Consider the following 56156-nt stretch of genomic DNA (forward strand, 5'->3'; position numbering starts at 1 on the left):
GTGCTGCTGACGTGCACGATCGCCGCGCTCAAGGTGTTCGGGCCGATCTTCGTGCTGACCCGCGGAGGGCCCGGCAACGCGACGATGGTGCCGTCGTACTTCTCGTACCTGAACTTCTTCCAGAAGAGCAACGTCGGGTACGGCTCCGCGATCGCCACGGTGCTGGCCCTGATCATCATCGTGGTGACGTTCCTGTTCCTGCGGGTCCAGGAGCGTGCGGAATGAGGGGCCCGGGACGCTGGGCGGTGCTGTTCGCGCTGGTCGTGCTGGCGGTCGTGATGGTGTTCCCGTTCGCGATCGTGGCGATCAACGCGGTCAAGTCGCCGGCCGAGTACAGCTCCGACGGGCCGCTGAGCCTGCCCGACGGGCTCTACCTCCAGGGGCTCGTCGACTTCTGGAACCGGGTGGAGTTCGGCACGAAACTCTGGAACAGCCTCCTGATCAGCGCGTCCGTGGCCGTGCTCGCCGTCGTGCTGTCGGTGCTCAACGCGTACGCGCTGGGCATCGGCAGGGTGAAGGGCCGGCTGTCGATCCTCGTGCTGTTCCTGGTGGCCAACACGCTGCCGCAGGAGGCGCTGGCCTACCCGCTGTACTACCTGGCCAAGGCGGTCGGGCTGTACGACACGCAACTGTCGGTGATCATCGTCATGACGGTGATCCAGGCGGCGTTCGGCACGTACCTGCTGAGCGCGGTCCTGGGCCAGTTCCCGAAGGAGATCCTCGAGGCGGCGGCGATCGACGGCGCGGGGCGGCTGCGGTCCCTGTGGCGGATCGTGGTGCCGATCAGCAGACCCACCCTCAACGTGCTGCTGATCTTCTTCTTCATCTGGACCTGGAACGAGTTCTTCCTGCCGCTGATCTTCCTGATCTCGAACGACACCCAGACGGTGCCCGTCGCGCTCGCCGTGCTGCAGGGCGAGAAGTACATGGACGCGACGATGTCCAGCGCCTCGGCGCTGCTCGGCCTCCTGCCGGCGGTCGCCTTCTTCCTGATCTTCCAGCGCACGCTGACCCGAGGTGTGACGGTCGGCGCCATCAAGTGATGGAGAACCATTGATGCGAAAGATCCCATTATTAGCCACCCTCACGCTGGCGGCCTCGCTGCTGGCCGTACCTCCCGCGCAGGCCGACGGCCTCCCGTTCCAGAACCCGGCCCTGCCGGTGGAGCAGCGGGTCGACGACCTGCTCGGCCGGCTCACGCTTCAGGAGAAGCTGGGCCTGCTGCACCAGTCGCAGGCGGCCATCCCGCGGCTGGGCATCGCGTACCACAAGAACGGCACCGAGGCGCTGCACGGCGTCGGCTGGTCCAACCACCTCAACGACGGCTGGAGCCAGAAGTTCGCCAGCGGCACCGTGTTCCCGCAGGCCGTCGGTCTGGCCAGCACGTGGGACCCCGAGCTGATCAAGCGGGTCGGGTCGGCGGTCGGCGACGAGGTCCGCGGTTACAACGACGCGGACCCGGTCCTGTGGGGCCTGCAGGTGTGGGCTCCCGTCGTGGACCTGCTGCGGGACCCGCGGGCGGGCCGCAACGAGGAGGGCTACTCGGAGGACCCCCTGCTGACCGGGGCCATCTCCACCGCCTACGGCAAGGGCCTGCAGGGTGACGACCCCGTCTACCTGAAGACCGCGCCCGTGCTGAAGCACTACCTGGCCTACAACAACGAGACCAACCGCGGCACCAGCTCCTCCAACCTGACGCCGAAGCTCAAGCACGAGTACTACGAGCAGGCGTTCAAGGCGGCCATCTCGGCCAACGCCGCGACCGGGGTCATGGCGTCGTACAACCTGGTCAACGGGCGGCCCAACCACGTCAACCCCGACCTCGGCAGCACGGTCAGGTCGTGGACGGACAAGACGCTCTACAACGTCAGTGACGCCTGGGGGCCGTACGCGCTCACCGAGCTGGAGAAGTACTACGACAACAAGCCCGAGGCGTTCGCCGCGGTGCTCAAGGCGGGGCTCGACAGCTACACCATCGACGACAGCAACGCCGGGCCGCTGGCCGAGCACCTGACGGCCGCGCTCGGCCAGGGGCTCATCACCCAGGCCGACGTGGACCGGGCTGTGCGCAACGTGCTGACCATCCGGACGCGGCTGGGGCACTTCGACCCGGACGGCGGGCCGTACAAGAAGATCACCAAGGACGTGATCAACAGCCCGGCCAACCAGCAGCTCAACCGGGAGGCCGCGGGCAGGGCCGCGGTGCTGCTGCGGAACTCCGGCGCCCTGCCGTTCAAGGCGCCGAAGTCGGCGGCCGTGGTCGGCCCGCTGGCCGGGACGCTCTACCGCGACTGGTACGGGGGCAAGGCGCCGTACCAGGTCACGCCGGTGGACGGGATCAAGGAGCGCGTCGGGGACGTCAGCACCGGCGCGGGCCTGGAGCGGATCGCGCTCAAGCACCTCGACTCCGGCAAGTACCTCACCGCCACCGGCACCGGGGCCGACGACAACGCCGCCCTGATCGACACGGCGCCGACCGCGGCCTCCCAGTGGGACCTGACCGACTGGACCGGTGGCGTGTCCACGCTGCGCAACGCGGGCAACGGCAAGCTGCTCGGCGGCGACTGGCGCTCGCTCGACACCGACGACGCCGACCCCGACGGCTGGTACGTCCAGCAGCAGTTCGCCCTCGAAACGCAGGCGGACGGCAGCTACCTGATCAGGTACGCCGGCTACGAGACCGTCGAGGGCTGGTACGGCCTGCCCGACCCGTACGTGACCGTCTCCGCCGACGGCACACTCGGCCTGGCGCCCAAGGCTCAGGCGGCCAAGTTCGGCAAGGAGATCGTCTCGGACGGCGTCGCCGCGGCCGCCGCGCAGGCCGCCAAGGCCGAGGTCGCGGTCGTGGTGGTGGGCAGCCACCCGTTCGTGGCCGGGCGCGAGTTCCACGACCGTGCCAACCTGCAGCTCGGCGCCGGGCAGCGGCGGCTGATCGAGGCCGTGCGCAAGGCGAACCCGCGCACCGTCGTCGTCCTGGAGACCAGCTACCCGGTCGTCGTGGACGCCCCGAACCTGCTGTGGACCACCCACGCGGGCGCGGAGACCGGTCACGCCGTCGCCGACGTGCTCTTCGGCGCCGTCAACCCGGCCGGCCGGCTCACCCAGACCTGGCCCGCCGGCGACAGCCCGACGGACATCTACAACTACGACCTGGCCAAGACCGGGATGACGTACCTGTACGGAAAGGGCAAGCCGCTCTACGCGTTCGGGCACGGCCTGAGCTACACCACGTTCGGCTACCAGGGCCTGACCGTCCAGGGCGACAAGGTGAGCGTCAAGGTCACCAACACCGGCAAGGTCAAGGGCGACGAGGTGGTCCAGCTCTACACCCACCAGCGCGAATCCCGCTTCAAGCAGCCGGTCAAGCAGCTGCGCGCCTTCCAGCGGGTCACGCTGAACCCGGGCGAGACCCGCACGGTGACCTTCACCCTGAAGAAGTCCGACCTGGCGGTCTGGGACTACACCCGGGGCAAGTGGGCCGTGGAGAGCGCCACCCACGACGTCCTCGTCGGCTCGGCGTCCGACCGGATCCGCCAGTCCACCACGCTGCGGGTCTCCGGCGAGACCGTCCCCGTGCGTGACCTGGCGAAGACCACGCGGGCGATGGACTTCGACGACTACGCGGGCGTGGTGTTCGCGGACGAGACCAAGGCCGGCGGCGAGGCCGTGGAAGGGTCGGCGGGGGACTGGGTCTCCTTCACCGGCGCCTCCTTCGGCTCCAAGTTCACGGCCGGCGTGTCCTCGGTGAGCGGCGGCTCGCTGGAGCTGCGCTCCGGCTCGCCGACCGGCGCCCTGCTGGGCACCGTCCAGGTGCCCGCCACGGGCGGCGTCTATCAGTGGGGTACGGCGACCGCCACGGTCAAGGCGGGCAGCGGGAGCCTGTACCTCGTGTTCAAGGGTGATCTGCGGATCAAGGACTTCGCGCTCGCCCGATGACGTTTCGTGGCGGCCATGAGCATGGTCATGGCCGCCGCGGAACACCCCTTGCCTTATTTGGATAGTTGTGCTATCTATTGCCTAGATAACTCGACTATCCAATGGAGGCTTCGGTGATCGTGATCGTTCTGCTGGTCGCCACGCTGGCGTTCCGGCTGCTGGGCGCGCTGGGTGTGGCCAGGTTCGCCACCTGGAGGGTCAGTGCCGCCCACGGGCTGGCGGTCATGCTGGTGATGACGGCCAGCGCGCATTTCGTTCCGGAGGGCGTGACGTTCATGCCCAACCGGGCTGACATGGTGGCCATGGTGCCGCCGTTCGTGCCGTTCCCGGTCTTCGTGGTCTATCTGACCGGCGTGCTGGAGCTGGCCGGCGCGGTCGGGCTCGTGCTCGAAAGGACCCGCAGGGCCGCCGGGATCTGCCTGGCGCTGCTCTTCGTGGGCCTGCTGCCGGCCAACGTGCTCGCCGCCCTCGCCGGCCAGGACGTGACGCCGCTCTGGGAGCGGATCCCCGAGCAGGTCCTCTACATCGCGATCGCGCTGTGGGCCGCCGCGCGCAGCCGCGAACTCAGCCGCGTGTGATCACCGGACGGTCCACCCTCCGTCGACCACCAGCGTGTGCCCCGTGACCAGGGAGGCGGCGGGCGAGACCAGGAACAGCACCGCGCCGGCCACGTCCATGGGCTCGCCGATGCGGTGCAGCGCCGCGATCCGCTCGACCACGTCCGCCTCGAACGCCGGGTCGGACAGGGCCTGCTCGGTCCCCGGGGTGCGGATGAAGGTCGGGGCCACGTTGTTGACGGTGATGCCGTGCGGGCCCCACTCGACCGCCAGGCAGCGGGTCAGGTGGGCGATGGCCGCCTTCGTCATGCAATAGACGGACTCGCCGGGCAGGGCGACCTCGCCGGCCTGGGATCCGACGTTCACGATCCTGCCGTACCCCTGCCGGATCATGGCCCGGCCCACGGCCTGGCCGGTCAGGAAGGTGCCCTTCAGGTTGACCGCGAGCGTCCGGTCGAAGTCCTCCTCCGTGACGTCCTCGGCGGGGTTGCCCGGGGCGATGCCGGCGTTGTTGACCAGGATGTCGATCCGCCCGAACCGGTCGAGCGTCTCCTCCACCGCCCGGGAGATCTGGCCGGGGACCGTCATGTCCATCTGGAGGGGGAGCGCGGCGCGCCCCAGCCCGGTGATCTCGTCGGCCAGCCCGCCGTCCTCGCCGATGTCCCGCAGGCCGATGGCGACGTCGGCCCCGGCGTTGGCCAGCGCCAGCGAGATGGCCCGCCCGAGGCCCCTGGCCGCCCCGGTGACCAGGGCGACCTTCCCGTCGACCCGGAATTCGGGAAACTCCATGCTGCCGTCCTTAATTCGTTGTATGTCCAAACTATTGACCGTCAGCGCGCCCGTGTGTGAGCCTTCTTGAGTAGCTCATGCGCGAAGGCGCGGTGACGGTCAGGGTCCCTGCACTCTGCTCGTGCATGGCGGTCATCTGAAGCCTTTGGGGCGCCTGCTGGCGTGCCTGGAAAGGGAGAGCCGCGCATGCGAAGAAGATTATTGGTCATGTTCACGGTCGCCGCCGTGCTGCTCGTGGCGGCTATCGTGCGGATGTCGCCGGTCTCGGCCGTCGCCTCGGATCCGTACGCGTACAAGAACGTCAGGATCGACGGCGGCGGCTTCGTACCCGGCATCATCTTCAACCCCACGGAGAAGAACCTCATCTACGCCCGCACCGACATCGGCGGGGCGTACCGGTGGAACCAGTCCACCAAGTCCTGGACCCCGTTGCTGGACTGGGCCGGCTGGGACAAGTGGGGCTACAACGGCGTTATCAGCCTCGCCACCGACCCCGTGCAGACCAACCGGGTGTACGCCGCCGTCGGCATGTACACCAACAGCTGGGACCCCAACAACGGCGCGATCCTGCGTTCGACGGACAAGGGCGACAACTGGCAGGTCACCCCGCTGCCCTTCAAACTGGGCGGGAACATGCCCGGCCGCGGCATGGGCGAGGCGCTGTCGGTGGACCCGAACAACAACAGCGTCCTCTACTTCGGCACCCCCAACGGCAACGGGCTCTGGCGCAGCACCGACTACGGCGCCACCTGGGCGAAGGTGGCCAGCTTCCCGAACCCGGGCAACTACGCCCAGGACCCGAACGACTCCAACGGCTACCTCAGCCACAAGCCAGGCGTGGTCTGGGTGACCTACGACCCGCGCTCGTCCACCAAGGGCACCGCCACCAAGACCATCTACGTGGGCGTCGCCGACAAGGAGAACACCGTCTACCGCACCACCGACGCGGGCGTCACCTGGTCGCGCGTGGCCGGCCAGCCGACCGGCTACCTCGCCCACAAGGGCGTGCTGGACACCACCAACGGCTACCTCTACATCACGACGAGCGACACCGGCGGCCCGTACGACGGCGCCAAGGGCGACGTGTGGCGCTACGCCACCGCGACCGGCACCTGGACCCAGATCAGCCCCATCCCGTCGTCCAGCTCCGACGACTACTTCGGCTACAGCGGCCTGACCATCGACCGGCAGAAGCCGGGCACGATCATGGTGGCCACGCAGATCTCCTGGTGGCCGGACGTGATCTTCTTCCGCTCCACGGACTCCGGCGCGACCTGGACCCGCGTGTGGGACTGGACCTCGTACCCGAACCGCAGCTTCCGCTACAAGCAGGACATCTCGGAGAACCCGTGGCTGACCTTCGGCGCCAACCCGCAACCCCCTGAGGTCACGCCCAAGCTCGGCTGGATGACGGAGTCCCTGGAGATCGACCCGCTCGACTCCAACAGGATGATGTACGGCACCGGCGCCACGATCTACGGCACCGAGGACCTGGCCAAGTGGGACTCGAACACCCAGTTCACCATCAAGCCCATGGCCAAGGGCCTGGAGGAGACGGCCGTCCTGGACCTGATCAGCCCGCCGAGCGGCGCGTCCCTGGTCAGCGCCCTGGGCGACATCGGCGGCTTCCGCCACACGAACCTGGACGCCGTGCCGTCGATGATGTTCACGGCCCCGGTCTTCACCACGACCACCAGCCTGGACTACGCGGAGAAGTCCCCGTCGATCCTGGTCCGGGCGGGCAGCTTCAAGGACTCCGACCGCCCGAACGACAGCCACGTGGCCTTCTCCACGGACGGCGGCGCCAACTGGTTCCAGGGCACGGAGCCGGGCGGCATCGACGAGGGCGGCACGGTCGCGGCCGCCGCCGACGGCTCCCGCTTCGTCTGGGCGCCCAAGGGTGTCACGCCGGTCTACTCGGTGGGGTACGGCAACTCCTGGCAGCAGGCGTCCGGCCTGCCCACGGGGGCGATCGTGGAGTCGGACCGCGTCAACGCGATGAAGTTCTACGGCTTCAACGGCGGGCGCCTCTACGTCAGCACCAACGGCGGCGCGACCTTCACCGCCACCGCCGCCTCGGGCCTGCCCACCAGCGGCAAGATCAAGGCAGTGCCGGGCAAGGAGGGCGACCTGTGGCTGGCCGGCGACGGCGGCCTGTGGCACTCCACCGACAGCGGCGCGTCCTTCACGAAGCTGTCGGGCATCACCAATTCGGTGAACGTCGGCTTCGGCAAGGCGGCGCCCGGCGGCACGTACGTGGCGATCTTCGCGGTGGCCACGATCGGCGGCGTCACGGGCCTGTACCGCTCGGACGACGCCGGGGCGAACTGGGCGCGCATCAACGACGACAAGCACCAGTGGGGCAACATGGGAGAGGCCCTGACGGGCGACCCCAGGGTTTACGGGCGCGTCTACGTCGGCACCAACGGCCGTGGCATCCTGTACGGCGACCGCACCGGCCCGCCGGTAACCGTCACGCCCACCCCGACCCCCACTGTGACCCCCACTGTCACGCCAACCGTGACCCCGACCGTCACCCCCACCGCGGGGTCGGGCTGCGCGGCGACGTACAAGGGAGTGAACGAGTGGTCGGGCGGCTTCCAGGCGGAGGTCACCGTCAAGAACACGGGCGCGGCGCAGATCACGGGCTGGAAGGTGACCTGGACCTGGCCGGGTGACCAGAAGATCAGCCAGCTCTGGAGCGGCACCCCGACCCAGACGGGCGCCAACGTGAGCGTCGTCAACGCCGGCTACAACGGCACCCTGGCCCCGAACGGGACGACGTCGTTCGGCTTCACCGGCACCTTCACCGGCACCAACACCCCACCCGCCACCCTCACCTGCACCCCGGCGTAAGCAAGGCCTTCCACGAGGGGGGCGCTGCGCGCCACGGGATTCCAGCCAGCGCCCCTTTCGATCCCCCTCAACCCCCCGCTCGCTCCCGGTCCCGGGCCGGCACGCTCGCGCTGCCGCGCTGGTTCCGTCGCCTGCGTATCCGCCGGGAGATCCGCGACGACATCCACTCAGTCGGCGCGGGCGTGTCCCCCGGTGCCGGGTCATCGAGCGGCGAGGACCTGCGCCCACGGCTCGTCGATGTCGGCCAGACCCAGCACGGCGACCACGTTGTCGAGCATTCCGGCGCCGAACCAGTGCCGCACGGCGTCGTCGTCGCCCAGCAACTGCCGAACGGTGTCAACCTGCTTGGCGTAGCACCGGCGCACGGCCTGCCCTACCAGCGGCTCGCCGGCGGCACAGTTCGCGTGCATGAGGAAACGCAGGATGGTCCGGTCCGAGACGAGCGCGGCATAGGCGCCGCGCGCCGCATCCAACGCCGCCTCGGCACCACCCGACGCCGACGAGTGCGCGACCAGCGTTTCGTTCATCACGACGGACACGTGGTCGACCGCCGCCGCGAACAGCGCTTCCTTGTTCGGGTACAGGCGATAGAGATACGGCTGAGAGATGCCGACCCGGTCGGCTATCTCGTGCGTCGTCGTACCGTAGAAGCCCTTCTGGGCGAAGCGATCGATCGCGGCGGCCATGATGGCCAGACGTCGTTCGTCGCTCTTGGTGCTGGTGCCGGTGGCGGGCATGGGCATCAGTTAAACATGGCTCTTCTCAGCCTCCAAAAGTCACGCTGAGGTCAGGGTCGGACGGCACGTCGTGGGGTGTGAGTGCCTCGATCGCTACCAGCGGGTTCCAGTAGTCCAGGTAGTGGGTGATGAGCGCGTCGTCATCGGTCCGGACGACGGAGATGCACGTCTGCTCGTACGGCTTGCCGGTCGGCCGTGCCGTGCCCGTCGAGCGGAACTCGGCGATCACGAGACTCGGATCGACCGTCTCGTGGAACACCAGGTCGACGAACTCGACGTCGAAGGTCTCGGGAAAGCTGCTCATGTGCGCGAACAGTGCGTCCCGCCCCGTTACCCGCCGGGGCACGCCGACCGGCGCGAACGGGAACTCGAGCACCGCGTCCGGGGCGAACAGCGTCACCCATTCGTCCGTGCGTCCTGCGGCGGTAAGGCGCAGGTGCTCGGCCACGGTGTGCTGGGCAGCGGCGCGGCGGTTGGCGTCGTCTTTCTCGGCTGTCATATCGACTCCTAGGTTAGTGATTGACCTATAACCTACCAGGACGCAGCAGTAGTGTCGGAGCCCTGGTGCCTGGCATCACGAGAGTTTCGACCCAAGGTCTTGGAGGCCCAGGGACGAATAGGTCCCCCCGATAGAACGGTGGTGAGAGTGCACTACTGGCAACAGTTCGAGCTCCGCGACGAGAAAACGAGTCGAACGCCCGGACCGCGTTCGACGAGTCCGTGCCGCACCGCATGCGGTGGCCGGCGCTCGGTGCGATCGGGGTGTCCTCGTCGGAGACGAGGACGCCTGGCTGACGCGGGCAGCTTCTCGGGGAGAGCTGACCGGCCCCCGTCACGAAGTCCGATCGACCTCGATCCAGGTTCTAGGGGCGGGCCCGGTCCAGGTCGAACGCCACGCCGGCCAGGCGGATCGTGCGCACCTTCGGGTCCTTGATCAGCTCCCGCAGCTCGCGGACCGAGCTGAGCTGGTCCACATAGCCGTAGGCGAGCCCGGCCGAGGCCGCCTTGCGCAGCCGGTCCAGGGACAGGTCGAAGGAGCGCAGGTTGGCGTTGTCGTGGTCACGCAGCAGGCCGGTCCATTTGCGGAACTGCGGCAGGCCGCCGCCGCACGCGTCATCGGTCATGTCGCCGCCCTTGCCGAGCTCCATCCCGTCGGCCCAGTAGTCGAAGCCCCAGGTGATCGGGAGGGAGCCGGGTCTGCGCTCGTACGCGACCCGTTCGGCGCAGGTGCCGTACTGCTTCACGAACGCCTTCAGCTCGGCCTCGCCGAGCGGCTGCTCGAACTCCACCACCGCCAGCGCGCTGAGGTCGGCGGGCAACCGGGCGAGCACCGCGCGCACCTCGTCTTTGGTCGTCAGCGTGGTGCCGAGGTCGAACAGGGACTGGGAAAGCCTGGTGTTGGCGGTGTGGCCCAGCGGCAGGCGGCCCACGCGGCCGAAGAAGTCCTGGCTGAGCGTGTACGACTCGCTCCCGACCGGCCAGGCACCGACCGGCCCCAGGGGACGCGCGGCCACCTCGAACGACATCGACACGGGCGTGGTCTGGCAGCAGGAGCCGATCGTCACTGCATAGGCCGGGTTGTAGATCTGGAAGGCGGTGCCGAGCACGGCCTGCATGCGCTGTTCCCGGTCGCCGCGGGTCTGCACCAGGGACGAGCCCTCGGTCGCGGCCACTGCGAGCAGCGCCAGCACGGCCAGGACGATGGCGACCGTCCGGAACAGCCCCCGCCGGACCGCGCGCCGGGTGCGCTTGGGGTCGAAGTCCGGCAGGTCTGGCATCTCAGGCATCTCAGGCATGTTCATGGGTTCTCCTGGTAAAGGTCGGCGAAGGCGGCCCTCGCCCGCCACACCGCGGTCTTGATCGAGTTGTGCGACCTGCCGGTCATCGCGGCGACTTCCACCATCGAGAAGCCTTCGAAGTAGACCAGTTTGAGCAGCCGGCACTGCTGCTCGGGCAGCCGCTCGAGCGCGTCGCGCACGTCGAGCGATTCCACGTGCAGTGGAGGTACGCCCAGTTCGTCGGGGTTGGGGAGGGCCAGCTCGCGGCGGCTCCTGCGGACGTGATCCAGCAGGGTGTTGCGCGCGATCGTGAGGAGCCAGGCTGCCGCGTTCTCCCCGCGCCAGCCGAGCAGTGCCCTGGTCGCCTTGATGAACGTCTCCTGCGCCAGGTCCTCGGCGAGATGCGGATCGCGGGTCCTGCGCAGGAGGAACCCGCACACGAGCGGCCAGTGCTCGCGGTACAGCTCCTCGATGATGTCGCCCCCCGAACGGTTTCGATTGTCACGTCACATGCAGACGCGACCGGGGCGGGAATGGTCACACGGTTTGCCAGCCGGAGTCCGGTGCTACGACCCATCCGCCGTACGGAACCGACCCACCGCACCCGTCCTAGCGGCTCGCAGGCGGCCGGACGCAGAGGCGCAGCGTGCTTTCCAGGCAGAGAGCCGCCGCCTCATCGGCGGTGAGGCGGCCGTCGGCGAGTTCTGCCGCGGCGGCGTGCTGGAGTCCGATGACGGCGGCGGCGAGCCAGGCGGCCGGGGGTGACGGGTCGAGGTCGCCCGTGTCCTGGCCTCGCCGGATGAGCCGTTCGAGGCGCGGTGGCACGACGTCGTGGGGGTCGTTGCTCTTGGGCCGATGGACCGAGGTCGTGGTGGGGTCGAGCAGGAGGGGGTAGCGGCTCAGGAACCGCCAGCCGGCGTCGAGGAACTGCGCCAGCGCGTCGGCGGGCGGCGCGGTCTCGAGGCCGGCGGCGTCGAGCAGGGCGGAGTATTCGGCGGCCGCCGTCTCGATGAGGGCGTCGATGAGGGCGTCGCGCGAGGGGAAGTGCGCGTAGACGGTCTGGCGGCTGACGTTCGCCGCGGTGGCGATCTCTTCCATGCTGGCGTCGGGTCGCTCGCCGAGCGCGACGCGGGCCGCGTTGAGGATCGCGTCGATGCTGCGCCGGGCGTCGGACCGGCGACGGCGGGCGGGCCTGGCGGGGTCGAGTGTGTCGGCCATCGCAGCGATGATATCGGCTCGGAATAACCTTGACAATCTGTAAGAGATAAATAAGTCTTACGGCATGTCAAAGAACAGCACGGTTGGGGACGGGCCGGCGATCGAGGCGTACGGCCTGGTCAAGGTCTACGGCGAGAACCGGGCACTGGACGGGATCGACCTCACGGTCCGGCGCGGTCAGGTGTTCGGGTTCCTGGGCCCCAACGGGGCGGGCAAGACCACCACGATCCGCATCCTGGCCACCTTGACCCGGCCCGACGGCGGCACCGCCCGCGTCCTCGGCCACGACGTGATCGGCGAACGGGACGCGATCCGCGCCCGGGTGGCCGTGACCGGCCAGTTCGCCGCCCTGGACGAGGACCTGACCGGCTACGAGAACCTGACCGTCCTCGCCCGCCTCCACGGCCTGCCCCGCGCCGCCGGCAAGCAGCGAGCCGACGACCTGCTGGCCGCCTTCGACCTGACCGGCGCGGCCGGCCGCCCGGTGGGCGGATACTCCGGCGGGACGCGCCGCCGGCTGGACATCGCGGCCAGCCTGATCGTGACCCCCGACCTGCTGTTCCTCGACGAGCCGACCACCGGGCTCGACCCGCGCAGCCGTACCCAGGTCTGGGAGCTGGTCCGCCAGATCGCCGCGGCCGGCACCACGGTGCTGCTCACCACCCAATACCTCGAGGAGGCCGACCAGCTCGCCGAGCAGATCGTGGTCATCGACCGCGGCCGGATCGTGGCCGAAGGCACCAGCGCCCAGCTCAAATCCCGGGTCGGCTCGGGCACCCTGCGCGTCCGGCTCCTCGACGGGGAGCAGCGTCCGCGAGCGCGGCAGATCCTGGCCGCCGCCCTGAACGGGACGGTCCGTCTGGCCGCCGACCCGCTCTCCCTGTCCATGCTGCTCGCCACCCCGGCCGACGCGACGGACGTGAGCCGGCTGGTCGGGCAGGCCATGACCCGGCTCGCCGACGCCCGGGTGGGCGTCGCCGAGGTCGCTCTCGGACAGCCCAGCCTGGACGAGGCCTTCCTCGCCCTGACCGGCCATACGGCCACCACCGACCACCAGGACGTGAACGCATGAGCACCCCGGCCGCCGTCACGCGCCCCGCCGCGGCGCAGACCTCCCCGATCGACATCCTGCTCGCCACCGGCCGGCAACACCGCCGCGCCGGGGCGCTGGCCGCCTCCGCGACCTTCGGCCGGCGAGCCATGCTCAAGATCAAGCACGACCCCAAACAGCTCGTGGACTCGATCGCCATTCCGATCCTGTTCACCGTGCTGTTCACCTACCTGTTCGGCGGCGCCGTCAGCGGCTCGACCGGCGACTACCTCACCTTCCTCCTGCCCGGCACGCTGAGCATGAGCATCGCCATCGTCACCATGTACGGCGGTGCCCGGCTCGCCAAGGACGTGACCACCGGAGCCTTCGACCGCTTCCGTTCGCTGTCCGTCTGGCGCGGCGCCTTCGTGCTCGGCGGCCTGCTCAGCGATGCCGCCCGCTACCTGTTCGCCTCCGGCATCGTGGTGGTCCTCGGGCTGATCATGGGCTACCGGCCGGAAGGTGGCGCACCTGGAGTGATCGCCGCCGTAGCCCTGATCGTCGCCTTCGGGCTCTCCCTGTCCTTGCTGTGGGCCACGGTCGCCCTGCTCGTGCCCGATCCGGCCGTCGTCATCAGCATCGCCAACGTCGTGCTGATGCCACTGTCGTTCGCCAGCAACATCTTCGTCCAGCCCGGCACCATGCCCGGCTGGCTCCAGGCCTTCGTCGAGGTCAACCCGCTCAGCCACGTCGCCGCCGCGGCCAGGGGCCTGATGAACAACGCCGCCGGCACCGGCGGATCTCTCGTCTGGTCGCTCATCGCGACGGTTGCCATCGCCGCGGTGTGCGCGCCGCTCGCCCTCCACCTCTACAACAAGCGGGGCTGACGCGCTGGGCGCGTGGTCAGGGGCCGCCGCGGCAGGAGCGCCTGACGCCTCTCTCGGCGCCCACCAGGTCGGGCATGTCGAGGCAGAGGAGCTTGTAGCGGATCTCGTCGGCCGTCGACGGATCGACGACCTCGTCGACCAGGTCCAGGGCATGTTGCCAGGAGTCCCGGGCCGCGTCATGGTCGCCGGCCTCGCGGTGGCTGTCGCCGAGGTGGCGCAGGGTGCCGATCTCGTTGTAGCGGTCGCCGACGTCCCGGTAGAGGGTCAGGGCGTGCCGGTAGTAGACGATGGCCCGGTCGTAGTCGCCCATCCGGTGCAGGGCGTAGCCGAGGCCGTCCAGGACACCCGCGTCGCCGTAGCGGTTGCTCAGGCCGTTCAGCTTGATCAAGGCGTCCTGGAGGTACGTGGCGGCCCGGCAGTCCTGGTCCAGCCTGATGTGGGTCCAGGCGAGCGCGTGCAGCATGCTGGCCTCGCCGGCGGGGTTGCCGGTGGCCGCGTACAGGGCGAGCGCCCGTTCGGCCTGCTGGATCGACTCCTCGTACCGGCCGACCTGGTCGAGCAGCCACGCGTGGCTGCGGTGGGCGGTGGCCAGCCCGGCCAGGTCGCCCAGCTCCTCGTGCAGCTCCAGCGAACGCCGGATGCCGGGCCAGGCCACGTGATAGTCCCCGAGGCGCGCGGAGGCGCGGGCCAGCGCCCGATGCAGGTGCGCCTGCGCGGCCCGGTGCCCCAGCCTCTGGGCGGCGGCGAGTCCATGGCGCTGTACGGTCGCGCAGTCGCGCCAGTGGCCCTGCTGGTCGAGGAAGCGCTCCAGCGCCCAGGCCAGTTGCCAGCTGTGCGTGTCGAACCCGCCCTGGGCCGCCAGCTCCACCACGGACATCAGCACGGGGTGCTCGGCCGTGAACCAGGCCAGCGCCTGCCGGTCGTCATCGAACTCCGGCACCGGCCGGCCCAGCTCCGGCCGTACCCAGAACGGCGCGAACTTCCTGCAGGCCCCGTGCGCCTGCTGCGTGTAGTGGTCGAGCAGCCGTCCCATGGCCGCGTCCCGATCGTCCTCGGAGTCCGCCACGAGCTCGGTCGCGTAGGCGCGCAGCAGATCGTGCGCGGCGTACCGGCCGGGGGCGTGCTCGGTGAGCAGGCTGGCCCTGGTCAGCTCGTTCAGCGCACGCCGTACGGGCTCACCCGCGAGGGCGGCGGCCGCCCCGGCACTGATATCAGGTCCCGGATGCAGCGCCAGCAGCCGGAACAGGCGGGCCGCCTCCGCGCTGAGCGACCGGTACGACCACGAGAACACCGCCCGCACGTCGACGGCCGGATCGCCGTCCGCGAAGGCGTCCAGCGTCGCGGGCGTCCCGCGCAGCTCGGCGGCGATCGCGGACAGCGGGAAGGCCGGGTTGGCGGCGGCGCGGGCGGCCACCACGGCCAGGGCCAGCGGCAGGCCGCCGCACCGTTCGACGATCTCGTCCACCGCCTCCGGCTCCCGCGCGAGGCGCTCCTCGCCGAGCCGCCGGGCCAGCGACTCCCGGGCGTCCCCGGCCGGGAACAGGTCCAGCGTCATCGGCAGCGCCCCCTCCGTCGCCAGCAGGCCCGGCAGCCGGTCCCTGCTGGTGATCAGCACCAGGCAGCCGGGGCTGCTGGGCAGCAGCGGGCGTACCTGCTCGGCGTCGCGGGCGTTGTCCAGCAGGATCAGCACCCGGCGCTTGGCCAGCAGGCTCCGGTACAGCCCGACCTGCACGTCCACCGCGACCGGGATCCGGTGCGGCGGCACGCCGAGCGCCTCCAGGAAACTCCTCAGGGCCTCGGCGGGGTCCATGGCGGAGCCCTGGCGGTCGAAGCCGCGCAGGTTCACGTACAGCTGGCCGTCCGGGAAACGGTGGGCCACCTGGTGCGCCCAGTGAACCGCCAGCGTCGTCTTGCCGACGCCCGCCATGCCGCCGATGGCACTGATCACGACCGTCCTCAGCGCGTCGCCGTCGAGCAGGGCGAGGGCCTTGGCCAGGTCGGCCCGCCTGCCCGCGAAGACGGCGAGATCGGCGGGCAGCTGCGCGGGCCGCACCACCGTGTGCGCCGTGTCCACCGTGTCCGTCGCGAGCCCGTCGGCGGGCTCGGTCAGTACGCGCTGCTGGGCGGCGCGCAACTCCTGGCCCGGTTCGACGCCCAGCTCCTCGGCGAGCTCGTCCCGGACCGCCTGCCAGGTGTCCAGCGCCTCGGCCTGGCGGCCGGTGGTGGCCAGGGCGAGCACCAACCTGGCCTGGAGCCGCTCGTCCAGCGGATGCCGGGTGGCCGCCGCCCTCAGCGCGGGCAGCAGCCCGACCATCCCGCCGTGCTCCAGCGCCACGTCGGCCGCCTCCAGCGCGACCATGATCCGCTCCTGCTCCAGAGCGGCGAACACCGGCAGGGACCGCACCTCGGCCGGAATGCCCGCCGCCACCTCCCCCTGCCATACGGCCAGCGCCTCCGCGTAGAGCTCCACCGCCTCCGCAGGGGCGGCCGAGCGGGCCTGTCCGGCCAGGTGGCGGAAGCGCAGCAGGTCGAGCGTGCCGGCATCGGCCTTCAGGCGGTAGCCGCCCGCGCCCCGGAGCAGCCAGCCGCCCTCCGCCCTGGGCGGAAGCCCCGGTTCCAGCAACCGGCGCAGGTTGCCCACGTACCTGTGGACGACGTTGATCGAGCTGGACGGCGGGTCCTGGCCCCAGAGGACGTCCACCATCTCGTCCAGGCTCACGGGCCGTCCCGCGTACGCCAGCAGGAGGGCGAGCAGGGCTCGTTGCTGCGGAGGACCGGAGTTCAGCTCGACGTCTCCTCGCCAGAGGCGCACAGGCCCCAGCACCGCGAACCGCATCCGTCGCATCCCCCTCCGCCGACACTGACATTTGGGAGTATTTTTAACCGGCCATGCAATCGGATTGCAGCGGGCTGAACGCCCCAAGGGCTCTCAAGGCTCATGTTTCGGCCGAGCCGGAGCTGGGGAATGGTTTGCGGGGTAATGTGGCTGTATGAGGGGTATGTCCGAATAGCCGGTTGGGGATGTGCGCTCCAGTCCCTCGACCGCTCCATCACATTCTCGAAAGGAGCGAATCATGATCTTCCCGAGTTACATGTCGGCTGCGAGGATCTTGCCCGTGGCCATGGAGCCCCCTGGGCCCAATCGGCTGGGGCCGAAGAAGAGGATCAACAGCGACAGCAGCAGCCGGTCCAGCCGCCGCCGCAGCCGCCGTCGCCGTTGAGCGAGGCGTAGTTCAGACCTGATAACGACCTGGCCGCAAGTGGCCAGGTCTTCGTCTTCCGCGGTCATTCACGGCGTTCGCGGTCCAGCTCGTTGAGGATCCCGGCCAGGCCCAGCTCGAAACGGCGGGTCAGGCCGGGGGCGCCGGTGAGCTCGTCCGCCACGGCCGTCACATGGGGATAGCGGTCGGCGGGCAGCTCGCGCAGGAAACGGGTGATCTGGGCGAGGCGGGCGGGATTGTCGGGGCCCTTGCCGAAGGCGATCTCCTGACCGGCGAAACCGGTGACGTAGAACAGCAACAGCAGGTAGCCGTAGCTCGACAGCCGGTTGTCGAACCCGGCCTGGCGCAGGACGCCGATGATGTGGTCGGCCAGCCGCAGCCCGTTCGGCCCGAAGGGCACCCTGCCCGGCAGGAGCCGGGTGGCCGCGGGGTGGGCGAGGAGGACCTGCCGGAGTTCGAGCCCGATGCCGGCCAGCCGCTCGGTCCAGGGGCCGTCGTCGTCGGCCGGCAGCCGGCACTTGCCCAGGACCACGTCGATCAGCAGGTCGAACAGCTCGTCCTTGCTGCGTACATGCCAGTAGAGCGACGGCGACTTGATGTCGAGCGCCACGGCGAGCTTGCGCATGCTGAACGCGTCGAAACCGTGTTCGTCCAGGAGGTCGAGGGCTGCCTGGGCGATCTGGGCGCGGTCCAGCCTCGGCTCGGCCTCCTCGATGCCGCCGGGAAAGCCGGGATCTTGACGTGCCATGCGCGAACTCCTCCGTCTGCTACGCACCAATCTAGCAGTGCAAGGCAGTCCCTAGCGGTGTTAGGGTTTCCCTCGCAGTGCTAGGGAAGGCCGACGAGAGGACTGCGGGACATGCATGTGATCGTCATCGGTGCGGGGCTGGGCGGGCTGTGCCTCGCACAGGGGCTCCGGCAGAAAAACATCAGCGTCGCCGTGTACGAGAGCGACGACGCCCTGACCTCGCGGCAGCAGGGCTACCGCATCCACATCGACGAGCACGGCGACGGGGCCCTGGCCGCGAACCTGCCCGAGCGGCTGCACCGGTTGTTCCGCGCCACCGCCGGACGGCCGCGTACCAGCACACCTGTCTTCGACCACTGTCTTGAGCGGCTCACGGTCCTGGAGCCGTCCGACGGCGGCGTGCACCTGGCGGTCGACCGGCTGACGCTGCGGCGGATCCTGCTCTCCGGCCTGACGGACACGGTCCGGTTCGGCAAGCGGCTCACGCACTACCGCACCGGCGCCGACGGCCGGGTCACCGCGTACTTCGCCGACGGCAGCACCGCGACCGGCGACGTGCTCGTGGCGGCGGACGGCGTCAACTCCCCGGTACGCAGGCAGTATCTGCCGCACGCGCGCGTGGTGGACACGGGCCTGCGGCAGCTGTACGGCAAGGTGCCACTCACGGCGCGGACCCGCGAGCTGTTCCTGGACGACATGTTCGCCGTGTTCACCCCGATCATCGGCCCGGACGGCAGCTTCGTCGGCGTCGCACCGGTGGAGTTCCCCGAGCCCGTGCCGGCCGGCTTAGGCGTCACCCAGGACTACATGACCTGCTCCTTCGGCGCCCGCCGCGAGCTCCTGCCGCCCGACGACGAACTACGCGCCATGCCGGGGACCGAACTGCGCGCCCTGACCCTGCGGGCGATCGAGGACTGGCACCCTCGGGTCCGGGCGATCATCGACCACTGGGACACCTCCACGGTCTTCGCCCTGGTGCTCCGTACCAGCGTGCCGATCGAGCCCTGGCCGGCCACCAACGTCACGCTGCTCGGGGACGCCATCCACGCGATGAGCCCCGCGGGCGGGATCGGCGCGAACACCGCCCTGCGCGACGCGAGCGCGCTCACCGCCGCCCTCGGCGCGGCCGCCGCGGGCCGGCCGCTCCTCCAGACGCTGGCCGAGTACGAGTCCGCGATGACCGCCTACGGCTTCGCCGCCGTACGCGCCTCCGCCGAGAACGGCCACCGCCTGCTCGGCCAGGACCCCCTCCCCGCCGCCTGAGTGGCGCGTTCTCCGGCGATCTGGCGAGAATGATGACCTGGCGCGGGGAGGTGCGATGGCGATGGAGAACGAGGACCGGACGTCGGACTCGCCCTACATCGAGCGGGTCTACCGCAGCGAGGGCGTCTCCACGGTCAAGCGGATGCACTCGGTCGCCAACTCCAACTGGGAGCTGGTGATCTGGGAGCACTGCGGGCGCGCGCACGTCGCGATCCGCGGGCCGGAGACCAGGCCGACCACGGTGGACATGAGCCCCGATGGGTCCGCGTTCGGGATCATCTTCGCCCACGGCGCGGCCATGCCGCACCTGCCCGTCCAGGGCCTGGTCGACTCCGCGGTGCTGTCCCCGCACGTGACCTCGGACACGTTCGTGCTGCAGGGGGAGGAGTGGGAGCTGCCGGGCTTCGACAACGCCGAGGTCTTCGTGGACCGGCTCGTGCGTTCCGGCATCCTGGTGCGCGACCCGCTGGTGACCGACGTCGTCGCGGGCGACGACGCCCCGCGGCTGAGCGCCCGCTCGGTGCAGCGCCGGGTGGTCGCCGCCACCGGGCTGACGCAGGGGGCGATCCGGCAGATCGAGCGCGCCAGGGAGGCGGCCATGCTCCTCGGCGAGGGCGTCGCGCCGCTGGACGTGGTGCACCGGCTCGGCTACTACGACCAGCCGCATCTTGCCCGCTCGCTCACCCGGTTCATGGGCCGTACGGCGACCGAGCTGCAGCATCCGGACCCGGACGAGCCCTTGTCGCTTCTGTACAAGTCCGGGCAGTGAATCCCTCATAGCGTGCAACCACCTACCCACCTCGGTTAGCACAGGAGCGGGACCATGCCCAAGTTCGCCCTCATCTACCAGTACGACCCCGCCGCGACGGGCCCGGCCGAAGGAGAGGTGCCGGACTGGTTCGCCTACGACAAGGAGGTGCGAGAGGCCGGCGTCCTCGCGTACGAGGCCGGCTTCCACGAGGCCAGCAGCGGCCGGACGGTGAGCGTGCGCGACGGCGCCACGGTCGTGGACGACGGGGTCGCGCCGACGTCCGGCGCCATCGTCGCCGGCCTGTACGTCGTCGACGTCACGGACATCAACGCCGCCACCTCGTGGGCGGAGAAGATCCCCACCGCCCGCTACGGCAGCGTGGACGTGCGCCCCGTCGTCGAGTAGGAGGGGTGGCGGGCTACGGTCGCCTATGGTGTGTTGGTGACTGCCAGCCAAGGCCGCCGTGACCAGCTCAAAGAGTTCCTGCGTGGCAAGCGGGAGGCTCTCACCCCCGCCGACGCCGGAATGCCCGCCGGAGGGCGCCGCCGCACTCCGGGACTGCGCCGGGAAGAGGTGGCGGTGCTCGCCGGGGTGGGAGTGTCCTGGTACACCTGGCTGGAGCAGGGACGCGACATCAAGGTCTCCGACGCCGTGCTGGACGCGGTCGCCCGCGCGCTCCAGCTTGACGAGGCGGAGCGGGCACACCTGTACGTGCTCGCCGGGCTGAACCCGCCCGACCCCACGGGCCGGCCGGGCGCGCCGGTGAGCGAGCAGCTGCGCGCGGTGCTGGACGCCTGGATGCCCAACCCGGCGCACGTGCTGGATCGGCACTACAACCTGGTGGCGATGAACGACGCGGCCAGGTGGGTGTTCGGATTCGACGGCGAGGTCCGCAACTGCATGGTGGCGTTCTTCACCCATCCGATCTACCGCGGCAGGTTCACCGCATGGCACGAGTTCGCCCCGGACATGGTGGCCGACTTCCGTGCCGGCGCGGCCCGCTATCACGACGATCCGCTCTTCGGGCAGATCGCCGAAGAGCTGTGCGGCGCCAGCGCGGAGTTCGCCGAGTTGTGGGCCCGGCCGGATGTCCGCTCCCGCTCCCAGGGGATCAAGGCGATCACGCACCCCGAAGCCGGGGACCTCGTCTTCGAGTACTCGCTGTTCCGGCTGCCGGATCGTACGGACCTCAACGTGGTGCTGCACACGCCGCATCCCGACACCGACACCAAGGCGAAGGTGGAGAGCCTGGTGGTGGCACACCCAGGATGAGCTGACACTGCCTTACCGAAAGCCGTCCCACCACGATGGACGGCATGAAGGCAATCACGATCCCCGAATTCGGCAGCGCGGACGTCCTCCGCCTCGACGAGGTCAAGCTCCCCGAGCCCGGGCCTGGGCAGGTCTCCATCGACGTGGCCTACGCGGGCGCGAACTTCGCCGAGATCCTCTACCGGCAGGGCGTGGTGGACGTACCGCTGCCCTTCGTACCCGGCATCGAGGTGTCCGGCCGCATCCGGGCACTCGGCCCCGGCGTCGAGGGCCTGCGCGTGGGCCAGTCGGTCGCCGCCCTGACGATCGTCGACAGCGGCGGCTACGCGGAGGCGGTGGTCACCTCCGCGGACCTGGTGGCCCCGTTGGACGGCCACGACCTGGGGCTGGGCATCGCGGCGGCGCTGCCCTCCAACAGCACCACCGCGTTCCTCGTGCTCGACCGGGTGGCCCGCATCGAACCCGGGGAAAGCGTGCTCGTGCACGCCGCCGCCGGAGGCGTGGGCAGCCAGCTCGGCCAGGCCGCCCGCTTGCTGGGCGCGGGCCGCGTGGTGGGCACCGTGGGCAGCCCCGCCAAGATCGAGACCGCCAAGGCGTTCGGCTACGACGAGGTCGTCCTGCGCGACCAGGTGGCCGAGGCCGGCCGGTTCGACGTCGTGGTGGACATGGTCGGCGGTCCGGCCCGGCGCGGCAGCCTGGACCTGCTCGCGCCGATGGGCCGGATGGTGGTGATGGGCAACGCCTCCGGCGCCGAGGACGTGGGGATCTCGGCCAACGAACTGTGGTTCACCAACAAGACGGTGTCCGGGTTCAACCTGGCGGCCTTCTCCGCCGCTTTCCCCGCGGAAGCGGGCCGGGCGCTGCGTCGGGCTGTGGCCGCGGCCGCCGGCGGGGAGCTTCGGGTGCAGGTCGAGTCGCTACGGCTGGATCAGGCCGCACAGGCCCACCGCCGCATCGAGTCGGGCCGCACCACCGGCAAGCTCGTACTCGAAGTCGAACGAATCCAGGAGTTGAGCGGAACTGACGAGGCAGTCGCCTGATCGGCCGGACAACTGGGCGTATTCGAGGGGTGAATCCTTTGAGGGCTGCCGCTGGACGTCTCCGCCTGGGCCGCACGATCGGACGGGTGCGTAAGGAACACCACGATCCGTTCGCCGCGCTCGTCGAGTGCACACTTGTGCGCCCTGGGGGTCTGTTTCAGGACGTGATGGCGACGCCTTGGCGTAGGTAGGTGTTGTCTTCGAGTTCGGACAGCATGAACTCGGCGATGTCCGCGCGGGACACCTTGGAGGTGAAAGTCAGCCGGAGGTCCGAACCGGTACGGTAGCGGCCGGTCCGCGGTCCGCTGGTCAGGATCGGCGCCCGGACCAGGGTCCACTCGGTCTCGCTGGGTCGTACCAGGGCTTCCATGTGTTCTTTGTCGCGTAGCACTGACCGTTCCAAGAGCCAGGAGACGGCGACGTAGAGGCTGCGGTGACGGCTTTCGGCGACGCCGTAGTTGCTGAGAATGAGGAGCCGACGCGGTCGGCCGGCGGCGATTGCCGACAGGATCGTGCGGGTTCCTTCGGTGCAGATCGCTGGTCCGCGTCGCTGCCTGCCGAGGGTGCTGACAACGGCGTGCGCATCCTCGATGGTCTGCGCGACGGGCGCGAAGTCGCGCACGTCACCGGTCACCACGCGGAGGCGTTCGTGCTGCGGGATCGTCGCCGGGCCCCTGCTCAGGGCGGTTACCTGATGTCCACGTTCGAGAGCCTGATCGAGGACAACGCGACCGGTACGACCGGTTGCGCCGAAGATGGCCAGATGCATGGTGCCGCCTCTCTGGGGTGGTACGCCACAATTATACGGGACACCCGTCCCGCTTAAGTGTTATCGTGCCGTGCAACGCCACGCAAAACGGAGGTCGAACATGTTGATCGTCGCAGGCAAGGGCTACGTCGATCCGCAGCACCGCGAAGCGTTGCTCGCGGGTTTGGAAGCGTCTCTGCGACAGGCACGAGCTGAACCGGGATGCCTGGACTACGTAGTAGCCGCCGATCCTGTCGAACCCGGCCGCGTCAACGTGTACGAGCGGTGGGAGTCCAAGGAACACCTCGCAGCCCACCTGGCAGCGATGGCCCGACCGGCGCAGCCCACCCCGGCCGTACTCAGCATGGAGATCACGCAGTACGAGATCGCCGCTTCCTTGCCCTTCCAGATTTAGCTGCGCTGCCCATCGACGGTGGGCGCCGTCGATGGGCAGCGCGGTGTCTATGATCGGCATCAATGGCACAGGAACGATACTCAGGCGAGCCAGGATCGGGCGCGACAGATGAGCAGGCCACGTTGAGCCCGGTCAGGCGCCAGCGTGCCGATGGTCGTCGCAACCAGGCGCGGCTTCTGGAGGCCGCCTTCGCCGCCTTCGCCGAACACGGCGCCGCCGTTTCCGTGCGTGAGATCGCACGGCGAGCGGGCGTTAGCACCGGCACCTTCAGCAGGCACTTCCCGACCAAAGACGCGCTGTTCAGGGCCGTCGTACTCAACCGCATCGGGCAACTCGTCCAGCGGGCCGACGAACTCGCCGCCGACAACGACCCGGCCACTGCGTTCTTCACCTTCTTCGCGGTCCTGGTGGAAGAAGGCGCAGCCGACCACTCAGTCGGCGACGCGCTCAGCAACGCAGGTTTCGACATCCAAGCCGCCGCATCGGCCGCGAGCCTGGACTTCGGGAATGCCCTGGGCGGTCTGCTCGCCAGGGCGCAAGAAGCCGGCGCGGTACGCCAGGACGTTGATGCCGCTGACGTCAAGGCGCTGGTCGTCGGCTGCCTGGCCCGTGAACGCGACGGCATCGACGACACTGCACGGCAGCGCATGATTTCGATCATCTGCGAAGGGCTCCGCGCCCACCCGCGACCCTAAAGGAACCAGCACAAACGTTGCCTTACCAGGGTTCCAGGAACGGGTGGCCGGCTATACCCCTGCGGTTTCGCCACGGCTACGCCGCAGACCTTCACCGTGGCCTCCCGACCGGCGACCTCAATACCGGCCCAGGAGTTCCCCGCCCCGCGATGAGGGGACGGGCGCGCACCGCGATCCAGCCCAGATCCACCGGATTTCGAGCTGGCGGGAAACTTAAGGGGCGTGACCGACTCCAGGGCCGGGTCATCCGGTGACGCCCTGCAATTCATGCGGGCCAATGCCCGGGAGAGCGCGAGAGGGCTGGGAAGTCCTCTCGCCGGGGCTCTTGGCGAAGCCGCGAGACCCCGATGGACGCGTCCGAGCGTTAGCGAGGGCCGCTCCCCCTTGGGAGGCGCTGGCTGGAATCCCAAGGCGCGCAGCGCCCCCTCGTGGAAGGCCTTGCTTGTCAGCCCTTGATGGCGCCCACGATCACGCCCTTGGTGAAGTGGCGTTGGACGAAGGGGTAGATGATCAAGGCGGGGATCACCGCGATGACCACGATGGCCATTTTGATGGCGAGTGTCGGCGGGGCGTCGCCGGTCACGCCTGCCGTGGCGCTGGGCAGCGGGTTGGAGTCCACCACGTACTGGCGCAGGATCAACGCCAGCGGCCACTTCCTGGTGTCGTCGATGTAGAGCATCGCGTTGAACCAGGCGTTCCAGTAGCCGACCGCGTAGAACATCGCCACCACGGCCGTGACCGCCTTCGACATGGGCAGGACGATGCGCCACAGGATGCGGAACTCGCCCGCCCCGTCGATGCGGGCGCTGTCCAGGACCTCTCCCGGGATGCTCATGAAGAACGAGCGCAGCACCACCACGTTGAACGCCGAGACGGCCGTCGGCAGGATCAGCGACCAGTAGCTGTCCTTCAGGCCCAGGCCGCTGACCATCAGGTAGACCGGGATGATGCCCGGGAAGAAGACGAACATCAGCAGCACGCTGAACAGCAGCGGGCGGTGGAGGAACGAGCCCGGGCGCGACAGCGAGTACGCGCCCAGGATGCTCACGCCGGCGCTGAGGAGCGTCCCGACCACCGTGACGCCCGTGCTGACCAGGACGGCCCTGCTGACGACCGTGTCGGAGAAGATCTGCTCGTACGCCTCGAACGTGATCCCTTCCGGCACCAGCACCAGCCCGCCCGTGCGGTTGACCGTGGCGGCCGAGCTGAGGCTGGTCAGGACGATGGTGTAGAGAGGGCCGAGCACCACCACGACGACCAGGGTGATCAGCGAGCCCTTGCCGAGCTGGCCGAACGGCGAAGGGCGTTCCTCCCACGGCGCGAGCCGGGAGGGCTTACGGGAGGTGAGTACGGTCATGATCGCGAATACACCCCTCGCTCGCCGAACGCGTGCGCGACCCGGTTGGCCGCCACGATGAGCAGCAGCCCGACCAGACCCTTGAACAGCCCGGCCGCCGCCCCGTACCCCAGGTCCCCGGTACGCAGGCCCGACCAGTACACGAACGTGTCGAAGACCTCGGACGCCGCGCTGCCGACGGCGCTGCGCTGCAGCATGAACTGCTCGAACCCGACGTTCAGCGCGTCCCCGAGCCGCAGGATCAGCAGGAGCACGATCACCGGACGCAACCCGGGCAGCGTGATGTGCCACATGCGACGCCAGCGGCGGGCCCCGTCCACGGCGGCGGCCTCGTACAGGTTGGGGTCGATGGTGCTGAGGGCGGCGAGGAAGATGATCGCCCCCCAGCCGGCGTCCTTCCAGACGGTCTGGGACGTGATCAGCAGGATGAACGTGTCCGAGTTCGTCATCCAGTCGACGCCTTCGTGGCCGCGCTCCCGCAGTATCTGGGCCAGCAGCCCCGCCCCGCCGAACATCTGCTGGAAGATGGCGATGACCAGCACCCAGGAGAAGAAGAACGGCATGTAGACCACGCCCTGCACGAACGCCCTCAGCCGGGCCGAGACGATGCTGTTGAGCAGCAGCGCCAGCATGATCGGCACGGGGAAGTAGAAGACGAGCTGGAAGGCCGTGATGGACAGGGTGTTCGCGATGGCGCGCAGGAACTGGGGGTCCTGGAGGAGCAGCCCGAAGTTGGTGAAGCCGATGATCGGGCTGCCGGCGATGCCGTCGGTGTACGGGTTGTAGTCCTGAAACGCGATGACGTTGCCGAGGGCCGGGATCCACCAGAAGGCGACGACGAGCAGGAGCATCGGCAGGTTCATCACGAGCAGCGGCCAGTCCCGGCGGAGCTTGGCCCTCCAGGTGAGCTCCTGCGGGGCGGCCTTGCTGGGCTGCGGAGCCGTCCGTCTGGCCGTGATCACACCCATGAACAGCCTCTTACCGTTGCGCGGGTTCTCACGGGTCTCACAGCCTGCCGTTCTCCCGCGCGACCTTCATGTAGAACTCCCGGGCCTCGTTCCCGCCCTGGTCCTGCCACTCCTTGACGACGCTCGACCACTCGGAGACCGGCCGCTTACCCCGGAAGATCTCCTGCATCTTGTCCTCGATGGGCGTGACGAGCCCGGCCATCTTCGACGGCGTCTCCACCCGGAGACCCACGAACGGGTCGTTGGACAGGAGCTTCGCGGCGTTCGACTCCCAGTCGTAGAGCGACTGCACGAGGTCCCTGTACTGGCTCGTCGCGTTGGCGTTGGGCCGCCCCGACAGGAACAGGTACGTGGGCGCGACCTCCTTGCGCCCGAGCGCCGTCGTCTTGATGACGCCGTTGTCGACCGTGTAGTGCTTGCCTTCGACGCCGTTGGAGACCAGTTCGTACTCCTGCGTCCCGAACGGCGCCGAGGTCCAGTTGGCCAGGGCGAGCAGCTCGCGCGTGCGCGCGTCCCCGAGGCCCTTCTTGATGAAGGCGAACATGCTGGCGGGCTCGTTGCGCCACACGATGGGGGTGCCGCCCGCGTGCTGCGGGTACGGATTGACGATCTCCATCTTGAACTTGGGGTTGTCCGGCAGGAAGCGGTCGAGGTTCTCGTGCCAGGCGCCGAGGCCGTCCCAGTAGATGATCATCTGGCCGCTGCCGAAGATGGCCTTGTTGTCGGCGTTCTTGTTGGCCACGACGTCCGGGTGGACGTACCCGTTCGAGAAGAGCTTCGCCATGAACTCGACGTGCGCGGCCCACTCGGCGGTCTCGTACTTGTACTCGAGGGTGCCGTCGCTCTTCTTGCGCCACTCGCGCGGAGCGCCGAAGGCGCGCTGGACCTCCTTGTCCATGCCGCCGAACGCCCAGCGCTTCTTCTTCGGGTCCGTGATCGCCTTGCCGAGCGTCAGCAGGTCGTCGGCGCTCTTGGGATGCTCCAGGCCAAGGTCCTTCAGAATGTCCCCGCGGACGAACGTGACCTGCGGGAACGGGTCGTTCTGCCAGGGGATGCCCTGGAGCATGCCGCCGAAGACGCTGTACTGCCAGGCCGCCGTGTCGTAGTTGGCCAGCAGAGGGAACTCCTTGGCCTTGTCGCCGGCCAGGTAAGGGCCCAGGTCGGCGAAGAGCTTGTTGGCCGCCTCGGTGAAGTGGGCGATCTTGATGAGCTCCCATTGGGGGACGCAGACCATCTCGGGCACGTCGCCGCTGGCCAGGACGGTGCTGAGCTTCTGCCCATACGTGTTGCCGTCCGAGATGTTGAAGCGCACGACGCCGCCGAGGCGCTCGGTCATGTAGTCGTAGTAGGAGTTGCTGCCCGGCCCGGGCGGCACGGTCCCCCACAGCGGCGTCATCGCGGTCACCTCTTTGCCGCTGGTCAGCGGCTTGGTGGTGACGGCCTGCACCATGTCGGCCGGGCGGGTCAGGAAACCGGGCGCGACGAACTCGTTGCCCGGCAGATCCGGTTTGAGCCCGGGGATCTCGAACGGCACCCGCGTGGGCACCAGGCTCTTGAGCTTGTCGGCCGCCACGGCCGTACCCTTGGACAGCTGCTTCTTCTCGGCGCAGCCGGCCACCAGAACGCTCGCACCGACCAGGCCGAGGAATCCGCGGCGGGACGTGTTGGTTGCCATGGCCCGCTCCCTTCTCCAAGTGGGGATGGCCTTATGAAAATTAGTTGGTATTACGACCAAACAAATTAGTAGACTGTGACCGTGGCCACAAGGGATCGCGACGTCACAGGTTGGTGCCGATGAGAAGCTGCGCGGCATCGACTCCTGTTGGTGAAGGGAGCCCGGGATGCGGCATGCTGGGGTCATCTCTTGGCGGGAACGGGGCTGATTTTGATCACTTCTACGACCGGCCCTCAGCCGGCCGACTTCGCCGACGTACGGGCCACCAACCTCGCGGTCGTGCTGCGGTTCGTCCGGGAGCACGCGCCCTGCTCGCGGGCCGACATCGCGGCCTCCACCGGGCTCAACAAGGCGACGGTCTCCAGTCTCGTCGCGGACCTCATCGACCGGCGGCTGGTCCGTGAGACGGGGCTGACGGAGAACCGGGTCGGGCGGCCGGCCACGATGCTGGTGCTGGACGGCTCGCCGTACGCCGCCATCGGGGTCGAGATCAACGTCGACTACGTGTCCGCCGTGGCCGTCGACCTGGCGGGGGAGCGGCTGCTGACGTGGCGGCGCTCGTTCGGCGGCGGCGAGTCCGTCAACCAAGGGGTGGCGGGTGTCGGCGCGATCATCCGGCGGGTGGTCAACCGCATGGCCAGGGAGGAGCGCCAGGTCCTGGGCCTGGCCGTGGCCGTGCCGGGGCTGGTCGACGTGCAGGGCACCGTACGCATCGCGCCCAACCTCGGCTGGCGCGACGCCGACATCGGCGGCGACCTGACCAAGGCGCTGCGCGACCCCGGCTTCCCGATCCAGGTCGACAACGACGCCAACCTCGCCGCCCTGGCCGAGCAGCGCTTCGGCGCGCACGCGGGGGCCTCCGACCTCGTCTACCTCACCGGCGAGATCGGCGTCGGTGCGGGGATCATCCTCGACGGGCGGCTGCGCCGCGGCCGCCTCGGCTACAGCGGCGAGATCGGCCACGTCCAGCTCGATCCCGACGGTCCCGAGTGCCACTGCGGGCGGCGCGGCTGCCTGGAGGTCATGGCCGGGATCGGCGCCGTGCTGGGCAAGGACCCCTCTCCCGCCGAGATCCAGGTGGAGATCGAGGAGTCCGTACGCCTCGCCCGCGCCGGCGACCCGGCCACCCTGGCCACGCTGGAGTCGGTGGGCCGGAGCCTGGGCAGGGGCGTGTCGATCCTGGCGAACCTGCTCAATCCCGAGGTGGTGATCCTCGGCGGCTACTACGTCCCGCTGGCGCCGTGGCTGCTGCCCGCCGTCCAGGACGAGATGGACGACCGCGTGATCGCCTCCGGGTCGGGCGGTTGCCAGGTCGTCGCCTCGACGCTGGGCCACGACGCGGCCGCGCTGGGCGGTGCCGCGAGGGTGCTCGACTCCATCGATTCGGGGAGATTGCCCCGAGTCCCTTGACCTCGGTCACCGGGGAGTGCACTCTTCAGTCAACCCACCGAAATGTCCGTGTAACTTCCCCAGGCCGGTCGTCGAAGCGCTTCGACAGTTTCAAAGGGATGACCATGCAAGAACCCTTCCGCGACCCAGCGATCCCGATTCCCGACCGGATCGACGACCTGGTGCGCAGGCTCACCCTTGAGGAGAAGGTGGGGCTGCTGCACCAGTACCAGGCGCCGGTCGAGCGGCTGGGCCTCGGCGCGTTCCGCACCGGCACCGAGGCGCTGCACGGGCTGGCCTGGCTGGGACCGGCCACCGTGTTCCCGCAGGCCGTGGGGCTGGCCTCGACGTGGGATCCCGACCTGGTGCGCAGGGTGGGCGAGGCCACCAGCGACGAGGTGCTGGCCTTCCACCACAAGGATCCGGCGGGCGCGGGCCGCAATGTGTGGGCCCCGGTGGTGAACCCGCTGCGTGACCCCCGCTGGGGGCGCAACGAGGAGGGTTACTCCGAGGATCCGTGGCTGACCGGCGTGATGGCCACGGCCTATGCGCGTGGACTTAGTGGGAGCGCTCCCGAAGTCCTCAAGACCGCCCCCACGCTCAAGCACTTCCTGGCCTACAACAACGAGACCGACCGCTGCACGACCTCCAGCAACCTGCCGCCGCGGGTGCTGCGCGAGTACGAGCTGCCCGCCTTCCGGCCCGCCATCGAGGAGGGCGTGGCGGTGGCGGTCATGCCGTCGTACAACCTGGTCAACGGCCGGCCCGCGCACCTCAGCCCGTTGATCGGCGAGGCGCTGCGCGCGTGGGCGCCCGACGACCTGCTGGTGGTCAGCGACGCGTACGCGCCGGGCAACCTCACCGCGCTCCAGGGCTACCACGACACGCTGCCCGAGGCGTACGCGCACGCGATCAAGGCGGGGATCGACAGCTTCACCCAGGACGACGACCGCTCCGAGGCCACGCTCGGCCACCTGCGCGACGCGCTCTCCCAGGGCCTGCTGGCCGAGGAGGACGTGGACCAGGCCGTGCGGCACGCGTTGTCGATCAGGTTCCGGCTGGGGGAGTTCGACCCGGCGACGCCGTACGACGACATCAGCGACAACGTGGTCAACTGCCCCGAACACCAGGCGCTGGCCAGGGAGGCGGCGCGGCGCTCGTTCGTGCTGCTGAAGAACGACGGGCTGCTGCCGCTCGACGGCGTGACCAAGGTCGCGGTGATCGGGCAGCTCGGCGACGCGCTCCTGGAGGACTGGTACAGCGGCACCCTCCCGTACGCGGTCACCGCCCGCCAGGGGCTGGGCGAGCGGTGCGAGACGGTGTTCTGCGAGGCCGTGGACCGGGTGACGCTGACCGCCGAGGCCGGGCCGGTGGCCGCCGATCCCGCGGGCGGGCCGCTGAGCGTGGGCCCGGGCTCCGGCTCGGAGGCGGGCACGTTCGACCTGTTCGACTGGGGCGGCGGGGCCTACGCGCTGCGGGCCGTGGCGACCGGCCGGTTCGTGTCGGTGGACGGCGTCACGCTGGTGAACGACCAGCCGGGCCCCAACGGGTGGGAGGTGCGCCAGACGTTCCGGATGGAGGAGCGGCCGCGCGGCACGCTCGCCCTGCGCCACATCTCGACCGGCTGCTACGTCGGCGCCGGCGACGACGGCGTGCTGCGCCTGGTCGACGACGCCGACCAGGCGGTCTGGCTGGCCATGGACGTGCTCAGGAGCGGCACCGACCAGGCCGCCCGCCTGGCCGCGGCGGCCGACGTGGCGGTCGTGGTGGTCGGCGACCACCCCCTCGTGAACGGCCGCGAGACCGAGGACCGCATGACGCTGGCCCTGGCCCCCGGGCAGGACGCCGTGGTGCGGGCCGTGCGCAAGGCGAACCCCCGTACCGTCATGGTCATCACCAGCGGCTACCCGCTCACCTGGACCGACGACGAGGTCCCGGCTGTGCTGTGGTCGGCCCACGGCGGCCAGGAGTACGGCCACGCCCTGGCCGAGGTGCTCTTCGGCGACGCCGACCCCGAGGGCCGCCTCACCCAGACGTGGTACCGCTCCGAGCAGGAGCTGCCCGACCTGCTCGACTACGACATCATCGCCTCCGACGCCACGTACCTGTACTTCCGCGGCGTCCCGCTCCACCCGTTCGGCCACGGCCTGAGCTACACGACGTTCGAGTACGCCGACCTGCGCGTACAACTGGACGGCGACCTGGTGCGGGCCCGCGTCACCGTGACGAACACCGGCCCGCGGCCCGGCGTGGAGGTCGTCCAGTTCTACACCCACCAGCAGCGCTCCCGCGTCAAGCAGCCGCTGCGCCGCCTGCGCGGCTTTGAGAAGGTCCGCCTGGCGCCCGGCGAGAGCCGCGCCGTCACCCTGACCCTGCCGGTGCCGGAGCTGGCGTTCTGGGACGTGACCAGGAGCAGGTTCGTCGTGGAGAGCGCGCCGCACCAGCTCATGGTCGGCCGCAGCGCCACCGACCTGCGCCTGAGCGCCCGCTTCGAGGTGGACGGCGAGAGCGTGCCGCCCCAGTCGGGGCTGCTGCGCGCGGCGGCGCACGACGAGTACGACGCGATCACGTTCGTGGACGAGACCAAGGTGGACGGCGACGCCGTCAGGTCCGACGCGGAGGGGGCCTGGATCCTCTTCCGGCAGGTCGATCTCAGCGGGGCCACGACGTGCGTGGCGACGGCGGGCAGCGCGGAAGGCGGCATGATCACCATCCGCCGCGGCGACCCCCTCTACGGGGAGGCCCTCGCCACCTTCCCCGTCCCCAGGACCGCCCGCTACGCCTACCACGCCATCACGGCCTCGCTCGCGGCCGCCGACGGCGTGCACGACCTTTATGCCGTGTTCGAGGACGACGGCGTCACGCTGGCCCGGCTCGACTTCGGAGCCGGGGCTTGAGCGGGCGCACGGTCACGATCTCCCAGGTCGCCAAGCACGCGGGCGTGGCCGTCAGCACGGTCTCCTACGTGCTCAGCGGCAAGCGGACGATCTCGGCCGACACCAGGCGCCGGGTGCTCGACAGCATCAGCGCGCTCGGCTACCACCCCAACGCCGGCGCCCGCGCCCTGGCCAGCAAGCGCTCCAACGTGATCGCGCTGGTGCTGCCGCTGCGGGCGGGCATGCACGTGCCCGTCCTGATGCGCTTCGCCAGCGCCGTGGTGACGGCCGCGCGCCGGTTCGACCACGACGTGCTGCTGCTGACCGCCGACGAGGGCACCGAGGGCATCCGGCGGGTGGCCGCGAGCGCGCTGGTGGACGCGCTGGTGCTCATGGACGTCGAGCTGGACGACCGCAGGGTGCCGCTGCTGCGCGAGCTGGCCGAGCCGAGCGTCCTCATCGGCTTCCCCGCCGAGCCCGCCGGGCTGACGTGCGTCGACCTCGACTTCGCCGCCGCCGGCGCGCGGTGCGTGGACCACCTCGCCGAACGCGGCCACGAGGAGATCGCGCTGCTCGGGGCGCCTTCCGTGGTGTACGAGCGGGGAACGGGGTTCGCCCGGCGGACGCGCGAGGGGTTCGTGGAGGCGGTGGCCGCCCACGGTCTGCAGGGCGTCGCGCTGCCGTGCGAGGACACGTTCGACGAGGTGTACGAGACCGTACGCGGCCTGCTCCTCGACCGCCCCGGCCTGTCCGGGCTGGTCGTGCACAACGAGGCCGCGGTCGGCCACGTGCTGGCGGCGCTGCGGCAGCTCGACCGCCGGGTGCCGCACGACGTGGCGGTGGTGGCGATCTGCCCCGACGACGTGGCCGAGCGGGCCAGCCCGCCGCTCTCCTCCGTGCTGATCCCGGCCGAGGAGGTGGGCAGGGAGGCGGTCCGCCTGGTCATGGACAAGCTCGAAGGCCGCGCGGTGCCCGACTCCACCCTCCTCACCCCGCTCCTGGCCGTCCGCGCCAGCACCTGACCCAAAGCGGCGTCAAGCCTGTCCGCTTTTTCGCCTCCTGGAGTTCCGCGTCCCCTTCTGCGGGCAGGCTGGCCGAGGCGAGGGGAGAGAACGCATGACTGAGCCGCGCATGCCCCCGGGGGCCGCCGACTCGGACGCGGAGGGGCTGACGGCCGTGACGGCCGGTGGGGTCGGGCTCCGCCACATCATCGATGTGACCGCGAAGGAGGCCGAAGGGGTCACGGCGGTCGAACCGGTCGAGGGCGGCTGGAAGATCGGCGTCGAGGTCGTCGAAGACCGTCGCATCCCCTCCTCGGACGACATCCTCGCCCTCTACGAGGCCCGGATCGACGCGGAGGGCGGCCTGCTGTCGTACCGGAGGCTGCGGCGCTACCGGCGCTGCGACGCGGATGGGTCACCTACAGGAGGGTGACCTAGCATCGGGTGCGTGGACGACCCTGGCGCGGAGGTGTTCGAGGGGCAGCGGGCGCGGCTGTTCGGGCTGGCGTACCGGCTGCTCGGCTCCGCCGCCGAGGCCGAGGACATGGTGCAGGAGACGTACCTGCGATGGAGTCGGGTCACCGGGCCGGTCGAGGTCCCGGCCGCCTGGCTGACCAGGGCGATCACCAACCTCTGCCTCAGCCGGCTTACCTCCGCGCGGCGGCAGCGGGAGAGCTACGCGGGCCCGTGGCTGCCCGAGCCGGTGCTCACCGCCGACGGAGCGCTCGGGCCGCTGGAGACCGTCGAGCAGCGCGAGTCCGTGTCGATGGGCGTGCTCATCCTGCTGGAGCGGCTGACGCCGGTGGAGCGGGCGGTGTTCGTGCTGCGGGAGGCGTTCGGGCACAGCCACGCGGAGATCGCCGACGTGGTGGGCATCGAGGAGGCGTACTCCCGTCAGCTCCACCGGCGGGCGCGGGCGCACGTGGGGGAGCCGCGCAAGCGCTTCGCGAGCGACCAGGAGCAGCACCGGCGCATCGTGCGGCGGTTCCTGGAGGCCGCCGTGCACGGCGACGTCGCCGCCCTGGAACGGCTGCTCGCCGACGACGTGGTCGCCTGGACCGACGGGGGCGGCTCCGTGACCGCGGCCCGGCGGCCGGTACACGGTCCGGCGAAGGTGACGCGCTACCTGGGAGGGCTGGTCACGCGGCCGGAGGCGGCCGGGGTGGTGGCCGAGTTCCTGGAGGTCAACGGGGAGCCCGCGGCGCTGATCCGCGGCCCCGGCGGCGACCTGCTGGCGATCATGACCATGGAGCTGGACGGCGACCACGTCGCCATCGTCCGGACCACCGTCAACCCGGCCAAACTCGCCTTCGCCGGGGCACAGCTCGCCTGATCCGGGTGTGAGCACGATCACACGCCGGTCCTGTCACGGATGGGCGGGCTCGCCAGTTCAGGAACCATGACAGATCGCATCGTGGTGCTGGGAGCCGGATATGCCGGACTGGGAGCGGCCAAGCGCGCCGCACGACGGCTGCGGGGCGCCGGAGCTCGGGTGACGCTGGTCAACGCGGCCGACCGGTTCGTGGAGCGCATCCGGCTCCACCAGCTCGCCGCCGGCCAGCGGCTGCCCGACCTGCCGCTGGCCGGCCTGCTCGACGGCACCGGCATCGAGCTGGTCGTCGCCCGGGTGACCGGGATCGATCCGGGTGCGAGGACGGTACGCCTGGACGCGCCTCCGTACGAGCTCTCCTACGACGTGCTCGTCTACGCCCTCGGGAGCGCGGCGGAGCTGGACTCGGTGCCCGGGGTGCGCGAGCACGCGTACACGCTGGCCACCGCCGACGAGGCCGTCCGGCTGGGTACCCGCCTCGCCGGGACCGGCGAGGTGACCGTGATCGGCGGCGGGCTGACCGGGATCGAGGCCGCGACCGAGTTCGCCTTCACCCGCCCCGGGCTGCGCGTCTCGCTGCTGTCGGGCGGCCTGATCGGCGGAGGCCTCTCTGCACGTGCCCGCCGCCACCTCCACCGGGCCTTCCGCCGCATGGGCATCGCCGTCCGCGAGCGCACGCCGGTCGCCAAACTCGGCCCGAACGGCCTGCTGCTGGCGAACGGGGACGAGCTGCCCGCCGAGACCGTGGTCTGGGCCGCCGGTTTCCGCGTCCCCGGCCTGGCCGCGGAGGCAGGGCTGGCCACGGACCGGCACGGACGCATGCTCGTGGACCGGTCGCTGCGGTCGGTGTCGCATCCGGAGGTGTTCGGCATCGGCGACGCCGCCCGCACCCTGGACCGGAGCGGGCAGGTCGCCCGGATGGCCTGCCAGACCGGCCTCCCCATGGGGATCTGCGCGGGCGACGCGGTGGCCGACCTGCTGAGCGGGCGGACGCCGCGGCGGGCCAGATTCCGGTACGTCTGGCAGAACATCAGCCTGGGCCGGCACGACGGCGTCACCCAGTTCACCCGTCCGGACGACAGCCCGCTCGACACCGTCCTCACCGGCCGGACCTCGGCGGCCTTCAAGGAGACCATCGCCCGCGGCACCGTCTGGGCTATGCGCCACCCGGGCCCGTACCGGCCGTGACGGCCCATCGCTCATGGTCCCGCCACGCCCCGTCGATGAACTGGAAGTCCGGCGAATACCCCTCCCGCCGGAAGCCGGCCCGCTTGATCAGGTTCAGAGAGGGGGTGTTCGACGGTTGGATGTTGGCTTCGACCCGGTGCAGCCCCAGCTCGCCGAACGCGTACCGGACGAGCAGCCGCAGCCCCTCGGTCATGTAGCCCCTGCCGGTCGTGGACGAGTAGGCGCAGTAGCCCAGGGTGCCGTCCTGGCGGGTGCCCCGGATGATGTTGTTCAGATTGGCCCGGCCGACGATCGCGCCGGTGTCGACCCGGCAGATGACGAATCCCTCGTTCGCCGGGCCGTCGAAGCGTGCCATGTAGCCGTCGAAGGCCTCGTCGGTGGTGATGGGGGCGCCGGGCATCCAGCGGGCGAGCAGGTCGGCGCTCTCCCGGTTCAGGGCCAGGAATTCCGTACGGTCGCGGTGGCCGATGCGGCGGATGCCGACGCGGGCGCCCTGGGCGAGGTAGGTCACTTATCGATCTTGTCGTAAGGCCGGCCACGACGCGCACCGCCAGGACCGGCCGTCCCACTCGGCATGGCGCAGGCACAACACGCGGACACCCATGCGCCCGACCCTACGAGCCCGAGCCCCTGGCGTGCTCAAGACTCCGGAGAAGGGCGTCGAGCGACTCCTCGGGGGCCTGTCCGGCGGTGTCGACGAGGACGCGTTCGCGTTCCCACGGCTCGTACTCGCGCTCGACGACCTCCCGCCAGTCAGGCGGCCGCAGGTCGGGGATGTCGATCGAGCGCGAGGTCACGCGGTGCCGATGCTCGGCGGGATCGGAGCAGACCACCTCCACCTCGGCCACCGGAACGCCCGCCTTGACCCCGACCTCCCGCCAGGCGTCGCGGGTGACGCCCAGTGGGTTCACCGACTCCGCGATCACCGTCAGCCCCTGCCGCAGGTGCTCCTCGGCCAGCGCGTAACCGACGACGTATCCGGCGGGGCCGATGGGGTGGCGGGCCAGGCCGGAGCGGACGATCGCCTGCTCGATGGTGTCGATCCGCACGTGCACCGCGCCGATGCGGGCGGCGAGGAGGCGGGCGAGCGTCGTCTTGCCTGTCGCGGGGAGACCGCCGATGACGATGAGCATGCACCCCATGCTAGGAAGCCCACCCGGCGAGCGCGGAAATTGTCACTCCCGTAGTCCAAGCTGAACCCGTCCGCTCTCGCGAAGGGGTGCCGTTCGTGTCGATCCAGGTCGCCGGCCGCCGTCGTTCGGCTGCCTCGCTCGCCAAGGCCTTCCCCGGCGCCGAGGTCATCGACGTGACCTCCAAGGCGGACGAGCCATGGGTGCGGCTGAGCCCGTTCTACCCGCATGGCGGCATCCCCGTCCCGCAGACCCCGGGCGTCACCAGCCAGAGCGTCGAGGGGATCTGGCAGGCGCTCAAAGTCTTCGAGACCGCCGACGTCGACCCGGCGAAGCTCGCGATCACCACCATGACCGGCCTCAAACGCACCGTACGCAAGTACGGCCCGGTGCGCGGCCACCGCGACGGCCTCCACGGGGACCGGCTGCTGACCTACCAGGCCGCGCGGCGCCGCATCTACCTCCCAGCCTACCGCTGGGTCCTGGAGCACAAGACCGGCGATCTCGTGGAGCGCCTGCGCCTGCTCGCCGCCGACCGCGAGGTCGTCCTCCTCGACTACACCACCAACGGCGACATCGACGACCCCGCCACCCCGCTCTCCCACGCCGCGCTGATCTGCCTGCACATCCAGGAGAAATGGCCCGAGGAAGACTGACCCGCAGTCACCATCAGGTTCCCCAGTCACTAAAAAGTGCGTCCTTCCATGTCAGGGCACACTCTCTTATGGTTTCTGAGTAACTACTAGAGATCACGGGCGTCCTGGTTCGGCGGGCGCCCGGACAAGGAGGCAGGCGACATGGCCATCACTCTCGTCAACCCCGACGGGTTGCCCAAAATCGATGTCTACCGGCAGGTGTCGATCGCATCAGGGACGAAGCTCGTCTTCCTCGCCGGACAGGTCTCCTGGGATGCCCAGGGGGTCACGGTCGGCGAAGGCGACCTCGCCGCGCAGGTCGAACAGTGCTACCTCAACATCGCCACCGCCTTGGCCGGGGTAGGCGGCTCCTTCGACGATGTGGCGAAACTGACCGTCTACGTCGTCGACTGGACCCCCGACAAGATGCCCGCGCTCCTGGAGGGCATCTCCCGGGCAGGTGCGAAGCTGGGGGTCACTCCGGTCCCACCGGCCACACTGCTGGGCGTTGCGGCACTGGACATCCCCGAGCATCTGGTCGAGATCGAAGCCACCGCGATGCTCGGCGCATAAAAGGGGATGAACCTCTCCAGGGTTCGGTGCGAGGCTGGGCTCGTGAGCGACACGCAAACCGTGGTCCTGGTCGAGGGAGTCAGTGACAAGTCGGCCGTCGAAGCGCTGGCCGAGCGCCGCGGCCGGAATCTGGCGGCCGAGGGCATCTCCCTGGTGGCGATGGGCGGTGCCACGAACATCGGGACGTATATCGGCAAGTTCGGCCCTCCCGGTCGCGATCTCCGGCTGGCCGGTCTGTGCGACGTCGGGGAGGAGGGCGACTTCCGGAGAAGCCTCGAGCGCGCCGGCCTCGGATCCGACCTCAGCCGAGGCGATCTGGAGGCGCTCGGATTCTTCGTGTGCGTCGCCGACCTGGAAGACGAGCTGATCCGCGCCCTCGGCACCGCCATGGTCGAGCAGGTCGTCGATGCCGAGGGCGAGCTCAGCTCGTTCCGCTCGCTCCAGAAGCAACCCGCGTGGCGCGGGAGGGCCACTCACGACCAGTTGCGCCGGTTCATGGGGTCAGGCGGCGGCCGCAAAATCCGCTATGCCGGCCTGCTCGTCGCGGCCCTCGATCTCGATCGCGTGCCGCGACCGCTGGACATGCTGCTGGCCCACCTGTGAGGCCGTTGTCGTCGCCGGGTGAGGCCTGACGCGCGAGCGCTCCCCGCGGGCTTGTGGGCCCAGGGGGAGCGCTCGTCGTGGTTTCGGTCGGGCTAGGGGTTACCAGTCGCCGCCACCGAAGTCGCCGCCACCGAAGTCGCCTCCGCCACCGAAGTCGCCCCAGCCGCCGCCGTCTCCGCCGCCGCCGCCGAAGTCACCGCCCCCGCCGAAGTCGCCTCCGCCGCCGTCGGCGTAGCCCTCGGCATAGCCAGCGCCGTAGCCGCCGTAGCCGAAGCCGCCGCTGAGCAGGCTGCCCATCATGGTGCCGATGAACATACCGGTCATGATGTCGCCGAAGCCGCCGTAGTAGCCGTACGCGTACGGCTGGTACGCGGGCCCCGCGTCGTAGTAGGGGCGGCGCTGGCCGTCGACCATGACCTCGCGCATCTGCGGGTCGAAGCCGCGCTCCACGGCCTCGGCGTCCATCTTGCAGGCGGGCACGTCACGGACGGCGCCACCGGGCGGGGCCCAGCGGACGTCGCGGGCGGACGGGCCGTGCTGCGGGTTGAAGAAACAGGGGGCGCGCCGCTCGGGGACCGGGTCGTTGTGGACCTTGGCCTTCACCACGGCCAGCGCGTAGCGGCCGTCCTCGAGGGTCTGGGTGACCTCGCGGACCTGCTCGGCGCGCTGGACGTTGGCCAGCTGGGTCTTGGCCTTCTCGTAGGAGTCGAGCGCCTGCTGCCACTCCTCGATGTGCTTGCCGCCCTGGCCGGCGAGCGTCACGTCGGTGTCGAGGGAGGTGATCTCCTCGCCCAGCTTGGTGACGTCCTCGTCCACGGTCTGCTTGACGGCCGCCAGGTCCTTGGCGTCCTGGATGGCCTTCTTCTTCTTGCGGTTGCTGGAGTAGAGGAAGTAGCCGCCACCGCCGACCACGACCAGGCCGCCCAGGGCGATCAGCGCGGCGGTGCCGCCGGCGCCGGGGTTGGCCTGGCTGCCGGTGTCGAGCGCGGAGCGCTTGCCGTCGACGGCGAGGTCAACGCGGTTGACGAAGTCCTTCATGCCGTCCACGACGTTGCCGGAGTTGGCGCTCACCGCGAGGTTGGCCAGCCTGCCCGCGACACCCTGCTGGCGGATGGCGCTCGAGGCCGCGAACAGCGTCTCGCCGTCGAGCACGGCGAACGTGGCGCTGTTGCGGCCGGCCTTCGTGAGCTCGGAGTTGAGCGAGCTCATGTACGACGCAATCGTGGAGTTGTCCAGCGTGCCGTCGGGGAGCGCCACGGTATAGATCTTGCTCTTGGCCCCCTTCAGCGCGTCACGGATCTCATCCTGCTGGTCCGACGACAGCGGTGAACCGGACTCCACGAAAAGCGGGTCCTTCTTGTCCTTCCAGTAGGACACCACCGACTGAGCATCAGGGGGTGCCGCCGCGTTGGCGGCAGGGGACAGCGCAAGCACGACGATTAGACCGGCGATCAGAGCCGCAAGCGCGGCCCCTGCTCGGCGCAGCGAGTGGGTCATTGGCAGCAAGCCTCCTTCGCCCATGAGGACGAACGAGCGGTCGGCAAAGTTCCTCACTGTCGCACGTTACCTGTCCGCGAGCGCGCGGGCGCGCACCGTGGCGAAGATGCCGGAATCTCCGTCAGGTGTCCTTGATCTCACAGATCGCGGCGCCCGACGTGACCGTCTGCCCGACCGCGGCCGTGAGCCCCGTGATCGTGCCCGACTTGTGGGCGGCCAGCGGCTGCTCCATCTTCATCGCCTCCAGCACCACGACCGTGTCGCCCTCGTTCACCACGTCCCCGTCCGTGGCCACGACCTTGACGATCGTCCCCTGCATGGGGCTGACCAGCGCGTCGCCGCCCGCCGCCGACGCCTTCCCGGCGCGGGCGGCACCGCGTCGCGGCGCCTTCGCGGGTGCCGGCGCGGACGCGCCGAACCCGGCGGGCAGCACCACTTCGAGGCGTTTGCCCCCGACCTCGACCGTCACCGTCTCGCGCGCGGCGGCGCCGGCGTCCGGGCCCGAGGCGATCTCCTCCTCGTACGGCGCGACCGTGTTCTCCCATTCCGTCTCGATCCACCGCGTGTGCACCGAGAACGGCGAGGAGACGAACGCCGGATCGGACACGACGGCCCGGTGGAAGGGCAGCACGGTGGGCATCCCCGAGATCTCGAACTCGGCCAGCGCCCGCCGCGACCGCTCCAGCGCCTCCTGCCGCGTCCGGCCCGTGACGATCAGCTTCGCCACCAGCGAGTCGAACGTCTGCGGCACCGTCATCCCCGCCTCGTAGCCGGCGTCGAGGCGCACCCCGGGCCCGGCGGGCGGGCGCATGACGGTCAGCGTCCCGGGAGCGGGCAGGAAGTTGCGCCCGGCGTCCTCCGCGTTGATCCGGAACTCGATCGAGTGCCCGCGCAGCTCCGGGTCGCCGTACTCCAGCGCCTCCCCGTCGGCGATCCTGAACATCTCCCGCACCAGGTCGATCCCCGACACCTCCTCGGTGACCGGGTGCTCGACCTGCAGCCGGGTGTTCACCTCGAGGAACGAGATCGTCCCGTCCTGCCCCACGAGGAACTCGCACGTGCCGGCCCCGACGTAGCCCGCCTCCTTCAGGATGGCCTTGGAACCGGAGTAGAGGATCTCGAGCTGCTCCCGCGACAGGAACGGCGCCGGCGCCTCCTCCACCAGCTTCTGGTGGCGGCGCTGGAGCGAGCAGTCGCGCGTGCTGACCACGACCACGTTGCCGTGCGCGTCGGCCAGGCACTGCGTCTCGACGTGGCGCGGCCGGTCGAGGTAGCGCTCCACGAAGCACTCGCCCCGTCCGAACGCCGCGACGGCCTCGCGCACGGCCGACTCGTACAGCTCGGCGACCTCGTCCAGGTTGCGCGCCACCTTGATGCCGCGCCCGCCGCCGCCGTACGCCGCCTTGATCGCGATCGGCAGCCCGTGCTCCTCCGCGAACGCCACGACCTCGGCCGCCCCGGAGACGGGGTCCTTGGTGCCCGCGACCAGCGGCGCGCCGACCTTCTGCGCGATGTGCCTGGCCCGCACCTTGTCGCCGAGCGCGGCGATGGCCTCCGGCGGCGGGCCGATCCAGATCAGGCCAGCGTCGATGACGGCCTGCGCGAAGGCGGCGTTCTCGGCCAGGAAGCCGTATCCGGGATGCACGGCGTCGGCGCCGGAGCGCCGCGCGACGTCGAGCAGCTTGGCGATGTCGAGGTAGGTCTCCGCGGGGGATCGGCCACCCAGCGCGTACGCCTCGTCGGCGACCCTGGCGTGCAGGGCGTCGAGGTCCTGGTCGGCGTAGACGGCCACACTTCCGATCCCGGCGTCCTGGCACGCGCGGGCCACCCGTACCGCGATCTCGCCGCGATTGGCGATCAGAACCTTCCGCACCGACCTAAGTCCTTCCTGAGAGGTTCAGCGGCCCAGGTACGCGCCGCCGTTCACATGGAGCACCTGCCCGGTCACATGCCTGGCTCCCGCGGAGGCCAGGAACAGAACGGTATCGGCGACGTCAGAGGGGGTGCCGGGGCGCCCGTTCCGCGTGTTCTCCACGCGTGCCCTGATGCCGTCCTCGGTCAGCCGGCCGCGGAAGAACTCGGTGTCCAGGACGAGGCCGGGGGCGACCACGTTCGCGGTGGCGCGCCGGGGGCCGAGCTCGGCGGCCAGATCGGCGGTCCAGGACTCCAGGGCGGCCTTGGCGGCGCCGTACGAGCCGGAGCCCGTGCCGTGCGCGGCGATGGAGCCGATCGAGACGATCCGGCCGCCCTCCCTCAGGCGCGGCGTCAGCGCGGTCGTGACGAGGACGGCGGACATGAGGTTGGCGTTGAGGTTGGCCCACCAGGCCTCGGCCACGTCCGTCAGCTCGCCGGGCTGCCTGCGGTCGAGGTTGGTGTTGCCGCCGGCGTTGTTGACCAGCACGTCCACGTGCGGCGGCAGGCTGCCGAGCGCCTCTTTCACGGCGACGGGGCTGGAGGCGTCGAACGCCACGTGCGCCGCCCCGAGCCGCGCCGCGGCCTCCTTCAGCACGTGCTCGCGGCGGCCGGTGATGGTCACGCGGTCGCCGAGCGAGACGAACGCGGCCGCGACGGCGTATCCGATGCCGGTGCCTCCGCCGGTCACCACAACCTCGCGCATGACCCGAGCGCTCCCCGAGACGAATCCGAACAGTCCTCGGGTAGACCATAGCCGCTCGGTATAACTCAGGCGACGGTAGGTGGTCACCCCTTAAGTTGAGGGCGCTTTCCCCATGTTCCAGGAGGTATGCATGAGCCAGAGCATGCTCGGCGGCGACCCCGCGGAAATGCAGCAGATGGCCAGTCAGTTCACGCAGCAGTCGGAGGCGGTCCGCACCACCATGACCGCGCTCGACCGCGAGGCCGCCAAGGTCGGCACGGCGTGGACGGGGCCGGGCGCCCAGCGTTTCCAACAGGCGTGGCAGAACTACCGCACGGCCTTCCAGCGCATGACCGAGGAGTTGCAGGAGGCTTCGCGCGTCATCGGCACCTACCGCCAGAACATCGAGTCCGCAACGAAATGAGCAACGGATCGGGGCCCTGGCAAGGGAGCCGGGGCTTCCTTCCGTCAAAGCCGAACCGAAGCCGAAGCCAGACCGATGCCGATGCCGGACCGATGCCGGACCGGCGCTGATTCGGGCCTGATTCGGGGCTGATTCGGGCAGGCCCCGCCGCCGCCCGAATCCGGCAAGCTACGCTTTTTCCCCATGATTGGTCGCGCCTTGGTGGCGAGCGTGCTCGCTCTGCAGGTCCCGCTGGCGCCCGCGGCCGTGAGGGACGAGTGCCGGCCGCCCAGGGGCACCATGCAGGTGGGCGAATCCTGGGCGCAGAAACGGCTCGACCCCAAGCGCGTCTGGTCGCTGTCCACCGGCGCGGGCGTGAAAGTCGCCATCGTCGACAGCGGCGTCGATCTGCAGCACCCGCAGATCCGCCTGGCGGGCCGGGCCGACCTCACCGGCACCGGCTACCGCGACTGCGTGGGCCACGGGACCGCGGTGGCGGGCATCATCGGCGCCCAGTACATGCAGGGCGTGCTCTTCTACGGCATGGCGCCGGGCGCGCGGCTGCTGTCGTACAAGCAGACCGCCTCCGAGCGGAACGGCGACCCCGGTCTGCTGGTCAAGGCCATCAAGGCGGCCGCGGACGAGGGCGCCAAGGTCATCAACGTGTCGGTGTCGACGAGCGACCTGCCCTCGCTGCGCGAGGTGGTGCAGTACGCGCTCGCCAAGGACGCGGTGATCGTGGCCGCGGCCGGCAACGTCACGAAGGAGGACGGAACCCCCGTACCGGCCTATCCGGCCGCCTACGAGGGGGTGCTCGCGGTCGGCGCGGCGGGCCCGAACGGCATCCTGTCCAACTTCTCCAACGTCAAGACCCCCGTCGCCGTGCTCGGCCCCGGCCAGGGCATCACGTCCACCTGGCCCGGCCGCTCCTACTTCAAGGACCTCAACGGCACCAGCTACGCCGCCCCCTACGTCGCCGGGGTGGCCGCGCTCGTCCGGGCCCGCTTCCCGAAGCTGGACCAGGCCCAGGTACGCCAGCGCATCATCGCCACCGCCGACGGCGCCACGGGCGGGGGCAAGGGCGCGGGCATGGTCAACCCGATGCTCGCGCTCAGCGCGATCCTCCCGTACGAGCCCGCCGGCGCCCCCGTGGTCGCGCCCCCTCCGCCCAGCCCGCTCGCCGCGGAGGCCGTGGCCAAGGTCCCGCCCGTGGACCACGACGCGATCGACCTGGCCCTGATCGTCGCCGGGTCCGCGCTCGGGCTGGCGCTGCTGGTGGCGGTCGCCCGCGTCATGATCCCGATGGGCCGCCGCAGGGGCTGGCGGCCCGGCCGCCCGGAGTGACTCGGGCTGCAAGGAAACAAAACGGTGAATTGTCGGGTACGGCCCGAAACTTCTGATGCTGAAGTGAAAGATCTGGTTCAATGTGTCCAGATCATGCTTTGCCGTGAAAGGTTTAGTCATGCACGCTTTGCGCCCTGGTGATCCCGAGCGGATCGGCGATCTCAGCATTGTTGGCCGGCTGGGAGAGGGGCCGCGGGGCGAGGTGTTCCTTGGCCGCGAGTCCGAGGACGCCCCCATCGTCGCGGTGAAGCTGCTCCCGGCGGAGCCGGACGCCGACGCCGACGCGCCGGTCAAGCACCTGGCAGCCAAACAGGTCTCCAGCTCGTACGTGGCCAGGGTCCTGGACGCCGGAATGCACGAGGACCGCCCGTACGTCGTCAGAGAGCACGTCGAAGGCAAGAGCCTGGCCCAGGCGGTGGCCGACGACGGGCCACTGACCGGGGACGCGCTCGAGCGGGTCGCGGTCGGGGTGCTGACCGCCCTGTCGGCCGTCCACCTCGCCGGCCGTTCGCACAAGTCGCTCACACCCCACAACGTGATCCTCGGCCCCGAGGGCCCGCGGGTCACCGACGCCGGGATCGGCGAGCCGGTGGGCGAGATCGCCTACCAGGCCCCCGAACAACTGCTCGGCCTGCAGTACGGCCCCTACGCGGACGTGTTCGCCTGGGCGGCGACCATCGCGTTCGCGGCCACGGGCAAGGCGCCGTTCGCCGACCGTGACGCGGTGCTGACCGGCGAGCCCGAGGTGGACATCGAGGCCGAGCCGGTGCGCAGGGTGGTGCTGGCGGCGCTGTCCAAGGAGGTCGGCAAGCGGCCGACCACGTACAGCGCGCTCATGCAGCTGCTCGGCGGCAACGCCAAGCCGCCCGCGGCCCAGCAGACCGCCATCGAGGGCGTGCCGATCCAGGGCATCCCGATCCCCGGCGTGCCCGGCCAGGGCGGTCCCGTGCCGCCGCAGGACACGCTGGTCGCCGGGCCGCCGATGCTGCAGGAGGGCCCGCCGCCCGTCCAGGGTCCGCCGTTCGTGCCGGGCCCGCCCATGCAGGGTCCCCCGATGCAGGGTCCGCCCATGCAGGGCCTGCCGGTGCCGCATCAGCACCAGTCCGAGACGCCGATGTGGGGCCCGCCGGAGCCGGACCAGCAGCCGCAGCACATCAGGCTCGAGGCCGTGCCCTCCGGGGCCGCCGCCCGGCCGCGCCGTGGCTTCCCGCTGGGACTGGTCGCTGGGGTCGCCGTGGTCGCGCTCATCTCGGCCCTGGGCCTGTGGGGCGCGAACAGGTACGTGAAGCTGCAGCAGGTCAACCCGGCCTCCATGGCGCAGGCCAACGCGGACGAGATCCCGGTGCCCGCCAGCGCCCCGGCGACCACCGGCCCGCAGGGCACGGACCCTCTCGGCGGCGGCGCCGATCCGCAGCAGACGCAGCCCGAGGCCACCGTGCCCTGGGGCGCCACGGCCGCCCCGGACGACTCGGGCGTCGGACCGCTGACGCTGCCCACCGAGTGGTCCTCGACCTCGGCCGCGCCCCAGGTGCCCGAGCTGACCACCGTGCCCACGACCCCGGCCGCGATCCCGACCCAGCCGGTCCCGACGCAGCCGGTCCCCACGGCCACGCAGCCGGCCGCGAACAACACGGCCGAGTCGACGCCGACGCCCAGCAAGACGCGGCACGGGAAGCCGACGGCGACGGTCACGAAGACGGTGGACAGGACGCCCACGCCGACGCCCACGCCGACCGAGGAGCCCACGAAGGAGCCGGAGCCCACCCCGACTCCGACCAAGGAGCCGACGAGGGAGCCGGAGCCCACCCCGACTCCGACGAAGACGACGGCCAAGCCCACGCCGACCCCCACGAAGACGACGGCCAAGCCGACCCCGACCAAGACCACGGCCAAGCCCACGCCGACCCCGACGAAGACGACGCCCAAGCCGCCGACCACGAACCCGTACTCGCCCACCCAGGTGTGCGGCTCCGGCTTCTCGGTCCAGCGGTCCAGCCCGTTCGGCGGCGGGGTGACGTACCAGCTCTGGAACAACAGCGCCGGCCAGAACTGCGTGGTCACCATCAAGACCACTGACATCGGCAAGAAGACGCCGGTCAGCGCGACCCTGGAGGTCCAGGGCGGCGGCAGCCAGACGGACTCCGGCAGCTTCGAGTACTACGCCGGCCCGGTCAAGCTGCCCGCCAGGGGCAAGTGCGTGCGCTTCTCCGGCAGCGCCGGCGGCACGAGCACCAGCGCGGCCTGGGGCAGCTGCGGAGCCTGAGCGCCCGTTCTAAAGACAGATGGGCCCGGATCGCTGAGATCCGGGCCCATCTGTCGTTTCAGTAGCCGACGTAGTCCAGGCCGCGCTTGGAGTTGACCACGCCGGGCACGTTCGACACCGAGCCGTAGCGCGAGATCGCGTAGCGCACGCCCGCGATGATGTTGTCCACCGGGTCGTAGATGTTCTTGTGCCCGGCCAGCGAGTACGAGCTGAACGTCGGGTCGATGGTCTGCATGAGGCCCTTGGACGGTGTGCCCTTGGCCGCGTTGGAGTCCCAGTTGTTGATCGCGTTGGGATTCCCGCCGGACTCGTGCTGGATGATCATCCAGATGTCGCTGGCGTTCATCTTCGAGGCCGGCACGCCGTTCTTCTCCAGGATCGCGATGGCCTGCTCGATCCACTGCTTGACCTGGCCCGTCGGCGCGGGACCGCCTCCGGCGGGCGGGGGGCCGCTGGGGCCGTAGCCCCCGAAACCGGACGGGCCACCGCCGCCGGGCCCGTTCCCGCCGGCCCCTTGCAGGGTGGTGCGCGGCTGGTACTCGGGATCCGGCTCCCATTCGATCTTCCGCCCGGGCGCCGGTGTGAACTCCTGCGTGGAGACATCCGGGATCGCGTGGAAAGTGAGCGTGCGATCGTCCAGGAACCCGTTGATGTCCTTCTTGGCCTTGCTGACCGCCTTGTTCGCCGAGTCCACCCACGGCTGGGCCTCGGTCTTGGCCTGGTCGACCAGCTTCCTCAACCCGGGCTCCACGTCCGCCTCCTTGGCGTCGGGGTGCTCGCGGTAGTAGGTGGTCTTGTAGGTGGCGGCGCTGGTGGTCAGGTCCCGGCAGATGGAGCTGATCTCGGTGTGCGAGGTACGCAGCGCCGAGGCGGCGGCCTCGAGCGAGGACGCGGAGTTGGACAGCGCCAGCTTCAGGTCCTCGGCCGCGGTGCCGTACTTGCGCATGTAAGTGGCGAACTGGTCGGAGGAGCGGCCCTTCCAGGCGTCGTCCACCGCCTGGACCGCGGCCCCCAGCGCGCCGTCGAACTCGTTGACGTCACCCGACACGCTGCGCCAGGCGGTGGCGATCTTGTCGATGGCGCCGGGGTCGCCGGTCACCTTGTTCAGCATGGTGTCGAGCGCGTCGCCTCCGGGCAGGTGGGCGACGCTCATGAGGTCGCCCTGTGCGCCTTGCGGATGTTCTCCTCCACGTTGCTCAGACCCCGCTCGACCCCGCCGAGCTTCCTGCGGGCCTGGTCCATCTCGCCGATCACGGCGGTCCAGACGCCGTTCGCGGCCGTGGCCAGCGTGCCGGAGTCGTCCAGGTGGCCGAAGGTGGTGGCGGCGACGGCGGTGCGGTTGTTGTGCGGCTCACCGCGGTCGTCGTAGGTGAGCTTGCCGGGGTTGCGTTCGTTCAGCGTCTCCTCGTACTGGCCGGCGGCCTTGTGGATGGCTGTGCGGCACTTGTCCAGCGCCGAGAGGTAGATCTCCAGATCGGCCATCATTCTCCCCGTGTCTTGTCCGCGTCCAGGTATGCCGTCTGCGTCAGGCGCGCGCCGTATCGCCGGTCGACCAGGAAGCCGCGGCCCGGCGGCAGTGTCTGAGGCCGTACGTTGCCGAACAGGTAGCCCTCGTCCTTGTTGCCGGACATGAGCAGCGCCGGTGTGGCCATGTCCTTCATGCGCTGGATGACCGGGTCGAACATGGCACGGCCCGCGCCGCCCATCTGGCGGGCCAGCACGACGTGCAGGCCGATGTCGCGGGCCTGCGGCAGCAGGTCCACCAGCGGGTGCAGCGGGTTGGACGAGGTCGCGACCAGGTCGTAGTCGTCGACGATGATGTACAGGTCGGAGCCCTGCCACCAGCTGCGGTCGCGCAGCTGCTCGGGCGTCAGGTTGGCCGGGGGCAGGCGGCTCAGCAGGGCGCCCTTGGCGTCGTTGATGAGGTCGGCGGCGGCCGCGCTGGAGGCGGCGTAGCCGATGCGGTGCGGGGTCACCGCGGAGTCGAGCAGCGCCCTGCGGTAGTCGATCACGATCATCATGGCTTCGCTCGGCTGCTTGCGCGCCACCAGCCCCTCGGAGATGAGCCGCAGCAGGTTCGACTTGCCGCTCTCGTTCTCGCCGAAGACCACGAAGTGCGGGTCGGCGTCGAAGTCGAGGGAGACGGGCGCCAGCGCCGCCTCGTCGATGCCGATCGGGATCCGCTCCCGGTCGTCCGGCAGCGCGGAGACGGGCAGGACGGCGGGCAGCAGCCTGACCCGCGGCGCGGGCGTGCCCTGCCAGGAGTCCCGTACGGCCTGCACCAGCGAGCGAGCCCCGGCCGCCAGATCCGTGGAGTTCTGCACCCCGTCGATCCTGGGCAGCGCGGTCAGGAAGTGGAACCCGTCCTTCGTCAGCCCCCGGCCCGGCGCCGCCTCCGGCACGGCCAGCGCCTTCTTCCTGCTGACCTCCGACTCGTAGGCGTCGCCGAGCTTCAGCTCGATCTTGGTGCCGAGCAGGTCACGGATGCTCGGCCGGAACTCCGACCACTTGTTGGTCGCGGCGACGAGGTGGATGCCGTAGCCGAGCCCGCGCGCCGCGATGTCGGTGATGGTCGGCTCCAGCGAGTCGAACTCCTGCCTGAGCGTCAGCCAGCCGTCCACGACCAGGAACACGTCGCCCCAGCCGTCGCCCTCGATCGCGCCCTCCGCGCACAGCTGGCGGTAGGAGGCCATCGACTCGATGCCGTGCTCGCCGAAGTCGCGCTCGCGCTGCTCCAGGATGGCGCCGATCTCGGCCACCGTACGGCGTACCCGGTCGCCGTCGAGGCGGGTGGCCACGCCGCCGACGTGCGGGAGCCCTTCGAGCGAGGCGAGCGCGCCACCGCCGAAGTCGAGGCAGTAGAACTGGACCTCGCGCGGCGTGTGCATGAGCGCCATGCTGGCCACGAGCGTACGTACGACGGTGCTCTTGCCGCTCTGGGTGCCGCCCGCCACCCCGACGTGTCCGGCGGCGCCGGAGACGTCCAGCCAGAACGGGTCACGGCGCTGCTCGAACGGCTTGTCGATGATGCCGATGACGGCGTGCAGCTGGCCCCGGCCCTGCCAGCCCGCGGTCGTCAGCCCGAACTCGGGGGTGACGGAGAGCGGGGGCAGCAGGTGCGCCAGGGTAGGCGGCTCGGCCAGCGGCGGCAGCCAGATGCGGTGCGCTCCCGGGCCGTGCCCGGCCAGCCGGCCGACCACGACGTCGAGCAGGCTGCGCTGGTTGCCGCCCGCGGGCTCTTCCTGCTCCGGCTGCGTCGCCAGCTGGACGGGCTTGGTGATCTCGGGCAGCGGCATGTAGGTGGGGCCGTACTCGACGACCTCGCGGATCGCCGCGGTGCCGTCGGGGGCGACCGTCTGCGCCGGGTCGTCGTGGTGGGCGCCGGAGACGTAGGCGGCCTTGAATCTGGTCATACCGGTCGTGTCGAACTTCAGGTAGCCGTTGCCCGGCGCCGACGGCAGCTCGTACGCGTCCGCCACGCCGAGCACGACCCGGCTCTCCATGGCGGAGAACGTCCGCAGGCCGATCCGGTAGGACAGGTGGGTGTCCAGGCCGCGCAGCCGCCCCTCCTCCAGCCGCTGGGAGGCCAGCAGCAGGTGCACGCCGAGCGAGCGGCCCAGCCGGCCGATCATCACGAACAGGTCGATGAACTCGGGCTTGGCCGACAGCAGCTCGCTGAACTCGTCCAGCACGATGAACAGCGTCGGCATCGGCCGCAGGTCGGCGCCCTGCTCGCGGGCCCGCTCGTAGTCGCGCAGCGAGGCGTAGTTGCCCGCCGCGCGCAGCAGCTCCTGCCGGCGCACCATCTCGCCGTGCAGCGCGTCGTGCATGCGGTCGACCAGGGGGAGCTCGTCCTCCAGGTTGGTGATGACGGCGGAGACGTGCGAGAGCCCCTCCAGGCCGAGGAACGTCGCGCCACCCTTGAAGTCGACCAGGACGAAGTTGAGGATCTCGGAGGAGTGGGTGATCGCCAGGCCCAGTACGAGCGTGCGCAGCAGCTCCGACTTGCCGGAGCCGGTCGCGCCGATGACCAGGCCGTGCGGGCCCATCCCGCCCTGCGCGGACTCCTTGATGTCCAGCTCGACCACCCGGCCGTCGCCGCCCATGCCGATGGGCACGCGCAGCCGGTTGCGGCCCGCCCTGGGCTGCCAGGTGACCGCGGGCGAGAGCCGGCCCGGGTCGCCCACGCCGAGCAGCTCGGTCAGCGTGGTGTTGGTGCCGAGCAGGTCCTGCGACTCGCCGCCGGAGCCCGCCGAGGCCCGCAGCGGCGCGAGCTGCCTGGCCAGGCCCTCCGCGCGCGCGTAGTCCAGCTTGTCGGGGTCGCCCAGCCGGGTCGTGGACCGCTTGCCCGCGTGGTCGATCTTCACCATGTGGAACCCGTCGGGCTGGATCTCCAGCCGCAGCGTGCTGGCCTCCTCGACCGGCCCCGTCACCTCCGACAGGTCGATCACCGTGACGCCCTGGATGGCGTCGCCGCCGAGCTGGGAGTCGTGCGGCACGTGCCCGCCGTCCACGATCACCACGTGGTACGGCAGCGCGTCCGACGCCGTGCCCGGACGGAACCTGGCCCGCTCCTTCAGCTCGTCGCCCACGAGCTGGTCGAGCTGGGACATGTTCTCACCCATCAGCCGCACCTGACCGGCCGCGTCCATCTCCTCGGGGTGCAGCGCGTGCGGCAGCCACTTGACCCAGTCCCAGTGGGGCATCGACTCCTTGCCGGCGCACACCAGGACCCGCATGTCGTCGGGGGAGTGGAAGGTGACGAGCTGGGCGATGATCGCCCGTACGAGGCCGCGTACGGCCCGCGGATCCCCGCTGAGGTGGATCCGGGCGAAAGAGTTGAGCGCCACCGCCACGGGCAGCTCCGACACCGTGGAGTGGGCCCGTACGAACCTGCGCAGCGCGCCGGCCGTCAGCGCGTCGAGGTCCTCGACCGGCTTGGAGTCGGGCGGGATGAGCTGCACGGCCAGCTTCTGCACGCCGGTGCCGAGGCGTACCGTGCCGAAGTCGTCGTCGCGGGGCCTGCGCTCCCACAGGCGCGGCCCCATGGCCACCCACCAGAGCGCTTCGGGAGCGGGGCCGCTCCACTCCAGTGCCTCGCGCTGCTGGACGGCGGCCTTGCGGACCCTCTTGCGGATCTGGGAGAGGTAGCGGAAGTAGTCGCGGCGCAGGCCGTTGAGGCGGTTCTTGCGCTCGCCCGCGTTGCGGCCGAACTGGCCGACCGTCATGCCCAGCATCGAGACCGCGAACAGGCCGCTGGCCACGTACATGATGGGGTTGGCGTTACCGCCCGCGGTGAACATCAGCCCCATGGCCGCCCCGCCTGCCAGCATGGGGACGTACATGAGGACGCCGGTCATACCGGCGGGCTGCACCTCGGGGATCTCCGGCGGAGACTCCAGCAGGATTTCCCCACGCGGTGGCTGGGGGCTGGGACGGCGTTCAGGACGCCGAACAACAACAATGCTCACTGACGGGACAACCCTCCTGTCACCTGGAACACTTTCTTACCAGACGTGCCATCCCTATATGTTCGGCATGTCGGATTTCGTCAGCCAGACCTGGAGTGGCCGTGACCTCGCTCGCCCACCAGCCGATGCAGCCCATGCGGCCGATGCCGCCCGGGCCGCCCGGGCTGCCGCCGACGCATCCAGGCGCTCAGCCGCAGATGCGCGCGCCGGTGGCGCCGTTGTGCCACGTCACGATCGTGGCCCCGCGCCGCCGCGTCGATCTGGCGCTGCCTGCCGACATCCCGCTCCCGCACGTGCTGCCCGGTCTGCTGCGCGCGGTCGGCGAGGCCGGTGGCGACGCGGCCGGACCGCCCGGCTGGGTGCTCCAGCGGCTCGGCGGCGCGCCGTTCGACCTCGGGCAGACGCTCGCGTCCCTGGGCGTGCTGGACGGCGAACTGCTCTACCTGCGGCCGCGCGAGCTCACGCTGCCGCCCGCGCTCTTCGACGACGTGGCCGACGTGGTCGCCACGGGCGTCAAGGACAGCTCGGGCAAATGGGAGGCCCGCCACACTCGGGCCATGGGCGCGGGCGCCGCCGCCATCATGCTCGCGCTCGGCGCGCCGGCGCTGGTGCTGTCCGGCAGCGCGCCGCTGGGCGTGACGGTGGTCGCGGGCATGCTCGCGCTGCTGCTGATCGGCGTCAGCGCGGCTCTGTCCAGGGCCGTCGGCGACTCCTCCGCGGGCGCGCTGATCGGCTACGCGGCGCTGCCGTACGCGTTCCTGGCCGGCCTGTACGGCCTGGTCAGCGGCTCCACCCTGGCCGGGCTCGGCGCCCCGCACCTGCTGGCCGCGCTGACCTGCACCGCGCTGGTGGCCACCATCGGCGGCACCGTGGTGGCCGACGGAGTCGCGGGTTTCCTCGGTACGGCCATCGCGACCGTGGCGGGGGCGCTCGCGTCCGCCGCGGTCATGGTGTTCGCCCTGCCCGCGGCCGGGGTGGCGGCGATGACGGTGACGATCCTGATCGCGTTCAGCCCGCTGATCCCCACGCTGTCGTTCAGGATCGCCAGGGTGCCGCTGCCGGCCCTGCCCACCAACGCCGAGGAGTTGCGGGCCGACAACCAGCGGCTGGACAGCGAGGGCGTCCTGGCCCGCACCACGCAGGCCCGCCGGTACGCGACCGGCATGGTCGTCGGCATCGTGCTCACTTCCATCGGCGCGATGGCCTTCCTGGTCACCACGCCGACCTGGATGGCGGTCTCGATGACCGTCGTGCTCTCGCTGGTGCTGCTGCTGCGCGCCCGCGTCTTCCACGGCCTCGGCCAGCGGCTCTGGCTGCTGGGAACCGGCCTGGCCGGGCTGATCGCGGTGGGGATCGAGCTGAGCGCGGGCGCGGGCACGGTGGCCGCCGCGGCCGTCGTGATGGGCGTGCTCTGGCTGGCGATGCTGGTCGTCGGGCTCGGCCTGTGGCTGCCGTCCGGGCGGCTCTCGCCGTTCTGGGGGCGCGCGGGCGAGATCGTGGACGTCATCCTGCTGATCGCGCTCTTCCCGCTGGCGCTGGGCGTCCTCGACGTCTACACGTGGATCCGCGGCCTGGCGGGCTGACCGCCTCGACCCGCTTTCGACGACCCGCTTTCGACGACCCGCTTTCGACGACCCGCCGAGGCGGCCCGGCGGGCCGCCTCGGCAGGTCAGACGTCGCGGGGGTCCTGCTCGCCGAGCCGCCGGAGCCGGTCGTTCCGCTCGGCGGTCTCCGCGCCGAACATGTCCTGGAACTCGGCGAACTGCCGCTGGATCTCCTCGAGCCCGATGATCTGCGACTGCGGCACGGCCAGCAGCTCCTGGGCCTGGCGCCCCTGGTCCTCCTGCGCCTGGCGCACCGCCTGGACGACCTCCTCCGCCAGGGTCCTGACGTCCAGCCGCAGGACGCGCGGCGAGAAGACCACGTTCTGGAGCCGGCCGTCGGCGTCCACGACCGCGGTGGTCAGGCCGCTGCGGCTCTCCCCCTTGCCGGTGATCAGCTGCAGCTCGGCGGCGGCCGCGGCCAGGCGCGAGAGCTCGCGCTCGTTGTCCCGCAGGAGTTTGTCCACGTCGTCGTCGGTGTAGTCCATGACACGCCACGCCATCGGCGCCGGGTTAACTGGAGGCGATCACAGGCTGGCGAGCCGCTGAATCGATCATGAAGATCGAGGCAAGTGTGCCACTTAGTAGCGATATGTGGACAAGAATGCCGATTTGTGGGGCAACAACAGGGTAAAACGGGGCAAGAGATCTACGTCACCTCCTCCACCATCGCGCACACGCGAAAGCGCGTCGACGAGGAGCTGCATCCGAACGTGGAGTTCATCCACGGGCTCATGTCGTACACGGCCGTGGGCGGGCTCGGCTTCGGGGCGATCGGCGGCGTGATGATCGGCGGCGCGTACGAGGAGTTCCGCCGCTGGGCGGACACCACGTTCACCGAAATGGAAGACGCCGTGGAGAGCTGGTCGGACGCCCTCGAACGGGCCAGGCGCAACTGGCGCGCGGCCGAGGAGGCCAGCATCGTGAGGTACCGCGGCTGATGGGCACGCCAGATCCCTGGGGCGGCGCTCCGGACCCCTGGGCGCACACCCAGACCCCGCCGGCCACCCAGGCGCCTCCTGGCAATCCCTACGGCACGCCGGCCCAGCCGGGCGTCCCGGACCCCATGGCGCGGGCGGCCACGCCGCCGCAGCCGGCCGCCCCGGATCCCTGGGCGCACACCCGGCCCCCGGCGCCGGGCCAGCCGGTGCCCGCCAATCCCTACTCCAACCCGTACGCCACCCCGAATCCCTACTCCACGACGCCCACCAGCCCGCGCCCGTACCAGCCGCAGCCCAGGCCCGTTCCCGGCAACCCCTACGCCCAGCCCGTAACCCACACCCCCCAGAACTACGCCGCCAACGGCGCCCAGCGCGCGAACCTGGGCGCAGGCAGGTTCGGTCCGGCTCCGGAGATGAACGCGGCCCGCTCGTCCTTGCCATCGCTGGGGGAGAAGGCGCTCAACATGCTGAAAAGGGCGGGCAAGCTCGCCCTGGGCCTGGCTCCCGCCATCGCCATCTGCGGCGGCATGCTCGCCAACGAGCCGGGCATGGCCCAGGCGGTCAGCGTCTGGCAGAGCGGCATGGCCCAGCGGCTCGACGGCGGCATGAAGAACCTGCTCCCGCAGCTGCGCGACACGGCCAAGGACGGCTGGATCGCGATGGACCGCGACGAGTTCGACCGGGTGCTGTGGACCTTCCAGCGCGAGTCCGAGGTGCTGCGCAACGTCCTGAACACGGGAGGCAGCTCGCTCGACGAGGTCGCGGCGGCCTACCGGAGCTTCTGGACCTGGGTCCTGCGCACGTCGGCCGCCGCGCTCGGCCTGCTCATCGCCGCCAAGGCGCTGCAGCGGGTGCCGCAGAGCTCGGTGTGGGGGTTGCTGATGGAGAAATACATCACGGCCGAGGTCAACATCGCCACGCTCTTCCTGGCCACCTCGCTGGCCAGCACCCTGAAGGAGGGCGGCGAGGTGCTGTCGACCATGGTGAAGCGGAACCACCAGTGGAACTACATCACGCCGGCCGGCGAGGCCGCGGTCAACTTCAAGTCGATCGAGATCGACGCCAAGAAGTACCCCTCCTTCTCGGAGCCCGCCAAGAAGAACGGACTGCCCCCGCGCTACCAGGACTTCGACTGGATCGAGCCGAAACGGGAGATCTCCAAGCCCTGATGGATAGGGTGGTGAGAAAAGCGGCTTCTGTGTCTTGTGGGGTATGAGGGATGATCGAGCGGGAATTCGGCGCGCTGGACATCGACCGGATCCTCCGGAACGCCGACCAGCAGATGGCGCGGGCCGGCGAGTTCCAGCAGGTCCTGCAGGACCTGACGGGCCACGCCCAGGACGAGGACGGGTTCGTCATGGCCGAGTGCGGCAG

General features: G+C 70.5%; 51 protein-coding genes (2 of these 51 only partly in view). 30 read left to right on the forward strand and 21 right to left on the reverse strand.

Annotated features, from left to right (window positions below; all coding sequences use genetic code 11):
• The 4 genes from ACIHFD_RS38365 to ACIHFD_RS38380 form a co-directional block, all read left to right on the forward strand.
• On the forward strand, positions 1-225 hold the end of the coding sequence (locus ACIHFD_RS38365; protein WP_350731352.1) for a sugar ABC transporter permease. 639 nt of this gene lie to the left of the window's left edge; the window shows 225 of its 864 coding nt (coding positions 640-864); its start codon lies off the left edge, out of view; it ends in the stop codon at positions 223-225.
• Positions 222-1043, forward strand: coding sequence for a carbohydrate ABC transporter permease (locus tag ACIHFD_RS38370; protein WP_192790081.1), 822 nt, complete (start codon positions 222-224; stop codon positions 1041-1043). The genes ACIHFD_RS38365 and ACIHFD_RS38370 overlap by 4 nt, the downstream gene beginning before the upstream one ends.
• Positions 1044-1056: 13 nt before the next feature.
• Positions 1057-3936, forward strand: a complete 2880-nt coding sequence (locus ACIHFD_RS38375) for a glycoside hydrolase family 3 C-terminal domain-containing protein (RefSeq protein WP_397371159.1) — start codon at positions 1057-1059, stop codon at positions 3934-3936.
• Between the two features lie 113 nt (positions 3937-4049).
• On the forward strand, positions 4050-4514 hold the full coding sequence (locus tag ACIHFD_RS38380) for a hypothetical protein (RefSeq protein ID WP_397371160.1): 465 nt from the start codon (positions 4050-4052) through the stop codon (positions 4512-4514).
• On the opposite strand, the gene ACIHFD_RS38385 is transcribed toward ACIHFD_RS38380, so the two are convergent.
• Positions 4515-5282 carry an SDR family NAD(P)-dependent oxidoreductase gene (locus tag ACIHFD_RS38385; RefSeq protein WP_397371161.1) on the reverse strand — a complete coding sequence of 256 codons (768 nt, stop codon included), beginning with the start codon at positions 5280-5282 and terminating at the stop codon, positions 4515-4517.
• Positions 5283-5468: 186 nt separating this feature from the next.
• On the opposite strand from ACIHFD_RS38385, the gene ACIHFD_RS38390 reads away from it, so the two are divergent.
• Positions 5469-8138 (forward strand): cellulose binding domain-containing protein, encoded by a 2670-nt coding sequence (locus ACIHFD_RS38390; protein ID WP_397371162.1) that lies wholly within the window; start codon positions 5469-5471, stop codon positions 8136-8138.
• Positions 8139-8338: 200 nt separating this feature from the next.
• On the opposite strand, the gene ACIHFD_RS38395 is transcribed toward ACIHFD_RS38390, so the two are convergent.
• From ACIHFD_RS38395 to ACIHFD_RS38415, 5 genes are all read right to left on the reverse strand, one after another.
• A complete protein-coding gene (locus ACIHFD_RS38395) occupies positions 8339-8875 on the reverse strand; it encodes a TetR/AcrR family transcriptional regulator (RefSeq protein WP_397371163.1) in 537 nt (178 codons plus the stop codon).
• 25 nt (positions 8876-8900) lie between these two features.
• On the reverse strand, positions 8901-9374 hold the full coding sequence (locus tag ACIHFD_RS38400) for a nuclear transport factor 2 family protein (RefSeq protein WP_397371164.1): 474 nt from the start codon (positions 9372-9374) through the stop codon (positions 8901-8903).
• Between the two features lie 364 nt (positions 9375-9738).
• Complete coding sequence (locus tag ACIHFD_RS38405) at positions 9739-10662, reverse strand: hypothetical protein (protein WP_397371165.1); 924 nt, start codon at positions 10660-10662, stop codon at positions 9739-9741.
• Between the two features lie 11 nt (positions 10663-10673).
• Positions 10674-11129, reverse strand: a complete 456-nt coding sequence (locus tag ACIHFD_RS38410) for an RNA polymerase sigma factor (RefSeq protein ID WP_397371235.1) — start codon at positions 11127-11129, stop codon at positions 10674-10676.
• Between the two features lie 133 nt (positions 11130-11262).
• Positions 11263-11871, reverse strand: a complete 609-nt coding sequence (locus tag ACIHFD_RS38415; protein WP_397371166.1) for a TetR/AcrR family transcriptional regulator — start codon at positions 11869-11871, stop codon at positions 11263-11265.
• Positions 11872-11935: 64 nt separating this feature from the next.
• Here ACIHFD_RS38415 and ACIHFD_RS38420 point away from each other — a divergent pair, with 64 nt between their 5' ends.
• Positions 11936-12943 carry an ATP-binding cassette domain-containing protein gene (locus tag ACIHFD_RS38420; protein ID WP_397371167.1) on the forward strand — a complete coding sequence of 336 codons (1008 nt, stop codon included), beginning with the start codon at positions 11936-11938 and terminating at the stop codon, positions 12941-12943.
• Positions 12940-13788, forward strand: coding sequence for an ABC transporter permease (locus ACIHFD_RS38425; RefSeq protein WP_397371168.1), 849 nt, complete (start codon positions 12940-12942; stop codon positions 13786-13788). Before ACIHFD_RS38420 ends, ACIHFD_RS38425 begins: the two co-directional genes overlap by 4 nt.
• 16 nt (positions 13789-13804) lie before the next feature.
• Here the strand turns inward: ACIHFD_RS38425 and ACIHFD_RS38430 are convergent, their stop codons facing one another.
• Positions 13805-16624, reverse strand: a complete 2820-nt coding sequence (locus ACIHFD_RS38430) for a BTAD domain-containing putative transcriptional regulator (protein WP_397371169.1) — start codon at positions 16622-16624, stop codon at positions 13805-13807.
• A gap of 449 nt (positions 16625-17073) precedes the next feature.
• Positions 17074-17757, reverse strand: coding sequence for a TetR/AcrR family transcriptional regulator C-terminal domain-containing protein (locus ACIHFD_RS38435; RefSeq protein ID WP_397371170.1), 684 nt, complete (start codon positions 17755-17757; stop codon positions 17074-17076).
• A gap of 111 nt (positions 17758-17868) precedes the next feature.
• Here ACIHFD_RS38435 and ACIHFD_RS38440 point away from each other — a divergent pair, with 111 nt between their 5' ends.
• The 5 genes from ACIHFD_RS38440 to ACIHFD_RS38460 are packed head-to-tail and all read left to right on the forward strand — an operon-like array spanning position 17869 to position 22083.
• Positions 17869-19020: an FAD-dependent oxidoreductase gene (locus ACIHFD_RS38440; protein WP_397371171.1), complete on the forward strand. Its 1152-nt coding sequence runs from the start codon at positions 17869-17871 to the stop codon at positions 19018-19020.
• Positions 19021-19075: 55 nt separating this feature from the next.
• Positions 19076-19789, forward strand: coding sequence for a helix-turn-helix domain-containing protein (locus tag ACIHFD_RS38445; RefSeq protein WP_397371172.1), 714 nt, complete (start codon positions 19076-19078; stop codon positions 19787-19789).
• A 54-nt stretch (positions 19790-19843) separates the two neighbouring features.
• On the forward strand, positions 19844-20176 hold the full coding sequence (locus ACIHFD_RS38450) for a YciI family protein (protein ID WP_397371173.1): 333 nt from the start codon (positions 19844-19846) through the stop codon (positions 20174-20176).
• A 36-nt stretch (positions 20177-20212) separates the two neighbouring features.
• The gene (locus ACIHFD_RS38455; protein ID WP_397371174.1) at positions 20213-21043 is read left to right on the forward strand and encodes a helix-turn-helix transcriptional regulator; all 831 of its coding nucleotides are present in this window, start codon (positions 20213-20215) and stop codon (positions 21041-21043) included.
• 44 nt (positions 21044-21087) lie between these two features.
• Positions 21088-22083 carry a zinc-binding alcohol dehydrogenase family protein gene (locus ACIHFD_RS38460; protein WP_397371175.1) on the forward strand — a complete coding sequence of 332 codons (996 nt, stop codon included), beginning with the start codon at positions 21088-21090 and terminating at the stop codon, positions 22081-22083.
• Between the two features lie 157 nt (positions 22084-22240).
• Here the strand turns inward: ACIHFD_RS38460 and ACIHFD_RS38465 are convergent, their stop codons facing one another.
• A complete protein-coding gene (locus tag ACIHFD_RS38465) occupies positions 22241-22852 on the reverse strand; it encodes an NAD(P)-dependent oxidoreductase (protein ID WP_397371176.1) in 612 nt (203 codons plus the stop codon).
• A gap of 100 nt (positions 22853-22952) precedes the next feature.
• Here ACIHFD_RS38465 and ACIHFD_RS38470 point away from each other — a divergent pair, with 100 nt between their 5' ends.
• Both ACIHFD_RS38470 and ACIHFD_RS38475 read left to right on the forward strand, forming a co-directional pair.
• Positions 22953-23246, forward strand: a complete 294-nt coding sequence (locus ACIHFD_RS38470) for a putative quinol monooxygenase (RefSeq protein WP_397371177.1) — start codon at positions 22953-22955, stop codon at positions 23244-23246.
• Between the two features lie 62 nt (positions 23247-23308).
• Positions 23309-23941: a TetR/AcrR family transcriptional regulator gene (locus ACIHFD_RS38475; protein ID WP_397371178.1), complete on the forward strand. Its 633-nt coding sequence runs from the start codon at positions 23309-23311 to the stop codon at positions 23939-23941.
• 445 nt (positions 23942-24386) lie between these two features.
• On the opposite strand, the gene ACIHFD_RS38480 is transcribed toward ACIHFD_RS38475, so the two are convergent.
• From ACIHFD_RS38480 to ACIHFD_RS38490, 3 genes are read right to left on the reverse strand one after another with little or no spacing between them, the layout of a single operon-like run.
• Positions 24387-25298, reverse strand: coding sequence for a carbohydrate ABC transporter permease (locus ACIHFD_RS38480; RefSeq protein WP_397371179.1), 912 nt, complete (start codon positions 25296-25298; stop codon positions 24387-24389).
• Positions 25295-26266: an ABC transporter permease subunit gene (locus tag ACIHFD_RS38485; protein WP_350731385.1), complete on the reverse strand. Its 972-nt coding sequence runs from the start codon at positions 26264-26266 to the stop codon at positions 25295-25297. The genes ACIHFD_RS38480 and ACIHFD_RS38485 overlap by 4 nt, the downstream gene beginning before the upstream one ends.
• Before the next feature lie 37 nt (positions 26267-26303).
• Positions 26304-27941, reverse strand: a complete 1638-nt coding sequence (locus tag ACIHFD_RS38490; RefSeq protein ID WP_397371180.1) for an extracellular solute-binding protein — start codon at positions 27939-27941, stop codon at positions 26304-26306.
• 210 nt (positions 27942-28151) lie between these two features.
• Here ACIHFD_RS38490 and ACIHFD_RS38495 point away from each other — a divergent pair, with 210 nt between their 5' ends.
• The 6 genes from ACIHFD_RS38495 (at position 28152) to ACIHFD_RS38520 (ending at position 35725) form a co-directional block, all read left to right on the forward strand.
• Positions 28152-29351: an ROK family protein gene (locus ACIHFD_RS38495; RefSeq protein WP_397371181.1), complete on the forward strand. Its 1200-nt coding sequence runs from the start codon at positions 28152-28154 to the stop codon at positions 29349-29351.
• Between the two features lie 104 nt (positions 29352-29455).
• Positions 29456-32227: a glycoside hydrolase family 3 C-terminal domain-containing protein gene (locus ACIHFD_RS38500; RefSeq protein ID WP_397371236.1), complete on the forward strand. Its 2772-nt coding sequence runs from the start codon at positions 29456-29458 to the stop codon at positions 32225-32227.
• On the forward strand, positions 32224-33228 hold the full coding sequence (locus ACIHFD_RS38505; protein WP_364243256.1) for a LacI family DNA-binding transcriptional regulator: 1005 nt from the start codon (positions 32224-32226) through the stop codon (positions 33226-33228). The genes ACIHFD_RS38500 and ACIHFD_RS38505 overlap by 4 nt, the downstream gene beginning before the upstream one ends.
• A gap of 94 nt (positions 33229-33322) precedes the next feature.
• Positions 33323-33640, forward strand: coding sequence for a gas vesicle protein GvpO (gvpO, locus tag ACIHFD_RS38510; RefSeq protein WP_397371182.1), 318 nt, complete (start codon positions 33323-33325; stop codon positions 33638-33640).
• A gap of 15 nt (positions 33641-33655) precedes the next feature.
• On the forward strand, positions 33656-34540 hold the full coding sequence (gene sigJ, locus ACIHFD_RS38515) for an RNA polymerase sigma factor SigJ (protein ID WP_397371183.1): 885 nt from the start codon (positions 33656-33658) through the stop codon (positions 34538-34540).
• A gap of 66 nt (positions 34541-34606) precedes the next feature.
• Positions 34607-35725: an NAD(P)/FAD-dependent oxidoreductase gene (locus ACIHFD_RS38520; RefSeq protein ID WP_397371184.1), complete on the forward strand. Its 1119-nt coding sequence runs from the start codon at positions 34607-34609 to the stop codon at positions 35723-35725.
• Here the strand turns inward: ACIHFD_RS38520 and ACIHFD_RS38525 are convergent.
• Together ACIHFD_RS38525 and ACIHFD_RS38530 are read right to left on the reverse strand one after the other, a co-directional pair.
• A complete protein-coding gene (locus ACIHFD_RS38525) occupies positions 35694-36236 on the reverse strand; it encodes a GNAT family N-acetyltransferase (protein ID WP_397371185.1) in 543 nt (180 codons plus the stop codon). The two genes, ACIHFD_RS38520 and ACIHFD_RS38525, sit on opposite strands and share 32 nt — an antisense overlap.
• Before the next feature lie 103 nt (positions 36237-36339).
• The gene (locus tag ACIHFD_RS38530; RefSeq protein WP_350731400.1) at positions 36340-36858 is read right to left on the reverse strand and encodes an AAA family ATPase; all 519 of its coding nucleotides are present in this window, start codon (positions 36856-36858) and stop codon (positions 36340-36342) included.
• A gap of 95 nt (positions 36859-36953) precedes the next feature.
• Here ACIHFD_RS38530 and ACIHFD_RS38535 point away from each other — a divergent pair, with 95 nt between their 5' ends.
• The 3 genes from ACIHFD_RS38535 to ACIHFD_RS38545 all read left to right on the forward strand — a co-directional run bounded on the left by ACIHFD_RS38535 (position 36954) and on the right by ACIHFD_RS38545 (position 38666).
• Positions 36954-37511 (forward strand): DUF6939 family protein, encoded by a 558-nt coding sequence (locus tag ACIHFD_RS38535; protein WP_397371186.1) that lies wholly within the window; start codon positions 36954-36956, stop codon positions 37509-37511.
• Between the two features lie 141 nt (positions 37512-37652).
• Positions 37653-38063 carry a RidA family protein gene (locus tag ACIHFD_RS38540; protein ID WP_397371187.1) on the forward strand — a complete coding sequence of 137 codons (411 nt, stop codon included), beginning with the start codon at positions 37653-37655 and terminating at the stop codon, positions 38061-38063.
• Positions 38064-38123: 60 nt separating this feature from the next.
• Positions 38124-38666, forward strand: coding sequence for a TOPRIM nucleotidyl transferase/hydrolase domain-containing protein (locus ACIHFD_RS38545; protein WP_397371188.1), 543 nt, complete (start codon positions 38124-38126; stop codon positions 38664-38666).
• A 99-nt stretch (positions 38667-38765) separates the two neighbouring features.
• On the opposite strand, the gene ACIHFD_RS38550 is transcribed toward ACIHFD_RS38545, so the two are convergent.
• From ACIHFD_RS38550 to ACIHFD_RS38560, 3 genes are all read right to left on the reverse strand, one after another.
• On the reverse strand, positions 38766-40046 hold the full coding sequence (locus ACIHFD_RS38550) for a hypothetical protein (protein ID WP_397371189.1): 1281 nt from the start codon (positions 40044-40046) through the stop codon (positions 38766-38768).
• A gap of 238 nt (positions 40047-40284) precedes the next feature.
• On the reverse strand, positions 40285-42036 hold the full coding sequence (locus ACIHFD_RS38555; protein ID WP_397371190.1) for an acetyl/propionyl/methylcrotonyl-CoA carboxylase subunit alpha: 1752 nt from the start codon (positions 42034-42036) through the stop codon (positions 40285-40287).
• Positions 42037-42060: 24 nt separating this feature from the next.
• Complete coding sequence (locus ACIHFD_RS38560) at positions 42061-42780, reverse strand: SDR family NAD(P)-dependent oxidoreductase (protein ID WP_397371191.1); 720 nt, start codon at positions 42778-42780, stop codon at positions 42061-42063.
• 130 nt (positions 42781-42910) lie between these two features.
• Between ACIHFD_RS38560 and ACIHFD_RS38565 the strand changes: the two genes are divergently transcribed.
• The 3 genes from ACIHFD_RS38565 to ACIHFD_RS38575 all read left to right on the forward strand — a co-directional run bounded on the left by ACIHFD_RS38565 (position 42911) and on the right by ACIHFD_RS38575 (position 46769).
• A complete protein-coding gene (locus ACIHFD_RS38565; protein ID WP_026214895.1) occupies positions 42911-43183 on the forward strand; it encodes a WXG100 family type VII secretion target in 273 nt (90 codons plus the stop codon).
• Between the two features lie 183 nt (positions 43184-43366).
• Positions 43367-44506 carry a S8 family serine peptidase gene (locus tag ACIHFD_RS38570; protein ID WP_397371192.1) on the forward strand — a complete coding sequence of 380 codons (1140 nt, stop codon included), beginning with the start codon at positions 43367-43369 and terminating at the stop codon, positions 44504-44506.
• A gap of 118 nt (positions 44507-44624) precedes the next feature.
• A complete protein-coding gene (locus ACIHFD_RS38575) occupies positions 44625-46769 on the forward strand; it encodes a protein kinase (protein WP_397371193.1) in 2145 nt (714 codons plus the stop codon).
• A 58-nt stretch (positions 46770-46827) separates the two neighbouring features.
• Here ACIHFD_RS38575 and ACIHFD_RS38580 read toward each other — a convergent pair whose 3' ends face one another.
• The 3 genes from ACIHFD_RS38580 to eccCa are packed head-to-tail and all read right to left on the reverse strand — an operon-like array spanning position 46828 to position 52240.
• Positions 46828-47922 (reverse strand): transglycosylase SLT domain-containing protein, encoded by a 1095-nt coding sequence (locus ACIHFD_RS38580; protein ID WP_397371194.1) that lies wholly within the window; start codon positions 47920-47922, stop codon positions 46828-46830.
• Positions 47919-48254 (reverse strand): hypothetical protein, encoded by a 336-nt coding sequence (locus ACIHFD_RS38585; RefSeq protein ID WP_350731418.1) that lies wholly within the window; start codon positions 48252-48254, stop codon positions 47919-47921. The genes ACIHFD_RS38580 and ACIHFD_RS38585 overlap by 4 nt, the downstream gene beginning before the upstream one ends.
• Positions 48251-52240, reverse strand: coding sequence for a type VII secretion protein EccCa (gene eccCa, locus ACIHFD_RS38590; RefSeq protein WP_397371195.1), 3990 nt, complete (start codon positions 52238-52240; stop codon positions 48251-48253). Before eccCa ends, ACIHFD_RS38585 begins: the two co-directional genes overlap by 4 nt.
• Before the next feature lie 101 nt (positions 52241-52341).
• Between eccCa and eccD the strand changes: the two genes are divergently transcribed.
• Positions 52342-53823 (forward strand): type VII secretion integral membrane protein EccD, encoded by a 1482-nt coding sequence (eccD, locus tag ACIHFD_RS38595; RefSeq protein WP_397371196.1) that lies wholly within the window; start codon positions 52342-52344, stop codon positions 53821-53823.
• An 86-nt stretch (positions 53824-53909) separates the two neighbouring features.
• Here the strand turns inward: eccD and ACIHFD_RS38600 are convergent, their stop codons facing one another.
• Positions 53910-54344, reverse strand: coding sequence for a YbaB/EbfC family nucleoid-associated protein (locus ACIHFD_RS38600; RefSeq protein ID WP_397371197.1), 435 nt, complete (start codon positions 54342-54344; stop codon positions 53910-53912).
• A gap of 111 nt (positions 54345-54455) precedes the next feature.
• Between ACIHFD_RS38600 and ACIHFD_RS38605 the strand changes: the two genes are divergently transcribed.
• The 3 genes in view from ACIHFD_RS38605 to ACIHFD_RS38615 are tightly spaced (at most 50 nt apart) and all read left to right on the forward strand, a layout consistent with a single transcriptional unit that may run on beyond the window.
• Entirely contained in the window at positions 54456-54782 is a 327-nt protein-coding gene (locus ACIHFD_RS38605; protein ID WP_350731426.1) for a hypothetical protein, read from the forward strand.
• Positions 54782-55951 carry a hypothetical protein gene (locus ACIHFD_RS38610; RefSeq protein ID WP_397371198.1) on the forward strand — a complete coding sequence of 390 codons (1170 nt, stop codon included), beginning with the start codon at positions 54782-54784 and terminating at the stop codon, positions 55949-55951. Before ACIHFD_RS38605 ends, ACIHFD_RS38610 begins: the two co-directional genes overlap by 1 nt.
• 50 nt (positions 55952-56001) lie before the next feature.
• Positions 56002-56156, forward strand: partial view of a YbaB/EbfC family DNA-binding protein gene (locus ACIHFD_RS38615; RefSeq protein ID WP_355190613.1) — the 5' end (the start) only. 286 nt of this gene lie beyond the right edge of the window; the window shows 155 of its 441 coding nt (coding positions 1-155); the start codon lies at positions 56002-56004; its stop codon lies beyond the right edge, outside the window.

Source organism: Nonomuraea sp. NPDC051941 (assembly GCF_044593615.1).

What these genes read in the sequence shown, in the direction of transcription:
- ACIHFD_RS38370 (WP_192790081.1), top strand. Translation starts at nt 222, where the DNA reads ATGAGGGGCCCGGGACGCTGGGCGGTGCTGTTCGCGCTGGTCGTGCTG.
- ACIHFD_RS38375 (WP_397371159.1), top strand. Translation starts at nt 1,057, where the DNA reads ATGCGAAAGATCCCATTATTAGCCACCCTCACGCTGGCGGCCTCGCTG.
- ACIHFD_RS38385 (WP_397371161.1), bottom strand. Translation starts at nt 5,282, where the DNA reads ATGGAGTTTCCCGAATTCCGGGTCGACGGGAAGGTCGCCCTGGTCACC.
- ACIHFD_RS38390 (WP_397371162.1), top strand. Translation starts at nt 5,469, where the DNA reads ATGCGAAGAAGATTATTGGTCATGTTCACGGTCGCCGCCGTGCTGCTC.
- ACIHFD_RS38395 (WP_397371163.1), bottom strand. Translation starts at nt 8,875, where the DNA reads ATGCCCGCCACCGGCACCAGCACCAAGAGCGACGAACGACGTCTGGCC.
- ACIHFD_RS38400 (WP_397371164.1), bottom strand. Translation starts at nt 9,374, where the DNA reads ATGACAGCCGAGAAAGACGACGCCAACCGCCGCGCCGCTGCCCAGCAC.
- ACIHFD_RS38405 (WP_397371165.1), bottom strand. Translation starts at nt 10,662, where the DNA reads ATGCCTGAGATGCCAGACCTGCCGGACTTCGACCCCAAGCGCACCCGG.
- ACIHFD_RS38415 (WP_397371166.1), bottom strand. Translation starts at nt 11,871, where the DNA reads ATGGCCGACACACTCGACCCCGCCAGGCCCGCCCGCCGTCGCCGGTCC.
- ACIHFD_RS38420 (WP_397371167.1), top strand. Translation starts at nt 11,936, where the DNA reads ATGTCAAAGAACAGCACGGTTGGGGACGGGCCGGCGATCGAGGCGTAC.
- ACIHFD_RS38425 (WP_397371168.1), top strand. Translation starts at nt 12,940, where the DNA reads ATGAGCACCCCGGCCGCCGTCACGCGCCCCGCCGCGGCGCAGACCTCC.
- ACIHFD_RS38430 (WP_397371169.1), bottom strand. Translation starts at nt 16,624, where the DNA reads ATGCGGTTCGCGGTGCTGGGGCCTGTGCGCCTCTGGCGAGGAGACGTC.
- ACIHFD_RS38435 (WP_397371170.1), bottom strand. Translation starts at nt 17,757, where the DNA reads ATGGCACGTCAAGATCCCGGCTTTCCCGGCGGCATCGAGGAGGCCGAG.
- ACIHFD_RS38440 (WP_397371171.1), top strand. Translation starts at nt 17,869, where the DNA reads ATGCATGTGATCGTCATCGGTGCGGGGCTGGGCGGGCTGTGCCTCGCA.
- ACIHFD_RS38445 (WP_397371172.1), top strand. Translation starts at nt 19,076, where the DNA reads ATGGCGATGGAGAACGAGGACCGGACGTCGGACTCGCCCTACATCGAG.
- ACIHFD_RS38450 (WP_397371173.1), top strand. Translation starts at nt 19,844, where the DNA reads ATGCCCAAGTTCGCCCTCATCTACCAGTACGACCCCGCCGCGACGGGC.
- ACIHFD_RS38460 (WP_397371175.1), top strand. Translation starts at nt 21,088, where the DNA reads ATGAAGGCAATCACGATCCCCGAATTCGGCAGCGCGGACGTCCTCCGC.
- ACIHFD_RS38465 (WP_397371176.1), bottom strand. Translation starts at nt 22,852, where the DNA reads ATGCATCTGGCCATCTTCGGCGCAACCGGTCGTACCGGTCGCGTTGTC.
- ACIHFD_RS38470 (WP_397371177.1), top strand. Translation starts at nt 22,953, where the DNA reads ATGTTGATCGTCGCAGGCAAGGGCTACGTCGATCCGCAGCACCGCGAA.
- ACIHFD_RS38475 (WP_397371178.1), top strand. Translation starts at nt 23,309, where the DNA reads ATGGCACAGGAACGATACTCAGGCGAGCCAGGATCGGGCGCGACAGAT.
- ACIHFD_RS38480 (WP_397371179.1), bottom strand. Translation starts at nt 25,298, where the DNA reads ATGACCGTACTCACCTCCCGTAAGCCCTCCCGGCTCGCGCCGTGGGAG.
- ACIHFD_RS38485 (WP_350731385.1), bottom strand. Translation starts at nt 26,266, where the DNA reads ATGGGTGTGATCACGGCCAGACGGACGGCTCCGCAGCCCAGCAAGGCC.
- ACIHFD_RS38490 (WP_397371180.1), bottom strand. Translation starts at nt 27,941, where the DNA reads ATGGCAACCAACACGTCCCGCCGCGGATTCCTCGGCCTGGTCGGTGCG.
- ACIHFD_RS38500 (WP_397371236.1), top strand. Translation starts at nt 29,456, where the DNA reads ATGCAAGAACCCTTCCGCGACCCAGCGATCCCGATTCCCGACCGGATC.
- gvpO (WP_397371182.1), top strand. Translation starts at nt 33,323, where the DNA reads ATGACTGAGCCGCGCATGCCCCCGGGGGCCGCCGACTCGGACGCGGAG.
- ACIHFD_RS38520 (WP_397371184.1), top strand. Translation starts at nt 34,607, where the DNA reads ATGACAGATCGCATCGTGGTGCTGGGAGCCGGATATGCCGGACTGGGA.
- ACIHFD_RS38530 (WP_350731400.1), bottom strand. Translation starts at nt 36,858, where the DNA reads ATGCTCATCGTCATCGGCGGTCTCCCCGCGACAGGCAAGACGACGCTC.
- ACIHFD_RS38540 (WP_397371187.1), top strand. Translation starts at nt 37,653, where the DNA reads ATGGCCATCACTCTCGTCAACCCCGACGGGTTGCCCAAAATCGATGTC.
- ACIHFD_RS38560 (WP_397371191.1), bottom strand. Translation starts at nt 42,780, where the DNA reads ATGCGCGAGGTTGTGGTGACCGGCGGAGGCACCGGCATCGGATACGCC.
- ACIHFD_RS38565 (WP_026214895.1), top strand. Translation starts at nt 42,911, where the DNA reads ATGAGCCAGAGCATGCTCGGCGGCGACCCCGCGGAAATGCAGCAGATG.
- ACIHFD_RS38570 (WP_397371192.1), top strand. Translation starts at nt 43,367, where the DNA reads ATGATTGGTCGCGCCTTGGTGGCGAGCGTGCTCGCTCTGCAGGTCCCG.
- ACIHFD_RS38575 (WP_397371193.1), top strand. Translation starts at nt 44,625, where the DNA reads ATGCACGCTTTGCGCCCTGGTGATCCCGAGCGGATCGGCGATCTCAGC.
- ACIHFD_RS38580 (WP_397371194.1), bottom strand. Translation starts at nt 47,922, where the DNA reads ATGAGCGTCGCCCACCTGCCCGGAGGCGACGCGCTCGACACCATGCTG.
- ACIHFD_RS38585 (WP_350731418.1), bottom strand. Translation starts at nt 48,254, where the DNA reads ATGATGGCCGATCTGGAGATCTACCTCTCGGCGCTGGACAAGTGCCGC.
- ACIHFD_RS38600 (WP_397371197.1), bottom strand. Translation starts at nt 54,344, where the DNA reads ATGGCGTGGCGTGTCATGGACTACACCGACGACGACGTGGACAAACTC.
- ACIHFD_RS38610 (WP_397371198.1), top strand. Translation starts at nt 54,782, where the DNA reads ATGGGCACGCCAGATCCCTGGGGCGGCGCTCCGGACCCCTGGGCGCAC.